This is a genomic window from Salinibius halmophilus (assembly GCF_003577475.1).
In the GTDB taxonomy this organism is placed as follows: domain Bacteria; phylum Pseudomonadota; class Gammaproteobacteria; order Pseudomonadales; family Natronospirillaceae; genus Salinibius; species Salinibius halmophilus.
The window spans coordinates 1-57,671 of sequence record NZ_QPEP01000010.1; the positions used below are offsets into that span (position 1 = coordinate 1).

A 57,671-nucleotide genomic window follows, 5' to 3' on the forward strand; every position below is an offset into this window, starting at 1 on the left:
CAGGCAACCTTGATCATGAACTTGAACATCTCCTCAATGAATTAAAAACCAAGCAGTATCGTGCTCAACCAGTCCGTCGGGTCAGAATACCCAAGGAAGATGGCACAGAGCGATTACTGGGCATTCCAACCGTTAGAGACCGAGTAGTACAGCAAGCTCTAACCAGCCTGCTGATGCCAATCTTTGACCCAAGCTTTCACCCGTCTAGCTACGGGTACAGGCCGAACCGAAGTGCACAAGACGCTATCACCAAAGCCACGCTTTTTATTCGCCGCTATCAACGACAACATGTTGTCGATATGGATCTATCCAAATGCTTTGATCGGCTCGATCACGAGCTGATCCTAAGCAGTTTGAAAAAGCGGATTAGGGATAGAAGTGTGCTTGCACTAGTCAAACAATTTCTGACGAGTGGTGTGATGGATAATGGTCAGTGGCATGCCAATACCCAAGGCAGCCCACAAGGCGGAGTAATAAGTCCATTACTAGCGAACATTTACTTGGATGCGTTTGATCAAGAAATGAAAAAACGCAACCATCGTATTGTTCGCTACGCCGATGACATATTGATCTTGTGTAAAAGCAAAGCAGGGGCAAAGAATGCCAAAGCTCAAGCGACCAAAATACTCACAGAACAGCTGAAGCTCAACGTCAACGACCGCAAAACCCACATTGCCCACAGCGATGAAGGGATAAAGTTCTTGGGTGTTGAAATACACAGCAAGTACACGCGAATCCAAGACAAAAAGCTCAAGCGGTTCAAATCCGAAGTTAAGAGGCTTACCAAAAGAAATAGCGGTAAGCCTTTAGTGGAAATCCTTAAACGATTAAATCCGCTATTACGAGGATTCAGTCAGTATTTTCGAATTGCGAATGCGAGCCGTGCATTCAAACAACTAGCAAGTTGGATACGAAGGCGATTGCGCAGCATACAGCTAAGGCTCTGGAAAAAGCCAAGCCGCCTGCACAGACGCCTGAGGCAGTTAGGGTACAAACCACCATTTAAGCAAATAAGCCTGACAAGGTGGTGCAATGCCCGAAGTCCACTAGCAAGTTATGCGATGCCTAATAAGTGGTTTGCGGAGCTAGGTTTATATAATCTTGAGGAAGTTAAAACGGGAATTCTGTCTGGACGAGAACAGATAAGAAGTATGCAGGAGCCGTATACGAGGTCCGTACGTGCGGTTCTGTGAGAGGGNTTATCTTCTTTAATTATTGTTCAACGGCGACTTCAATTGGCTGGGCGCGAAGCAATACCCCAAACTCAGGGTGATCTAGATAGTGCAGCTCGTTTGAACGCATTCTCGCCGCTTGCTCAATCACTAAAGTTTCTATCCCTTGTTCGACGGTTGGTGCATCTTGAAGGGCCTGCATGCGCGCTTCTGGTGTGTCTTCAATCGTGACGGTTTGGCTAATGATTTCAACGTCACGCTGCCACTCAACTTTGCTATCTATGTGAATAAACCGGCTCAAGCGCAGCGACAGTTCGCCATTAAGCTCCCACGTGCCGTTGCTATCAACAGCTTTAATCGCTACCGGAAACTCGTTTGCTTGGCCTTCAATCATCGGCTCGTACCAGCTCCAATAGCCAAGCGTGGTATAGCGGCTTTGGCGGGCAAACTGATCGATGGCAAACTGCAACTGGCGATCTGCTTCGGGTACTAATGTACGTGCTTTAGGCTGGTAACTATTGCCGACTCGCTCAATGAGCGCTTCCCCTTGAAATGGAACGCGCAATGGCTGTGCATTAGAGGTTGGCGCAGGCATGGGTAGGGTCGGTTGTATCGGCTGTAGGCTAAACTCACGACGGTTAAGCTTGTAGGGCCATTGCTCAGGAAACTTTCCAGCCTCTGATGTTTGGCTAAATACCAATACGTCAATTTGGTACCAGCGCTCGGTGGCACTTACGGTGGCACTGAGTGCTACCAACAGCAAAATGGCTAATCTCACGCTACATCCTCTCGAGTTTTAAATTGTGCCATCAGTCCTTCTACCAGCTCAAAGCGTTTTACCGCATTGTCGGTACTGCGGTGAACAATTAAGCGTTCACCACGCAGCTGATAGTTGCTCGGTTTCGACTGTACCAGCATAACAAGATGGTAGGGGTCGACCAAGGTTTTACTATCGAAGTCAAACGTACCACCATCTGGACCAAAGTCGATACGGTTGATTTTTAATGCTTCACATTGCATGCGCAAGCGAGTTTGGCGGAACAAGTTCTTTAGTGGCTCAGGCAATAAACCAAATCGGTCGATCAACTCAACCTGCAGTGATTTGATATCGTCATCATCCGCCGCACTAGCAATACGTTTATAAAAGTTTAGTCGGGTGGCGACGTCTGGCATGTAATCATCAGGTATTAGCGCTGGCAGGCGTAAGTTTACTTCGGTATGGCTGCTTTGCTCGTCGAAATCAGGGGTGATGCCAGCACGCATGGCGGCAACCGCTTTTTCAAGCATTTCCATATAGAGTGTGAAGCCGATGGCTTCCATTTGCCCAGATTGCTCTTCACCTAACAACTCACCTGCACCACGAATTTCAAGGTCGTGGGACGCAAGGTTAAAGCCAGCGCCCAAGTCTTGGGTGGCGGCAATCGCGTCTAGGCGTTTTTCGGCGTCTTTGGTTAACGTGGTTTTTTCTTCTGGGGTCAGCAGCCAAGCATAAGCTTGGTGGTGCGAGCGACCAACACGGCCACGAAGCTGGTGTAGTTGCGCTAGGCCAAACTTGTCGGCACGGTTGATGACTATAGTATTGGCCGAAGGGATATCAATACCGGTTTCGATAATGGTGGTACACACCAATACATTAAAACGCTTGTGGTGGAAGTCACTCATCACTCGCTCAAGTTCGCGCTCACTCATTTGGCCATGGCCGATACCAATACGTGCTTCTGGGACCAGCTTTTGAATGGTCTCGGCCATTCGGTTGATGGTTTTGACTTCATTGTGTAAGAAATATACCTGACCGCCGCGCAGCAACTCGCGCAATAGTGCCTCTTTGATGAGCGATTCATCAAATCGGCGGACGAAAGTTTTTACCGATAAGCGTCGAGCTGGTGGCGTGGCGATGATCGATAAGTCACGAATGCTGTGCATGGCCATATTTAATGTGCGCGGAATCGGCGTGGCCGTCATGGTTAGGATGTCAACCTGGGTGCGAAGCGCTTTGATTTTTTCTTTCTGTGCAACACCAAACCGGTGCTCTTCATCAATAATCAATAAGCCTAAGTCTTTGAAGCGAATGTCTTTTGATAGCAGCTTGTGGGTTGCAACAATAATGTCGGTTTTACCAGCCGCTAGGCTTTCAATCACAGCGTCGGTTTGTTTGCCGGTGCGAAAACGGGATAGCACCTCAATGTTGATTGGCCAGTCAGCAAATCGGTCGCGGAAGTTTTCATAGTGTTGTTGTGCTAACAGCGTGGTGGGTACCAATACGGCCACCTGTTTGCCACCATGCGCTGCCATAAACGCCGCACGCATGGCCACTTCGGTTTTACCGAAGCCCACATCACCACATACCAAGCGGTCCATCGGCTGTGCTTTCATCATATCTTGCAGCACAGCATTGATGGCTTGTGCTTGGTCTTCTGTTTCTTCAAAGGGAAAACCCGCAGCAAAACGTCGGTAGTCTTCACCAGGATACGGGTATTGATGGCCTTCGCGCGCTTCCCGTAGGGCGTAAACGCCTAATAATTCGGCGGCGGTATCTCGAATTTTCTCCGCCGCTTTGCGCTTAGCTGTCGTCCACTTATCGCTGCCTAGGCGCGATAGGGGTAGATGCTCAGTATCGCCCCCAGCGTAGCGCGAGATAAGCTGCAGCGACGAGACCGGTACATAGAGCTTGTCGTCGTTGTTGTAGGTTAATAGCAAAAACTCATTCTGTTCGCCGCCCACATCTAATGTTACAAGCCCTTGATATTGACCAATACCATGGTCTGAGTGCACGACCAAGTCGCCTTCTTTTAGTTCACCAAGGTTTTTGATGAACATATCGGTGGCATCTTGCCCACGCTTGCGGCGCTTGCGCTGAGCAACCTGGTTGCCGCCAAATAATTGCCCTTCGCCAATCAGTTCAATGTCTAACTCGGGTATGCTGAAGCCAAATTCAATCGGCGCCACCATGATGGCGGTTGCTGTTGTCGCTGTAGCGAACTCATCAAAATGCTCGATGGTTTTTGGTGTGATGCGAATTTTTTGCAGCCAATCAATTAGGGCTTCGCGCCGACCAGGTGACTCAGCAATAAACAGTGTGCGCTGCTCACTCTGCAGTAAATGGGCTTCTAATGCCCGCAGTGGCTGCTCGTCGGTATGATCAATCGGGTATTCGCCGCCTTTTAATAACCCTAAGTTGTGGTGGCCTTTGTTATTTGGGTGCTCTGCACTGCTTAGGTGGATGCGCGGTAGGCCCTTCAATGCTGAAAAGAATAGTTCCTTGCGCTGATACAAGTCTTGCGGTGCTAATAATGGCCGGGTTATGTCGTGCCGCAACGACTCGTAGCGTTGATTCACTTCTTGCCATTGTTGGTCAACCTGAGCTTCAAGCCCTGCAAAGCTGGTGATAACCGTGTTTTCAGGCAAGTAGTCAAAAATTGTCTCTAGACTGTTAGGCTCAAAAAACAAGGGTAACCAAGCTTCAATGCCGGGCGTCATTATGCCTTCGGAAATGTCTTGGTAAATAGGACAGTGGTTTACATTGACATCAAACGCTAAGCGGAATTGCTGGCGAAAGCGACTAATGGCTTGCTCATCAGTTGGAAACTCATGACCGGGTAACAAAGAAATGCTGTCTGCTGGTTTGATGGTTCGCTGATTTTCAGGGTCGAACCAGCGTAGGGTTTCTACTTCATCATCAAAAAACTCAATCCGCACTGGCTTGGCCGCACCCATTGGATATAAGTCAACGATGCTTCCGCGCACAGCAAACTCGCCGTGTTCCCACACGGTGTCGACACGTCTATAACCACTAGCGGCAAGCCGTTGCTCCAGACCAGCCATTGAGAGTTGCTGGCCGGTCTCAATTTTTAGGACTTCAGCGCCAATATAGCTGCGAGGGGCCAAGTACTGCATTGCCGCCGTTACTGTTAAGAGAATGACGCCGTGCTTAACTAATGGTAACGACGACAGCGTTAGCAGTCGATCTGAGACGATATCTTGGTTTGGTGAGAACTGATCGTAGGGTAGGGTTTCCCAATCCGGTAGGCGATAAATTTCAACATTTTGCAAAAAAACTGAGAGTTCTTCACTGAGTTGCTCTAGCTCGTCGGAACGCTGGCAGATGCAGACAACAGGCCCCTGGGCATCTTTGGCAATTTGCGCAATCTGGTAACCGCGGGCGGGTAGGTCTACGCCGCCTAACCATAGCTGGTCACCAGCATGCTGAGGGATTTCTAAAACCGACATCTAATGAACTCCGTTGCTGGGTTTTTGACATATTTTTACCGATCGTAAGCAGATATACCACTTTGTTGGCAACAAAGACCTAGATTGACTAGGGTTACAAACGGTATACTCACCCGCAGTTCAGGGTGGTGCCCACGAATTATAGGGTGCCGAACATTGACGTTTGAAGTGGCTAACTGGTTTAACTACCAGCTTTTGCCGTTCATCAACACTTGGGCAAGGTGCATGATTAAAATCAAAAAAGGCCTTGACCTGCCTATTACAGGCCAGCCGGAACAGCGTATTGACGCTGGTGCCGCTGTGTCGACGGTAGCGCTTGTTGGCTATGACTATGTTGGTATGAAGCCAACCATGGCAGTGCGTGAAGGCGACAAGGTGAAAAAGGGCCAAGTGCTTTTTACCGATAAAAAAACAGCGGGTGTGCAATACACGTCGCCGGTGGCAGGCGAGGTGATCGCTGTTAACCGTGGCGCGCGACGAGTATTCGAGTCGTTGGTTATAAAAAAAGAAGGTGACGAAGAAGTTACATTCAAGCAATACAGCAGCGATCAATTGGCGGGCCTCGAGCGTCAGGCGATTGTGGATCAGTTGGTTGAATCGGGTCAGTGGACAGCGCTGCGTACCCGCCCTTTCAGCAAGGTGCCTGCGATAGATAGCACACCGGCTGATATCTTTGTCAACGCAATGGATACCAACCCATTGGCGGCAGACCCTGCCGTAATCATTGCTGAAAAAACTGAAAGCTTTAAAGCGGGCTTACAGATTCTGCGCAAGCTAACAGAGGGCAAGCTGTTTGTGGTTAGCGCACCGAATAGCAATGTTCCTAGCATTGACGGCGCAACGACCGAGCAATTTGATGGCCCTCACCCGGCTGGTTTGGTTGGCACCCATATTCATTTCTTATCGCCTGTACATGCTGAGCGTTCGGTTTGGCATATTGGTTATCAGGACGTCATCGCCTTTGGTGAACTGTTCTTGACTGGTCGCATCTACACGCAGCGAGTCGTTGCGGTGGCTGGGCCAAAAGCAAAACAACCACGTCTTGTGCGAACAGAAGTGGGCGCTAGCCTAAATGAGCTGGTCGCGAACGAAGCCAAAGAAGGTGATAACCGCATTATCTCTGGTTCGGTGTTTGGTGGTCGTTTGGCGAAAAACGCAACCGCCTACCTTGGTCGTTTCCATTCTCAGGTATCGATTCTGGAAGAAGGTCACGAACGCATTCTATTCCGCTATCTGAGAGCTGGTTTTAACATGCACTCGGTGACGCCAATTTTTGCTTCGGTGTTTGGTAAGAAAAAACTCGACTTCACCACTACTACTAACGGCTCTGAGCGTGCGATGGTGCCGATTGGTCAGTATGAGCGTGTGATGCCGCTTGATATTCTGCCAACTCAGCTGCTTCGTGCACTGGCCGTTGGTGATATTGAAACGGCAGAGCGTTTAGGTTGTTTAGAGTTAGATGAAGAAGATTTGGCACTTTGTACGTATGCCTGTGTGGGCAAGTACGAATACGGTCCGATTCTGCGTGAAAACCTGACTCGAATCGAATTAGAGGGCTAAACCATGCTGAAATCTACACTACATAAGCTAGAGCCACATTTTCAACCTGGTGGCAAACATGAAAAATGGTATGCGCTGTTTGAAGCGGTAGATACCATTTTTTACAGCCCAAACAGCGTGACCAAGTCGACTGCGCACGTACGCGACGGCATTGACTTAAAACGCGTGATGATCACGGTATGGTTGATGACCTTCCCGGCGATGATCTTTGGTATGTACAACATCGGTTTACAGGCTAACCTGGCGATTGAAGGTGGCTTGTCGATGGGTGAAGGTTGGCGTCAAGCGCTGATCGGCCTATTTGCCGGTAACGATCCAACGAGCATTTGGGACAACTTCTGGTACGGCTTCTGGTACTTCATGCCGGTCTATCTGACGGTCTTCGCCGTTGGTGCATTCTGGGAAGTACTGTTTGCGATTGTTCGCAAGCATGAGATCAACGAAGGCTTCTTCGTAACCTCTGTGCTGCTTGCGCTAACACTACCTCCTACTACCCCACTTTGGGCGGCTGCACTGGGTATCACCTTCGGCGTGGTATTTGGTAAAGAAGTCTTCGGTGGTACCGGTAAAAACTTCTTGAACCCAGCACTGACTGGTCGCGCGTTCTTGTTCTTTGCATACCCTGCTTATATGTCGGGTGATGCGGTATGGACAGCCGTCGACGGTTTTGCTGGCGCAACGGCACTAAGCCTAGCGGCAGACCCATTAATCGGCTTCTCAGGCATGGTTATTGATGCTGGTGGTCAGGCGATTACTTGGATGGATGCCTTCATCGGCACAATTCAAGGCTCGATGGGTGAAGTATCAACGCTGATGATTTTCATTGGTGGTGCAGTGTTGCTGTCAATGCGAATTGCAGCATGGCGCATTGTATTGGGCGTGTTCCTTGGCATGGTGGTGACCTCGACGCTGTTCAACCTAATTGGTTCAGACACCAACCCAATGATGAACCTGCCATGGTACTGGCACCTAGTACTAGGTGGTTTTGCCTTTGGTATGATCTTTATGGCAACCGATCCTGTGTCGGCGTCGATGACAAATACCGGTAAGTATTGGTTTGGTGCCTTGATTGGCGTGATGGTGGTCTTGATTCGCGTAGTGAACCCAGCCTACCCAGAGGGCATGATGCTGGCGATTCTATTCGCCAACTTGTTCTCGCCATTAATCGACCACTTTGTTGTCCAGCGCAATGTTAAGCGGAGGGTTGCTCGTGTCAGCTAAGAAGGAAACCGTTGGATACACAGTCACGGTAGCGTTCCTTGTGTGTCTAGTCTGCGCGATCGTTGTATCGGTAGCCGCAGTATCACTTCGTTCAACTCAAAAGCTAAATGCTGAGTTGGACATGAAAACCAATATCTTGGCATCTGCAGACTTGCTTGAGCCAGGTAAAACGGTTGAAGAGTCGTTTGAGCAGATTGAAACGCGCGTGATTGACTTGGAAACTGGTAAATTTGCAGATGATATCGACGCTGCAACGTTTGATCAGCGCAAAGCAGCGTCTGATCCTGCTCGTTCTGAAAAGCTATCAGATGACCCAGCCGGTATCATTCGTCAAGAAAACCATTCGTTGGTTTATATTGTGCGTGATACAGCAGGAGAAGTAGATAAAGTTATTCTACCTATCCGTGGATACGGCCTCTGGTCGACGCTCTATGGCTTTGTTGCACTTGAGTCAGACTTAAACACCATTGCTGGCTTAGGCTTCTATGAGCATGGGGAAACACCAGGCCTGGGTGGTGAAGTGGACAACGAACGTTGGAAGGCGCAGTGGCCAGGTAAGCAGGTTTACTTGGACGGTGACGTTGAAATTACTATCACCAAAGGGGGCGCTGCAGATGCTTCAAGCCCTTATGAAGTAGATGGCTTGAGCGGTGCAACACTAACCACTCGTGGTGTGGATAATTTTGTTAAGTTCTGGTTGGGTGAGCGTGGTTTTCAGCCATTCTTACAAAACTTAGCAGCAGGTGAGGCGTAATCATGGCTAAAACTAAAGAGATTATGGTAAATCCGCTGTTCAACAATAACCCGATTGGTCTTCAGATCTTGGGTATTTGTTCGGCATTGGCGGTAACGACAAGTTTGCAAGTTTCGTTAGTTATGACTGCTGCGGTAGTGTTCGTAACGGCATTCTCGAACTTGTTTGTTTCGATGATTCGAAACTACATCCCTTCAAGCATTCGCATTATTGTGCAAATGACCATTATTGCGTCATTGGTAATCTTGGTAGACCAAATGCTGAAAGCCTTCGCATACGAAATGTCGAAGCAGCTTTCGGTATTCGTTGGGCTAATCATTACCAACTGTATCGTGATGGGTCGTGCCGAAGCCTTTGCGATGCAAAACCCGCCTGGCATGTCGTTCCTAGATGGTGTGGGTAACGGCCTAGGCTACGGTGTGGTATTGGTATTTGTTGGTGCATTCCGTGAGCTATTTGGCACGGGCAAATTGTTAGGCCTCGAAATTCTACCATTGACTACTGAAGGTGGTTGGTATGAAGCCAATGGTTTGATGCTGCTTGCCCCAGCCGCATTCTTCTTGATTGGTGGTTTCATCTGGATTATCCGAACATGGAAACCAGAGCAAGTCGAAGCACCTGAGTTCAAGATTAAGCCAAACGTGGCGAAGGAGGCGCAATAATGGAAGCCTTAATTAGCTTGTTCGTTAAAGCCATTTTTGTTGAAAACATGGCACTGGCGTTCTTCTTAGGGATGTGTACTTTTATTGCGATCTCTAAAAAAGTAGATGCAGCCATTGGTTTAGGTATTGCTGTAATTGTGGTACTCACCATCACTGTGCCAGTGAATAACTTGCTTTATAACTACCTGCTACGTGAAGGTGCGCTGGCTTGGGCTGGTTTACCGGATGTTGACTTAAGCTTCTTGGGCTATCTGTCATACATTGGCGTCATCGCTGCAATGGTACAGATTCTTGAGATGGTGCTAGATAAGTACATGCCAGCGCTTTATAACGCTTTAGGTGTGTTCTTACCGCTGATTACAGTGAACTGTGCCATTCTTGGTGCGTCACTGTTTATGGTAAACCGCGACTATGGTTTTGGCGAGTCAGTGGTATATGGCCTTGGTGCTGGGGTTGGCTGGGCGTTAGCAATTGCTGCGCTGGCTGGTATCCGTGAGAAGATGAAGTACAGCGATGTGCCAGAGGGTCTGCGTGGTTTGGGTATTACCTTTATCACTGTTGGTCTGATGTCACTTGGCTTCCTTTCATTCTCTGGCGTGCAGTTGTAAGCAGGAGGAAGCATGGCAATAGAAATTATTAGTGGCGTTGTGCTGTTTATCGTTATTGTGCTTGCACTGGTAGCGATCATTCTGAGCGCGCGCTCGAAGCTAGTGAACACTGGCGATGTAGCAATCGAGATCAATGAAGACCCAGAGCATACTTTGACCACCGAAGCGGGTGGCAAACTGCTGCAAACCCTAGCTGCGAACAAGATTTTCTTGAGCTCAGCTTGTGGTGGTGGTGGTTCTTGTGCTCAGTGTAAGTGTAAAGTTTTGGATGGTGGTGGCGAAGCCCTACCAACCGAAGCATCTGCGTTTACCAAGGGCGAGTTAAAAGAAGGTTGGCGCTTGGCTTGTCAGGTTCCGGTTAAACAAAACATGAAGATTGAGGTGGAACCTGAATTCTTCGGTGTTAAAAAGTGGACCTGTACTGTTGAAGCAAACCCGAACGTAGCAACCTTTATTAAAGAGCTAACGCTGAAGCTACCGGAAGGCGAAAACGTTGATTTCCGCGCTGGGGGTTATGTTCAGTTGGAAGCGCCACCTCATCATATCAAGTTTAAAGACTTTGATATCGAAGAAGAGTACCGCGGCGACTGGGAAAAATTCGGCCTATTCGATCTAGAATCGAAAGTAGACGAAGAAGTGATTCGTGCTTACTCAATGGCGAACTACCCAGAAGAGAAAGGTGTGGTTAAGTTCAATATTCGTATTGCAACGCCACCGCCGGGTACCGATCATCCACCGGGTCAAATGTCATCGTACGTCTTTAACCTCAAGCCAGGTGATAAGATGGACGTGTATGGTCCATTCGGTGAGTTCTTCGCCAAAGATACCGACGCAGAAATGGTATTTATTGGTGGTGGTGCAGGTATGGCGCCAATGCGCTCGCATATCTTTGACCAGCTCAAGCGTTTGAACTCTAAGCGCAAGATCAGCTTCTGGTATGGTGCCCGCTCTATGCGCGAGACCTTCTACAACGAAGAGTATGATCTACTTGCCGAAGAGAATGAAAACTTCGATTGGCATTTGGCGCTGTCTGACCCGTTACCAGAAGATAACTGGGATGGCCTGACTGGCTTTATCCATAACGTGTTGTACGAAAACTATCTGAAGGACCACGAAGCGCCAGAAGACTGTGAATACTACATGTGTGGGCCGCCGATGATGAACGCTGCGGTAATCAAGATGTTGAAAGACCTAGGTGTTGAGGATGAAAACATCATGCTCGACGACTTTGGTGGATAATGCTTGATGACTAAGCGAATCTTAATGATGGGAAGCCTTTTGGCTTCCCTTTTACTTTTGGTAGGTTGTCAGAAAGAGCAGTTGCAAAGCTTTTCTGGTCGTACAATGGGTACGCAGTACAACATCACCCTAGTGGGTAATGAAGTACAAGCGGGTTTGGTCGCGCGCCAAATCAGTGCCGAGCTCTCTGATTTTAGCGATATTTTTTCCACCTATGTACGGGACTCAGAAATTAACCAAATCTCGCAAGCACCCGTTGGCGAATGGATTGCTGTTTCTGAGCATATGTATCAGCTGTTGTCTCTGGCACTAGATGTTTCCCGCCAGTCTGGTGGTGCCTTTGATCCAACCATTAGACCGCTGGTTGATATCTGGGGATTTGGGCCACTACAACGCCCAGATGCTGTGCCCGCAGAGCAGGAGATTGCCGATGCCTTGGCAGCTGTTAACTGGCAGATGCTAGAGTTAAATGAAGGCCAGGTTCGAAAGCTTGCGCCGCTAAGTTTGGATTTGTCTGCTATTGCTAAGGGCTATGGTGTAGATGTTATCGCAGACATGCTAGAGGAAGCAGGGTTTCAGCGTTATCTGGTTGAAGTTGGCGGTGAGATGCGTCTTAAAGGCTTAAAGCCCAATGATGAGATTTGGCGTGTTGCGGTAGAAACACCAGATTCAGTGGTTCGCCAAGCTTATAAAGTGCTAGAAATAACGGATATTGCCTTGGCGACTTCAGGTGACTATCGCAATTATTTCGAAGAGAATGGTAAAAGGTACTCTCACACGATTGATCCACGCAGTGGTTGGCCAATTGAGCATGATATGGCATCGGTGTCGGTACTAGCGAGCTCAAGTGCTTTGGCGGATGCTTGGGCGACCGCTATCTACGTTGTAGGGCCTGAGCAGGGGCAACAGTTGGCTTCGGCTAACAATTTAGCAATGTTCATGATAGTTCGCCAAAATGGTGAGTTTGTTGATACAATGACCCCAAAATTCACTGAGCTAGTGAACGAGGAGTAGATGATGTTGCCAACTATGCTTGCCGTATTTGTATTGATGTTAGTGATTGTTGCCGGTATGGCGATCGGTGTTATCATGGGGCGCAAGCCGATCGCAGGCAGCTGTGGTGGTGTAGGGGCTGCACTGCAAGATCCAGACTATGAGTGTCCGGTATGTGGTGACGATCCGAATAAATGTGAGAATAAAAATGAGGATGCGCAGCTTGCACCTGCTAAGGTTCAAGTATACGACGCAACCAAAAAATAATGAGCGCTTCCCGCGCTCATTAACTTGGGCGAGGGGATATGGCAGAATTTAGCTACGACTTAGTAATCATCGGCACTGGACCAGCAGGAGAAAGTGCCGCAATGCAAGCGGCCAAATCAGGGTTGTCGGTTGCAGCAATAGACAGTCGCGCCATTGTTGGCGGTAACTGTACACACAAGGGTACCATTCCTTCCAAAGCACTACGCCATGCTGTCAATCAGCTAATGCAGGTGCGCAAAAACCCAATGTTCACCGATTTGCAGTCAACCATTGACCGGTTTTCTTTCGCCAAAGTTCGCGAAATGGCGATGCGTGTTGTCGACGAGCAAGTGCGCATGCGCACTCGTTTCTACGCCAAAAACGGTGTTGATCTGTTTAATGGCGAGGCCAGATTCGTTGGTAGCCATCAAATTGTATTGAGTGGCGGTGAAAACCACCATGATCAAATTAATGGCAAAAAGTTTCTAATTGCGACGGGTTCTCGTCCATGGCAGCCGCCAGGCGTAGATTTTAGCCATGCCAATATTTTTGATTCCGATAAAATTTTAACGCTGGATCGAAATATTCGCCGCATTTGTATTTATGGTGCTGGGGTAATTGGGAGCGAGTACGCATCTATTTTCTCTGGGCTAGGCATTAAGGTTGACTTAGTTAACCCAGGAGCGAAGCTGCTTAGCTTCTTGGATGATGAAATCTCGGACGCGCTTAGCTATCACTTGCGCAACCAAAGTGTGTTAATTCGCCATAACGAAGCGTTTAAATCTGTTGTTGGCCATGATGACCATGTGGTGGTGGAGCTTGAGTCGGGCAAAAAGATCAAAGCGGATGTGTTTTTATGGGCTAATGGTCGCACGGGTAATACCGACACCCTAGGCCTTGAAACGCTCGGATTAGAAGCCAATCGGCGCGGCCAACTAGAAGTGAACGAATACTTCCAGACAGCTTGTGAGCACGTATATGCCGTTGGTGATGTGATTGGTTGGCCATCGCTGGCTAGTGCAGCCTATGACCAAGGCCGCATTGTTGCTGGCCATCTAGCAGAGGTACCTGGCGCTGATCATAGTGCAGAGATTCCAACTGGTATTTACACCATTCCAGAGATTAGCTCGGTTGGCATGACTGAGCGCGAACTCACCGAAGCTAAGGTGCCTTATGAAGTGGGCAAGTGCTACTTTAAAGAAACGGCACGCGCGCAAATTACTGGTGAGCAGGTTGGGGTACTGAAGCTTTTATTCCATACCGAAACCAAAGAGCTGCTAGGCATTCATTGTTTTGGGGATCAGGCGGCCGAAATTCTTCATATTGGTCAGGCCATTATGGAGCAGAAGCATGGTGGTAACACCATTGAATACTTCATCTCCCATACCTTCAACTATCCGACGATGGCAGAGGCGTATCGGGTTGCAGCCTTTAATGGCTTAAACCGCTTGGGCTAGTGATCAGCCAGGTTAAAAAAAGCGCCAACTGGCGCTTTTTTTATAGATAGCGATGAATTCTCAGTGCCGGTAAATATGGGTTGGGGTCGATGCTGACATCACTGCGCTGCGCCCGTTTGCGTTGGCCTGGTGTATAAGGTTCTGGGAAAGATATTTTCTCTGGCGGGTGCATCGCAAATACTGGCATTGGCGCATTGAACGCTTTGCGTTCGCCATCGGCAAACCAAAGGTTAGCCCGCAATACCGGTGCTTGGGCTTGTACTTGTGCGAGCGGTTCGTCTTCAGGTAGCCGGTTTAGTTTGTCCCAATACACCTGAATGTGGTCCAAGGCTTGATTATGCTTCTCAAGAATCTTTGCCACATCAACAACACTTAGGCGTTTAATGCTGCGACCCGACTGATACCAGCTGTATCTAAGGGTGTTGATTGGCTTTTCAAACACAGGCAGTTGCCGCCATAGCTGTTTTAGATGCAAGCGACCTAGCTGATGGGCGGCGAGGCTTATGTTGAGCTCAGGCAGGCGTTGCATAAAATCAGCTTGCCAATCATTGTTTTTAAATGTGGCCAGTTGCGTTTTGATTGACAACTTAAGCTCATTAATTCGATTAACCTGTATGGCTAGTTCATCTGTGGTCGGCACAACACCATAATAACAACGCGTTTCACGCCCATCTTGGCCGTCTAGATACCAAACATCACGCAGGGCTTTGGCAACTGTGGCATCTTGCCAGTTTGGTTGCTGCCATGGCTGCTCCGCAAAGCCATCAAGTTCGCCAAGCAGGGTTGCGAGTGTTTCGAAGAACTCAATGTTTTGCATTATACCGTTACCTTTGAAGTGATTATAAAAGCACGCCGGTGCGTGCTTTTATAGTATACTAGCGGCTTGCGACCATATTTTCTAGTGTCTCGATATCACGGCTAAATAAACGAATGCCTTCGGCGAGTTTTTCAGTCGCCATCGCATCTTCATTTAGTTGCCAGCGAAACGCTGCTTCTGTCACCACTTCTGCGTGGCTGCCATCGGCGCTACCACTTAGCTGTTGGATGACTTCCTGTTGGCTGTTTTGCAGTTCACTCAAAAGCGCAGGGCTGATGGTGAGTTTGTCACAACCAGCCAAGGCAATGATTTGCTCAGACGAGCGAAAACTCGCACCCATAACAATGGTGTTGTAGCCATACTTTTTGAACGCTTGGAAAATGGTGCGCACAGAAGCCACACCAGGATCGCCTTGTTCTAGTGCTTCTGGCTGGTTGGCTTTGTACCAGTCCAATATGCGCCCAACAAATGGCGAAATCAGCGTTGCACCTGCTTGTGCCGCCGCCATCGCTTGCACCGGCGCGAATAGCAGGGTGATATTGGTTTTTATGTTATCCGCTTCTAACTGACGTGCAGCTTGAATGCCTTCCCAGGTGGCGGCGATTTTAATCAGTATGCGCTGTGTATCAACGCCGAGTTGCTGATACAGTTGGATAAATGCTTTCGCTTGCTCGACGGTTGCAGCTTGATCAAACGACAGTCTTGGATCAACTTCAGTTGATACATAGCCAGGCACTAGGCGACTGATTTCGCGGCCATACAAGGCGGTTAAGCACATTGCTGTTGGAAGTTGCAACTGCTTGGCAAGGGCTTCGGCCTCGCCAAGCAGTTCTGAATCAGGGTTTTGCTTCAGCGCTTTTAAAATAAGTGACGGGTTGGTTGTTGCGTCGTCAGGTTGATATTGAGCGATGCTATCGACGTCGCCGGTATCTGCAACAACAGAAGTAAACTGTTTCAGTTGTTCTAATGCATTCATTGTGTGTGGTCCTTGGTTACTGCGTGATGAGTAGACTCAATAGCCTTTCCTTTTCACTCATCGAAAATTTATGCTTGGCAAGCTATGCGAAGCAAAACTATCCCTTTTTTCTGTTAACCAAAAGTTACACGTTTTTGTGTTGGTTGCAATGCTTATCTTGCGACTTACTTTGCTACCAATGCAAGGGCATCGAGAATGACCTGAATATCGGCGTCGTCCTTATGGATGTTTTCGCTCAGGTAGCGGCGGAATTTGCGCCCGCCCGGTACGCCGTGAAATAGCCCCATTAGGTGTTTGGCGCTATGACGCAATGGACCAGGCTGCTTGGCAATGTAGTCATGGCAGTAGCGCTCGACGAGTTCATGGCCGCTAATCGTTGGGCGGCTATCACCGAATATCCGTTGATCTACCTCGCTTAGTACCATGATGTCTTGATAGGCGGCTCTGCCTAGCATAACGCCATCTAGGCCCTGATCTAGCAGGTGCTGGCTTTCATCCAGTGTTTTGATACCACCATTAATAACGATGGTTAAGTCGGGAAAGTCTTGTTTTAGCTGAATGACTTTGTCGTACTGTAACGGTGGGATCTCACGGTTTTCCTTCGGGCTTAGGCCTTTGAGAATGGCTTTTCGGGCGTGCACAATAAACACCTTACAACCACTTTCGGCAACGGTGCCAACAAAGTCACGCATAAACTCGTAGCTGTCATGATCGTCGATGCCGATGCGGTGTTTAATCGTTACCGGAATGTCCACTGCGTCTAGCATGGCTTTCATGCCATCTTTAACGAGCTCGCTATGGGCCATTAACGCTGCGCCGATCATGCCTTTTTGAACTCGGTCAGAGGGGCAACCAACATTTAGGTTAATTTCGTCGTAGCCCCAATTTTGGCCAATTTTGGCACACTGGGCTAATTCTGCTGGATTCGAGCCGCCTAGCTGCAGGGCAACAGGGTGCTCGGCGGCATCAAAATCAAGGAATCTATTCTGATCACCGTTTAGCAGCGCGCCAGTTGTGACCATTTCGGTGTAAAGCAGGGTGTGTTGCGTTAGCTGGCGCCATAACCAGCGAGTTGCTGGGGTAGACCACTCCATCATAGGAGCTGTAGAAAATCGCCAAGGAGAGAATTCAGACATAACGCGCGCCCGGAGTTAGTTACGTTGGGCGCGCGATTTTACCAGTAGTGTAGGATGATTACAGCATCATTACGCCAACTAGGCCAACAATTGTTAGGACAATGGTGTAAGGCAGTGCCATGATAACCATACGACCGTATGACAAGCGAACCAGTGGCGCAATTGCCGAGGTTAGTAGGAATAAAAACGCTGCTTGGCCATTTGGTGTAGCGACCGATGGTAGGTTTGTACCTGTGTTAATAGAGACCGCTAGTAAGTCGTACTGTTCTTGTGTGATCACGCCATTGCTCAGCGCTGCAACCACCTCGTTGATATAGACCGTCGCCACGAATACGTTATCAGAAATGGCCGACAGTATGCCGTTTGCCATGTAGAACATTGCCGGTTGAATCGATTCGTCTAACGCTAGTACCCACTCAATAACAGGCGAGAACAAGTGTTGGTCATGGATGACGGCAACAATGGTGAAGAACACAACAAGTAGGGCGGTAAACGGTAATGCTTCTTCAAACGCCTTGCCTAGTTGATGCTCTTCTGTCACGCCGTTGAAGGCAGTTTGAATAACAATGATCGCCAAGCCAATGAGGCCTACTTCTGCTACGTGAGTCGCCAAGGCAATAATAAGGAAAACTGCCGCGAAGCCCTGTACCACCAGTTTGGCGATGTCGCGCTTAGTGCGTTTTTTGTCTTCTTTTTCTTGGAAGTCACAAAGGATGTTGTACACCGACTGGGGAATTTTCGCGCCATAGCCAAACCAGCCAGTGAGTTCCAAAACAATTACCGTCAGCAAACCAGCAAAGAAGACTGGAATCGTAACCGGCGCCATACGCAAGAAGAATTCTAAAAAGTCCCAGCCTGATTTAGAGGCGATTAACAGGTTCTGAGGTTCGCCCACTTGCGTCATTACGCCACCTAATGCGGTGCCAACAGCGCCGTGCATTAATAGTGAGCGCATAAAGGCGCGGAATTGTTCTAAATCAGCACGTTGGTCACCTTGTAACTTATCATCTTTGGAGTGATCGTGACGTCCTGATTCAGCTCCCGATGCGACCCGGTGGTAGACTGAATAAAAGCCAACTGTCACGGCGATTAGTACCGCAGTTACCGTCAACGCATCCAAGAAGGCTGATAAAAATGCAGCCATGAATGAAAAAATGAGTGACAGAACAAGTTTAGAACGGACACCAAGTAGAATTCGGGTAAAAATGAACAGCAGTAGGTCTTTCATGAAGTAAATGCCTGCTACCATGAACATCAGTAGTAGGATTACTTGGATATTGCCTTGTACTTCGTGGTACACGGTGTAGGGGTCGGTTAAGCCAATAAAAACGGCTTGAATCGCAAGCAAACCGCCCGGTTGAAGTGGGTAACACTTAAGTGCCATCGCCAATGTGAAAATGAACTGGGCGATTAACATCCAGCCAACCACGGTGCCGCCCGCGTCGCCCAGCGCAAAGTAAGCGATTGGGTTGATGATTAAGAAAGCGATGATGGCTTGCTTATACCAGGTTGGCGAGTTACCCAAAAAGTTCTGAGTAAATGCCCGTTGATACGTGGTTGGCATTGAAGGTCCTACTTAGTTTTGGTTGTTAGACTGGGTCGTTCGCGCGGCGCGCGAGGCAAAGGTAACCAAATATTGAAATATTGCAAGAAACATCCATGTAATATGTGGTACAAAGTTCAAAATTTTTTGGCATGTAAGCTTGCTGTGCAGAACAGGTGTAGTAAAGGATGAATAACGGAGCTTTTAAGCTAGTCAAATCTGAGTTAATACAATCGCTTCAGTCGGCTGAGTCGTCTTTTGATGCTTTTGTATCTGACCATACTGATTTGGAGAGCCTTAGTGATTGTAGTGCGACGATGAATCGCCTGCGCGGCACCTTTGCCCTCATGGAAGATATTGGTGTCTCCAAACTCTGTGCTGCGATCAGTCAATCCGTCGAAGCTTTATCAACACAATCCGATAATAGCCGGCTTATTCAAGCTTGTTCGCATGCCATTTTGGTGGTTGGGCGCTATGTCGAGTACCGAGAATTCGGGGATCCAATCCACCCAGACTTGATGCTCGAAGAGATCAACCGCTTAAGGCTGGCTTCCGGCGAGCGTGTGCATCCCTTAGACTGGTTTAATCCGGTTGCAATTCGCCAAGAATGGTTCAGCCAGATAACAGTCAGCATTTCCGATCAGGATAATTTGGCTCGTCTCAAGCGCGTTCACTTGTTAACGCAAGCTGGATTAGTGCAGGTGACCAAAAAAGAACGTTTGACGGCGGTATTTAAAGCAATGGCTGAGCTGTTTGAACGTGCCGGTCGGGCGCAAAAAGATAGCTCGTTATCGTCAATGTTCACAGTGATGGCGCAACTTTGTGAGTCGCTCAGTCTCACTCAGCCGTTTATCAACAACGACCGCTTGCGATTGTTTGCTCAGTTTGAGCGCACGCTTTCCAATCTACTGCAAACAGGTACGTTAGGTAGTGGTCAGGTAAATGACCTTAAGCGCCAAATTGTCTATTTGCTGTCATTGCAACCGGTTCGCAGCGAGGCATGCAATAAGCTACTCACGGCACTGGGTGTTCAGCGGGCAACAACAGACGACGCAAAGCTAGCCGAAGAGTATCGTTTGCTGCACGGCCCTGGTGCGAGCGTTTTAACGTCAGTGTCGGATGCATTGCTTGAAGAGCTATCCGATATTCGTGAACATATTGAACAAGCTGAGCGCAGTAAAACGGCTATTAACTTGGATATTCAGGCGCCAAGAATGGCTGGTGTCGCTGAAGCGCTGGCGATGGTTGGGCTGAGCAGTGCGGCGAATGTGGTTAAGCAGGTGTTGCATAAGCTAAAGAATGCGGCAGATATCCAGGATCCGGCTTTGTTGGCGAATGTTGCAGACGGCTTTATTTATGCTGAAACTGCGGCAGCAAGATTAAAATCTGGCACGCGCGATTCAGGCGCTGAGTCGCCAAACCAAGCCTCGGCACAAGCTGTGCATGACCATGCACGTATTGCTTTGATTGACGAAGCTGAACAAGGGCTAGCGGTCATTAAGCGTGCCATATCGGCCTATATGGATCATGACGGCGATAAGCTACACCTCACTAATATCGATGTGTCACTTCGTGGCGTTCGAGGTGCATGCGTGTTCCTAGGTGCTGAGCGAGCCGTGAAGGTCGTTGACATGATTAGCCGTTTCGTCAATGAGCGCCTGTTAGCTCAAGGTGAGGAAATCTCTCAGGCGCAGTTTGATCAAATGGCAGAATCCCTAAGTGGGTTAGAGTTTTACCTTGAGGCCTTATTGACTCGTTCTGCTAGAGCGGATGAGGTGTTGAATATGGCTGAAAAGAATATCAGCCGCTTATTCTAGCTCGTTCAAGGTAAATAATTCAGGTAGCCGTGAGGCCAGTGGCAGGCTACCTTTTACCTTTAGCTTCCCTTGCATAACAGCAGTCATGCCGCTTAGCCTTCCTTTCCCCAATGCTTTAAACGTTTCAAGTGAGGCCGTTAAGGTCACATCGGGCGACTCATGGTAGCCTGTTTCACCACTCGCGTGCGTATTATTAATGGCCACCCAAGCCGCCCAATCGTCTACTTGAAACTGGAAAACAGCGGTTAGGTCTTTGCTTGCTTCCGTACGTAAGCGTTGGGGAAGGGTGGCGAGCCAGTGTTGAATATCCATAGTGATCCATTGACAATCTTTAGCAAGGGCGCAATCTTATCACGTTTGTAGCGATGAACTAAGCAAGCTCCCGGCTTGTACATAGGAGAAAAGTAAATGTGGGCTGAGTACGGCATTTTTGTATTAAAGCTAGTAACTGTAGTGCTAATAATTGGGCTTGCCTTGTTAATGATTGCTGGCGCTAGGCAGGGTGCAAAACAAGATAAAGGCGGCAAGCTGGTGGTGAAGAAGCTAAATGAGAAGTATGAAGCCTACGCCGATGCCTTAGATCATATGCGGTTGGATAAAAAAGCCTATAAGGCTCGTGTGAAGCAACAAAAAAAGGATGCAAAGCAGCAAGATAACAAAGACGTTGTGTACGTGCTGTCCTTTGAGGGCGATATGGAAGCCTCGCAAGTTGATGCTTTGCGTGAGGAGGTAACAGCCTTGCTAACAACGGTGCAAGCCGGTGATGAGGTTGTTATTAAACTGAACAGCCCAGGTGGCGTGGTGAATGGCTATGGCTTGGCGGCTAGTCAGATACAGCGCCTACGCGACGCCGGTGTGAAAGTAACCGTAGCGATCGACCAGGTTGCTGCCAGCGGTGGTTATATGATGGCGGCAGCTGCCTCGCACATTTGCGCAGCACCCTTTGCATTTGTTGGGTCTATCGGTGTCGTGGCGCAAATGCCGAACTTTCATCGTTTCTTGCAAGAACGCAAAATTGATGTGGAGTTAATTACGGCAGGAAAAAATAAGCGCACGCTAACCATGTTTGGTGAGAATACTGATGAAGCGCGCGATAAGTTTAAGCAGGACATTACGTCGATTCATGACCAGTTTAAAGCGCATGTCGCGAAAGGGCGCAGAAGTGTAGAAATTGATACGGTGGCGGATGGTGACTATTGGACAGCGCAAGAGGCGTTCGACAAAAAGCTAGTAGATCGTTTAATTACTAGTGATCAACTGTTGCAAGAGTTGTCGGCGAGTAAGTCGCTGATCTCGCTGTCCTACAAGCGCCGGGTGCCATTGGCGCAGCAGGTCAGCAAGTTTGCTGATACGCTACTGCGCTCATTTGCCATCCGTGCTAGGCACTACTGAGTAACATTAACATGGATTGTTAGGCGATCTCCGGGCTGCAAATAGCGGCCCAAATCATCATTCCACTCGCGCAATTGGTTGACGCTCACGCGAAAACGCTGACCAATAGACGACAGCGAATCACCGTTGCGCACCGTATAACTAACTCGACGCGTAACGGTTCGATCACTGGTGGTAGCGGCCACTTGTTGAGTGGTCCAAATTACGAGTTTTTGACCAATTCTAAGGGTGTCGCCTGGCGCCATGTTGTTCCAAGCTGCCAATGAGCGACTGGATACCCCATATTTTTGCGAGATAAGCCAGAATGAATCGCCAGCTTGCACTTCGTATTCAACTCTGTTGCCTTCGCGCTCACGTTCCTGGTTGGCACTTAACCGGCTTTCTGATGATAAGCGGTATTCGCTCGCACTTGCCGTTGGAATCATCAGGGCTTCGCCCACACGAATGAGATTGCCAGTGATACCATTGACATCACGGATAACATCAACCGTCGTATTATATTTTTTCGCCAATACAATTAGGCTCTCGCCGCTTTTTACTACATGGCGATTCCAGTTAAGGCGCTCGTTATCTGGCAGTTGGGCCAACCCTTCACGCAACTGATTAGCATGATTGATAGGTACCAAAATTCGATGCGGCCCTTCTGGACGGGTAGCCCAGCGGTTAAATGCAGGGTTGAGCATATAAATCTCATCGGTGCTCACACCAGACAGTTGCGCGACCTGAGCAAGATCAATTTGTCCAGCAATATCAACCACTTCAAAGTAGGGCTCGTCTGTGATGCTAGGCAGCTCAATGCCATACGATTCAGGATCTTCGATGATGGCAGATAATGCCAATAGTTTAGGCACATATTGACGTGTTTCGCGTGGCAAGCTTAGCGACCAGTAGTCGGTGGATTTACCAGCTGAGCGGGCGGCTTCTTGGGCTCGGCGAACCGTGCCTGCGCCGCTGTTATAGGCAGCCAGCGCTAGCATCCAGTCGCCATCAAATTGATCGTTCAGCTTAGCTAAGTAAGTTAGCGCAGCATCTGTCGCTGCAATCACGTCGCGGCGGCCATCATACCACCAGTCTTGTTCAAGGCCGTATGCTCGCCCAGTAGAAGGAATAAACTGCCAAAGTCCAGACGCGCGCCCATGCGAGTAGGCAAAGGCATCGTAGGCGCTTTCAACAATGGGTAATAGTGCTAATTCGGCAGGCAAACCACGCGCTTCAATTTCATTCATAATGTGATAAATGTAGCGGCTTGAGCGCTCAGAGACGCGATCTATATAGCCTTGATGGCGAGCATAGTAAGCGATGTGTGGTTCCATTCTGCTATGCACATCGTGATCTAGCTGCATCTGGCTGCGCAGTCTCGCCCACAAATCGTCTGGATACTTAAGGCGGATGATTTCTTGTTCTAGCGCTTGCGCACCAAGGGTGTTGGGTGCTTGGTAGTCGGCGAGTGGTTGTTGATTCTCAACGATGGCCTCAGCTTCTACCGGTTCTGGCGAGGCGGCTATGGTGGGCTCGCGAGTAGGGATATTGTTGGAGGACGTTTCGCTCGTTGCTGTCGGTAAAGTTTGACAGGCGGCCAGAAAAATCCCTGACAATACAATGGTTGCCTTAATAATTCGCATGATAAAATTAGATTAAGCTTTGCTGAAGAACCGCGTATTCTATTGAATTGTGTAAAACTTGGTCAAGTGTAACATCTAAATGGTATGAGATTTGGTGTTATATGAACCCTAACTGAGGTCGTTTATGCGTGTGCAAGAGGCACAGGTCGCAAATTGGTTTTCATCACCGCTAGGCCAGGCGCTAAGTCAGGCACAAGCAGATGCGGTTAAGTCTTTGCTGCATGCGCGGCTCTATTTTCATTCGGCACAAATTGATGCAGGTGCGTATCAGCCCCTTTGGCGTTCAGAGCGCACTGGTTGTGGCTGTATGGTAACCGAGCAGCCTCATCAAGCGCTTTGTGCATCAGTGTTGGCACAAAGTCACGAGTTACCGTTTGCTAATGAAAGCCTAGATTTAGTGATTTTGGCGCATACACTAGATTTCGCTAGTGACCCATATGCTTCTCTGCGAGAGGTTAATCGTTGTTTGACTGCCTCGGGCACGGTTGTGGTGGTTGGGTTTAATCCGGGTATTTGGCAACTGGCTAGATGGTATACACCTACCAGAACCTTGTTTTCTGGGGCTAGGTTTTTGCCGCGACGGCGAGTTTGTGACTGGTTGAATGTTTTGGATTTTGAAGTAGAGAGCTCTGAGGTGTTATTTCCCTCTTGGCCGGGTAATCACTTTGGCGGTGCGAGCGATCGCATAGCCGCTTGGCTTGGAAAAGTGGTACCCTTTACCCATGCAGCGTATGTGTTGGTGGCTCGTAAGCAATCGCCTGCTGCCATCGGACAGATGGGCTTGCGCAAAGCCCCCATTCGCACCGGCATGGTAACGCCAAGTCTGACTAGAACGATAGGTAATACATGAAGCAAATTGTACTAGATACCGAAACAACAGGTTTAGATCCTGCTGGTGGTGATCGCATTATTGAAATTGGTTGTGTGGCGATGGAGGGCCGTAAAGTAACTGGCGAGCACTATCATGTTTATCTGCAACCCGATCGTGAAGTGCCAGAAGAAGCGATCGCAGTACACGGTATCACCAATGGGTTTCTAACCGATAAGCCACGATTTGCCGACGAGGCAGCAAGGTTCGTTGAGTTTGTTCAGGGCACGGAGCTGGTCATTCATAATGCGGCCTTCGACGTCGGTTTTATCAACCATGAGTTTAAGCTACTGGCCCAGGCTGGTGGGCCAGACTTTGGGCGCTTAGAAGATCACTGCCAAATCGTCGACAGTCTCGCCATTGCTCGCAAGCGCTTCCCAGGGGCGCGCGTGTCACTTGATGCCCTGTGTAAAAAGTTTGATATCGATAATAGCCGCCGCACACTGCATGGTGCGTTGTTAGACTCAGAAATTTTGGCTGACGTTTACTTGATGCTAACAGGTGGGCAAACAGCGCTAACTTTGGAAATGCAGCAAGGCAATCAGCAATCTGGTGGTCTCGATATCGGTCAGGTAGATTTATCAAAGCTGAGAGTGCATCAAGCATCGCAAGCAGAGCAAGCCTTGCATGAAGCATACCTTGACCAACTGCAAGAGAAAGCGGGTGTGGTAGTATGGCGCCAATAAGGCGCCCTCTAGCTAATTGGCTGCTATTTTTCTGTCAGTGCTGATACGACGCCTTGAAGCAATGACAGTTCGCGGCGGGTAGGGCGGCTGCGACGGAAGTACTGACGTAGTCGCTGCTTTAAAATTTCATCTCGCTCATGGCCTTTCATATAGTCTGTTTCAGCCAATGCTCCCTCTAAGCGCTGATAAAACACCTCAAGTTCTTTCACCAGTGGGTAGGGGTCTTCTTGCCGGTCGAAATCTGGACTAGTTTGCTGAGCGTTGAATAGCTCATAGCATAAAATCTGCACCGCTTGAGCAAGGTTAAGAACTGGATAATCTGGGTTGCCATCAATGGCGACTTGAAAGTGGCAAAGTGCCAGATCTTCATTGGTTAATCCTGAACGCTCGCCACCAAAAACAATCGCTGCAGGCGCTTGTTCTAAGGCCGTGTTAGCAGCCTGTTTCGGGTTAAGCTGTGGCACGCGCTGGCCACGAATGCGAGCACTGGTGCCAATCACGGTTTGCCGGTCGGCAATGGCTTCTTGTAGGGTGTCAAAGACCTCTACTTGCTCTAGGATATCGATCGCCCCGGCGGCCATCGATTGCGCCTGATCATCGATGCCAAAGTGAGGGGCTACCAAGCGCAGTTTTGTTAACCCCATGTTTTTCATCGCCCTAGCAGCCGAGCCGATGTTGCCTGGATGCCAAGTTCTAACCAAAATAATTGCGATATCTTGCATAACTAGTCTTCAATCAGCGAAATTCGAGCTGCGGTAATGGTGTTGTCTTTTACCTGCAGAATTTCAATTGCGTAATGGGCGATTTTTAGGCTCATGTTGGCATCAGGAATATCTTCAAGGTGCTCAATGATTAAGCCGCTTAAGGTTCTTGCTTCTTCTGTTGGCAACTCCCACTTTAGTGAGCGGTTGACTTCGCGCACGCTAGCACTGCCGTCTATCACATAAGAACCATCGCGCTGCGGGTGTATGACCTTTGAATCGCCTAGTTGGTCGGTTGTGAACTCACCAACAATTTCTTCTAGGATATCTTCCAGAGTCACTAGGCCTTGGATATCGCCATATTCATCAACAACCAAGCCAATACGCTTTTTGTCACGCTGGAAATTTAGTAGTTGCGTTTGTAGTGGCATGCTTTCTGGCACAAACAGTGGATCACTGGCCTTGCGCGTCAGCATTACTTTCTCTGGCTCGTCGGCCAGCATAAATTCAGCGGTGTCGCGCACGTGTAACATGCCAACGACCTTATCAAGATCACCCTTAAAAACTGGCATGCGGGTGTGATCGGTTGTCGCGATGGCCAGGCGAATTTTTTCAATGTCCCAATCTAGGTCGATACCACGGACTTCGTGTTTCGGGACCATAATGTCTTCAACGGTGACGTCATCGAGTTCCAGTACGCCAAGTAGCATGTTTTGGCGCTTAGCTTGTAGATGCTCGCCTGACTCGCTAACGATGCTGCGCAGCTCTTCTTTGGACAGCGCATCACTGGCCTCAACACTGTGACGAATACCCAATAACCACATTAAGCCAGCAGCAATTTTTGTAATAGCCCAAACCGCTGGCGCAAGCAACGACTTGAGTGGCTTTAGAATATGAGAGGCCGGATAGGCAATGCGCTCAGGGTTTTGCTGGGCATAGGTTTTTGGTGTGACCTCAGCAAATACCAATACAACAATTGTAAGCAGCAGTGTGGCAACTGAAATCGCTAAATCGGTATTGTCTGGGAACATTCGCATGGCAATAACAGTTGCCAAAGATGCAGCGGCAATGTTGACAAGGTTGTTACCGATTAGAATTACGCCAATCAGTTGATCTGGGCGTTTCAAAAGTTGCTCAGTTCGATTCGCCGATTTATCTCCATCGCGGGCTTTGTGGCGTAAACGATAGCGATTTAGCGACATCATGCCAGTTTCTGAGCTGGAGAAAAAAGCGGACATTAAAATCAGTGTGGCAAGCGAAAAAAACAGCAAGCCTATGGGCACGTCGTTCAAGAAGGGACAACCTGTGTGATTAATGAAGCCCTATTTCACTGATAGGGGTGGCCGATGTCAAGAGCCGATGACCATTGATGTGACCACGAAGCGAGAGGCAAAGTAACCAATTCCTAACACTAGACTGCCGATAATCGTTAAACGAGCAGCCATTTCGCCTCGCCAGCCCGCAATCAAATGACCGAACAGTAAGACAGCAAGGACTAACCAGCCTAGCAAGGTTGCAATGCTTTTGCTAAGGCTGCCAGAGGCCGAATCAGGCGACACGCTTAAGCCTATCGCCATCGCCACGGTTAAAATGCCAAAGCCAATCATCAAAAGTTCAACGTGTAGACGCTCAGTGGCTTGCAGTGGCGGCAATAGCCAAATTGTGCGGCTAAGCTTGTGGCGCCGTAGTTGGCGGATTTGAATGATCACAATGGCGGCCATCAGTGCGGCGATGGAAATAAATGCGTAGCTAGTGATGGCCAGCAACACATGTAGAAGTAACATAGGGTTGCTGGGTAGCTGATTGGCAACAGGCGTAGGAATGAGTACACCAGTCACTAACGCAAGCGCAGCCACGGGTGCTGCGAGTACATATAAAGCTCTTAAGTTGCGAAAAAAAGCCGACAAAACTAGTAGCAACGCCATTAAGCCTGTAATAGATGCAGCAACAAGGCCCAGAGAAAGTGGTTGCCCGGGTGTGAAAATCACTAAGCCACTGGCGATAGCTAGGTGTAGCCAGACTGCTGAAGTCATAACAAACTGCGGCATCACCCCAACCGTTTGGTTATGCTGAATACGTCGGCTTACCTGCATGGTTGCTAAGGCATATAGTGCGACACAAAAGAGGGTGAGAAGGACAATCATTATATTCATAGGCATAGTTTGCCACATGCATGTTTTGCAGCAAAGCATTATGCCTCTATAATGGCTGCAAATTTTACCCAATTGTTGTGGATCCATATGTTTAAGAATTTATCCGAGCGCTTGACTCATTCCTTGAAGTCAGTCACTGGTCAAGCAACGCTGACCGAGTCGAATATTAAAGATACGCTGCGTGAAGTTCGTATGGCGTTGCTTGAAGCCGACGTTGCCTTGCCGGTAGTGAAAGACTTTGTCGAAGCGGTGAAAGCTCGTGCGGTGGGTAGCGAAGTCGCCAAAGCACTTAACCCAGGTCAGCAGTTCTTAAAAATTGTGCAAGAAGAACTGATCCACGTAATGGGCGACGCCAACGAGTCCCTAGATCTTCGTCAACAGCCGCCAGCCGTGGTCATGATGGCCGGTCTGCAAGGTGCTGGTAAAACGACTTCCGCCGCCAAACTCGCGAAGTACTTGATTGAGCGCGAAAAGAAAAAGGTAATGGTGGTATCCGCTGACGTTTACCGCCCAGCTGCAATTAAGCAGTTAGAAACGCTAGCGGAACAAGTTGGTGCAGAGTTTTTCCCAAGCTCGATTGAGCAAAAGCCTATCGATATTGTTAACGCGGCCAAGGCACAGGCCAAAACGGCTTATGTTGATGTATTAATCGTCGATACAGCAGGCCGGCTCGCCATTGATCAAGATATGATGGATGAGATTGCTGCATTGAATGCGGCAGTAACACCGGTAGAAACCCTGTTTGTGGTAGATGCCATGACAGGTCAGGATGCTGCCAATACTGCGAAAGCATTTTCTGATGCGCTGCCATTAACTGGTGTGATCCTAACGAAAGCGGACGGTGATGCACGAGGTGGTGCCGCACTGTCGGTGCGTCATATCACTGGCAAGCCGATTAAGTTTATTGGTATGGGTGAGAAGGTGGACGCCCTTGAGCCGTTCCACCCAGACCGAATCGCTAGCCGTATTTTGGACATGGGCGATATTTTATCGCTTATTGAAGAAGTTGAGCGCAAGGTAGATAAAGAAAAAGCCGAGAAAATTGCCAAAAAGCTTAAAAAAGGCGGCAAGGGCTTCGACCTCGAAGATTTTCGTGATCAGCTGCAACAAATGAAAAATATGGGCGGTGTTGGCGGCTTACTCGAAAAATTGCCGGGCGCTGGCAATATGGCCCAGCTGCAACAAGCTGGCTTTAACGATAAAATGTTTGTACGCATGGAAGCCATTATTAACTCCATGACTCCGATGGAGCGCCGATTTCCGGACAAAATTACTGGTTCACGTAAACGCCGTATCGCTGCCGGCTCGGGCACTGATATTCCAGAGGTGAACCGATTGCTGAAGCAGTTTAAGCAGATGCAAAAGATGATGAAGAAGATGAAGGGCAAGGGCGGTATGGCGAAAATGATGCGCGGCATGCCAGGTGGTTTTCCGCCAGGCGGGTTTGGCGGTGGCGGCATGCCGTTTTAATTTCTTAGGCCGCATTAAAAGCCCTGCAGCGAACCTGCGGGGCTTTTTTATACGGTCGGATTACTCTTTTGTGCTCGAATCGCTGCAATCGTAAAGGCGTATTGCAGCAAACATACAACACTTAAAGCAATGCCAGCTAGCATCACTGGACCAGCGGCGGTCACTACTAATACATAAAAAACAAAATAGATGGGTGCGACGAACAAAAACCACTGCATGGCTTTAACGTTCGCTTGCCAGAAAGCCGGCAAGAATCCGAGCAGTGCGGCACTGAAAATTGTTGCCCAAAACAACCCTGCAAGTATCCATTCGATCACTCGTCCTTCTTGGACTGGCGGAGAAAAAATAAAAACTGCAGCCAATATAATCAACACCTGCAGTAAGATAAATTGGGCAGCTAAACGATGGTAAATACCTTGCTTCATGGCAGAATGTCCAAAACATTTTCAGGTGGGCGGCCAATGCGAGCCTGGGTGCTGGTTTCAACGATCGGACGCTCCATGGCCTTGGGGTGCTCGGCGAGGAATGCCAATAAATCGTCTGGCTCGCTTGCAAGGGTTAAACCCGAGGCGACAAACTCAGCTTCTTTTGGGCGAATCATCGCACTAACGCCTAGATCTAATTTTTCTGCAACGCGCTTTAGTTCTTCCAGTGTCAGAGGTGTGTCGAGATACTTAATCACCTTTGGTTGGTGATGTTCGATCAACGCCAGCGTTTGGCGCGACTTGCTGCACCTAGGGTTGTGATAAATATTAATGCTCATAGGTCTGCCAGTATTGTTGCAATTTTTCTCGTTGTGATAGGTGCCAAAGTTCGGCATGCGGCCCATCGTCGGGTCCTTCATATAACCCTAAAGTACGGGCTTTTTGAAAGAACCCTGCTCGTGGTATATTGCCGGCGCGCTGAACCACTACCGCAGAAAGTAGTGGTTCATTGGCGACCGCATCTTGCTCCATAATGGCTTCGAGCGCCTGCGCGACTTGTCCAATCGTGCGAGGCGGCGATAGCTGTAGGCGCTGTGCGAGTTCGGCATATGTTGTGGTTTCGCTGCGCTGGGCATGTGCCACAAGCATGCGACGTAAACGGCTAATTTCTATCATGCGGCAAATAATGAACCCTTTATTTGAGGTGTCAACAGTCAGTGCAAGATGATGTTTTCTTCGATCAGTTAGCTGATCGGTTTTCAGACAAAATATATGGCAGCACCAAGGGGCGTTTGCGCTTGGCAGTTCAGCAAGATGCAATCTCTCAGCTACCAAGCTTTTCTAGCCAGGCTTGGCGTGTGCTAGAAATTGGTGGCGGGCTTGGGCATTTGTCGGAGTGGTTAGCACAGAATGGTCATCAAGTTCTTATGACCGAACCCTCCGAGAAAATGGTTGCGGCTGCTAAGCAACGTTTGCAATTAACCAGTGTTGATGTTCAGCAGGCAAGTTATCAATCGCTGTCTGTCGAACAGCATGGCCAATTTGAAATGGTAACGGTTTGCGCTGTGCTTGAGTGGCTAGCCGACCCGCAGGCTGCCTTAAAACGAGCTTATGAGCTCACTGCGCCAGGTGGTTACCTGGTGGTGATGGCATATAATCGCGATGCGCAGCGCATGACACGGTTTCTGAATGGCACCGGGGTGCAATCCTTATTGGATCGCCCAGGCAATGGCCGCTGCATGATGCCGACTACATTATTTAGCGCAAGTGACTTGCGTGGGTGGCTCGAGGCGCTTGGTGGTAATGTGATTGATTGGCGCGGTATTCGTTGTATCAATGACTGGATTCCAGATTTGCCATTTGAAGAGATACTGCAAATCGAAACGGCCATCAATCAAGAAGAACCTTGGCGCTCATTAGCAAGATATCAGCACATTATCGTGCGTAAGTAGAGATCACTACCTTATCGCCACTGCTCGTGCAGGGTAGGCCACCACTCGTAAGCGCTCTGGTCTGTTGGCACGCTATGCAGCTTGGCTTTCAGCTGAACACCAAAGGAGGTGGTAGGGTAGTTTTTAATTGTGCCTGCAACGCGCTGAGCAAATACCTTGCTTTTTTCCTTGTCGGTGGAAACTAATATCGCGGCCAACTCATCTACATCAGGTCTGGCCATGATATCTGTTGTGCGCAGGCCCTGCTTTAGCGCGGTGGCAATGTCTTGCATATAAGCGGCCCAGGCATCTGTACCATGTTCTTCGATGATTTCTTGCGCATTGGTAAATTTGAAGTGAGCAACAGTGAGCGGCAAATCACTGCGTTGGGCGCGCTGGCGCTCCACTTCAAGAATGTCTTGAAAACTTGCTGGGTCGTGAAAGAGTGTGTCGTTATCCAGGGTGCCCATTAATTCAAGTTGAGATTTGGCATCTTCTAGTTCATGGCGCGCTGCAGCCGCCTGGGTTGCATCATAAATAACCAGTGCTACTTGCGTGATATCGCCACGGATGTCACTAAGTGGTATGAACGTAGCGTTCTGATACATAAATTCGGTTTGGCCAGTAATGGGGCGCTTATTGCGGAAAAACAACACGTAAGGGCGTTGCTCCCAGGTAACAAAGGCCTGAATTTTAAGCACACAGGTTTGTTTGATTTTTCTCTCAAACCACGGCTTGTCTATTTTGGGGAATAAGTCGTAAATCGACTTGCCGATCGCATCCTCGGCTGGAAAGCCACTGTTGTGAGACATAAACCCGTTCCACAACTTTACTGTGCCATCCAGTTCGAGAATCGTAATGCCCACATCGATGGCGTGCAGCACGTCTAGCAATGGATGAAAATCTGCAAGGGCTGATTCGCTCATCTTAATTCCTACTCTTCTAACAAAAAGTTGATTTTGTTGTTCAAAATCTCGATAGACTCTGAGGTAAACAACAATAGCAGCTCAAACGTTGACTCTTTATTCTCTAAACGATAGGTCACCTCGATGGCCAGTGCTTGCTCCCAAGGAATAGCAGGCTGATCAAATAGACCATCTACTTTGCGATGCTGACCCAGCACCTCCGGCAGAGACTGAGCGAACTCTACATCTATTTGCTCAGCAAAGCCTTTAAGGCAAGCACCAATTAGAACGTTCGCGGTATCCATCAGTAGCTCAAGCTCATTACCACGACTGCCCGTTGACTCGCTGCCGAGTAGATGGGCTAAATCTGGGAAGGTTGCATCGGTTAACAACAGCAGGGCTTCGCCGGATATACGGTCACCTGAAAAACCTTGGCAGACAGCAGACACACGGTCGTTTTTGTCGAGTGCTGCCAGTGTCATGGCAAGTTCGGTGCGCGCCAATAGATTAACTTTCGGCACGGGTAGGATAATGTAGGTATCAAGCAGACGAGCAAGCAGGTCGGCGGCTCGTCCCATGGCGACGTTTACCAACTCTTGGTATATATCTCGGTACTCTTCGTTCAGATCAAGTGCCTGTGATGTCATATCTCACCTTCTTGCACTATGCCGTAAGTCACTAGTGTTTCCTTGGCTTTTTCTGAAGTGATTGGCTTGCGAATAAACTCCATAGCCCCCAGCTTTTTTACCCGCTGCATGGCTTCCGGCTGAATATCACCGGAAACAACGATTACCATGGTTGGTAAGTCTTCGCTGTGAATGATGCTCAATGTTTCATAACCATCCATGACTGGCATGGTTAGATCCAAGAATGTGACTTCGGCCTTGCCAGCACGAATGATTTCTAGCGCTTCTTCACCATTGCTAGCTTGGCTGACTTCTACGTCCCATGATTTAGGTAGGGCTCGTATCATTTGTTTGCGGGCGAAGGCTGAGTCGTCGCAAATTAAAATCGGGGTTGGCATGCTGAACTTATCCTCAACTCGATGCTACTAAGTCAAGACAATAGCAGGCATTTTGGCAAGTTTTTAGTGATGTGTGTCAGCGCGCTTTTAGGCGAAATATGCAACTTGAGCAGGGCAGGTGAAACCCATACAATTAGTGCTAAATAACAAAGGGTGAATCCTCGAGATGACAACCGAAAAAGTAGATGTATTGCTGGTTGGCGCTGGCGTAATGAGCACAACGTTAGCGATGTTGCTGAAATCGCTAGACCAATCCTTATCTATTGCGATCGTAGAAGCATTAGATGCTGAGGCTAAAGAGAGTACAGATGGCCTCAATAACGCTGGTACAGGCCATGCTGCCTATTGCGAATTGAACTATACCCCTAAGCAAGCAGACGGTTCGATCAATACCAGTAAAGCGTTTACCATCAACGAGCAGTTTGAAGTATCACTGCAGTTCTGGTCATACTTAGTCAAGGCTGGGGTAATTTCGAACCCAGACGACTTTATTCGAGCAACGCCACATATGAGTTTCGTATGGGGGGAAGACAATGTGGCGTTTTTGAAAAAACGTCACGAGTTGCTCAGTGCACATCATTTCTTCTCGGATATGCAATACAGTGAAGATCGTGCAACCTTAAATGAATGGATGCCCTTGGTGATGTCTGGGCGTGATGCCAACACACCTGTAGCGGCAACTCGAGTGCCATACGGTTCGGATGTTGATTTTGGTGCTTTGACCCGCTTAATGATGGCACATTTAAAAGAAAATGGTTTGTCTCTGCACACGCGCCATAAGGTGGCGAATCTTCGCCAGGCGAATGATGGGCGCTGGCAGGTGAGCTGTAAAAGCGAAGAGACTGGCGCCATTAAACAGTTCGATGCCGGTTTCGTGTTTTTGGGTGCCGGTGGTGCCTCGTTGCAGCTATTACAAAAATCAGGCATCAAAGAAAGCGTTGGTTACGGTGGCTTCCCAGTGAGTGGTCAGTGGTTAATCTGTCGCAAGCCTGAGATTGTTGAGCAACACCACGCCAAAGTATACGGTAAAGCCCCGATCGGTGCGCCACCTATGTCAGTGCCACACCTAGATACCCGCGTAATCGAAGGCAAAAAGGCGCTGCTATTCGGCCCTTATGCTGGTTTCACAACTAAGTTCTTAAAGCAGGGGTCTCTGCTTGATTTGCCATTTTCGGTCAAGCCGAACAACCTCACCTCTATGCTTACGGCGGGGTTGTCCAATGTGCCACTTACTAAGTATTTAATCAGCGAAGTCATGCAGTCGCATGAGTCGCGTGTTGAGGCATTGCGCAACTTCTATCCAGATGTAAAAGCTGAAGACTGGGAGCTTGGTGTCGCTGGTCAGCGCGTGCAAATCATCAAACGCGACCCATCCACCGGCAAAGGTAAGCTAGAGTTTGGTACCGAAGTCATCACTAGCAGTGACGGCTCGCTGGCCTGTTTGTTAGGGGCGAGTCCAGGGGCGTCAACGTCGGTCAATACCATGGTAGGAATCGTGGAAACCTGCTTCCCAGAGCGCGTGGCAAGCGAGTGGCAGGCGAAGTTGAAAGAAATGTTCCCAAGTTATGGTGAGAAGCTAGTCGACAATGCTGAGTTAGCCAAGACCGTTCGTGATCAAGTTCTGCAAGTATTAAAGCTTGTTTAACGATAAACGGGCACCTTACGGTGCCCATTTTCTATTCTGCTAGTCAATGCCTACCACTTTGTGTGTTTGTAACGTCAAGCGCCACTCTGAGTGTTGCAAACAATAATTAATCGCCTGTTGCGTGTGCTCATTTCGTGCCGGATAAATACTGTCGGCGTCGTAAGGGTTCAACGGCGATAGGTAGCGAACCTTGGCTGATATGTGCGCAAAGCGCTCTGGTGGGGCGCTGGGTTGCGGAAATACCAGCTTCAGTTCATCACAAGCTTTTAACACCACGTCTGAGGCACCTTTCGGACTCAAGCAAACCCAATCGATACCCTTTGGAAGTGCTTTCGTACCATTGGTTTCAATCGCAATGAAATAGCCATGTGCATGTAGCGTTTCGATTAATGGTGAATCAACCTGCAAAGCTGGCTCGCCGCCGGTTAATACGACAAATCTGTCCTGAGTCTGGCCTTGCCAGAGCTGATTTAGGTGAGACACTAGGGCATGTGCATCAGCAAACTTGCCACCATTTTGGCCATCGGTGCCAATAAAGTCTGTATCACAAAATGTGCAGATGGCATCGGTTCGGCTAGCCGCTTTGCCGTTCCATAAGTTACAGCCGGTAAAACGACAAAATACGGCTGGGCGCCCTGCTTGAGCGCCTTCGCCCTGCAGGGTATAGAATGCTTCTTTTACTGAGTACATATTATTGGTGTTCTATTAGTAGTGCTTTAAAGTCATGCGCGGGAATAGGGCGGCTAAATAGGTAGCCCTGATAACGGCTACACCCTTGCTGGCGTAAAAATTCAAGTTGTGGTGTTGCCTCAACCCCTTCGGCAGTGGTTGCTAAGCCAAGGTGACTGGCCATCGCCAATATAGAAGAAACAATGGCTTCATCGTTAGGGTCATCGAGCACGTCACGGACAAACGACTGATCAATTTTAAGAATATCCACTGGCAAACGCTTCAAGTATGACAGCGATGAATAGCCAGTACCAAAGTCGTCAATCGAAAAGGTGATACCCAAGGCTTTGAGTTGGCGCATGCGGGCAATCACGTCTTCAACATTGTCGATCACCATGCTCTCGGTAATTTCAATATCCAGACATTGCGCCGGGATACCGGTTTCGTCTAGTGCGGATTCAACGCTTTGGATAAAGCTTGAGTGCGAAAACTGGAATGCACTAACGTTCACGCCCATCGCCATATCGGTTGTCCAAATGCCTTCATCCAGCCATTGTTTAACCTGCCAGGCAGCTTGTTTAAGTACCCATTCGCCGGCCCGAAGTACCAGACCGGTTTGTTCTAGTACGGGTATGAACTCACCTGGTGACACGATACCACGCTCAGGATGCATCCAGCGCAGCAAGGCTTCTGCACCCGTTATTTGATTGGTTTGACAGTCCATTTGAGGTTGGTAAACCAAGAAGAACTCATTTTGCTCAATCGCCTCACGCAAATCGTGCTCAAGGCGCAAGCGGTTCGATGCTGCATCGGCCATCGCCCGTTCAAAAAATACCTGAGTGTCTTTGCCACGGTTCTTGGCTTGGTACATGGCGGTGTCAGCACTTTTAAGCAACTCATAAGCTGTCGCGCCCTCATCCGGGAACAGCATGATGCCAATCGAAGCTGAAATGACCACTTTGCGATGGTAAATCTCATAGGGTTGACTAATAAGGTCGCGCAGCCGGTCAGCCCGTTCATTGGCGAGTGCCTCGGCCTCTTCTGCCGTATCAGCAAGGTCACCCAGGCAGATAACAAACTCATCGCCACCTTGGCGAGCGACGGTGTCGATTTCTCGCACCACGCTGCGCAAAATGCGCGCTACGTGTTTAAGGAACTCATCCCCCGCCGCATGACCAAGGCTATCGTTGATCGATTTAAATCCATCGAGATCAACAAATAGTAAGGCTGAAAACATTTTATTGCGCCGTGAACGCAAAATAGCTTGGTTCAGGCGGTCAATCAGTAAGTTGCGGTTAGGCAGGTCGGTTAGCGCATCATGATAAGCAAGGTGCTGGATCTTGTCGGCACTGCGTTTTAACTCGGTGGTGTCGATGGCCACTGTTAAGCAACAGCGGCGATTTTGAAACTCAATGGCAAATTTGCGAACTTCAAATGAGCGAGTTTCTGATAGCGCATCATGTATTTGAACCTCTGGATACATGACCGGGTTGCCAGTTTGTATCACCGAAACATCGGAGGCGAATAAATAATCTCGCTCTCTGGCATCAAAATAGCTAGCGAGCTCTTCCCGGTGAATGCCCTGAATTCGGTCTTCTTGAGTACCAATTAATGAGCGAAAGCTCTTATTGCTTAGTTGAATGGTGCCCGGCTCATCAACAATTAGGATCGCTTGCGGTAAAAAGTCTACGAGTGAGCGAATTTCTTCGTAAGTTTGGCGCAGAGTGGTATTCGCTTTATCGCGTTCCGTAAGTAGCGTGTCTGCCGTGTCGATAAAGCCGTTGAGTTTATCGACTAAGTGGCCGATTTCATCTGACTCATTGCGCTTATTGCCGGTAATTTTTTTAACTTTTTTGCCACCAAGACGAATTTGATCAAGTTGGCGGATCACATCGGTAATAGGCTTGGTTGAAAGTATATAAAAGATTGAAAAAATAACGAGTGCTGTCAGTACAACCCAGCCAATACTTATGATGATCATTTGCGCAGCACGCTGGTAAAACTGAGCGTAGGCGGCGTCGAGGTGTACACCAATCTCTAGGCGTCCCACTGGCTCTGCTGCACTATCTGTTGTATTGGAAAACAGCTGTTGACTGTAATGTAGCGGCACATACTTAACTTCGGTGTGATCGAATATGCGAAAAGGTAAAAGCTCTGAATTAATCGTTTGCTCGAAGCGTTCTAGCTCATTGCCTCGCTCGTCGTAAATGACCCCATATTCAACATAGGGGTAAGAGACGATGCCCATCAGAATATCTTTTGCCAGCTGGTCGTTGAGTTCAAACACGGCTCGGTTGGCGGAATGTTCCGAAGCTTGCAGCAAACGTTGAATGTTGTTATCGAGCTCGCGTGATTGCACGCGAAAGTCTAACCAAATTGATAATGCACTCGCTAATAACGCCATAACAAACGCGATTGCGACACCATAGCCAGCTAGGCGAAACGCAAGGATGTTATAGTTGGGTTGCTTGAGCATTAATTGATGATCACTTTTGTGAAACGAGTCGCACTAAGTCTAGGCTGAGCAGACCACTGCTGACAAGGGGTATAGTGGTCTTTTTTCTACGGGCTGATTAACCTTTGATCAAATCAAGTAGTTTTTTCCGGTTAAGCAGTAGGTAAAGCACTGCAATTGGGTTGCCCAAAGCGAGTGTTGCGATGGCCCATAACCAACCTTGCCACTTACCGTGCTCAAGTGTAACGATCAGGATGCTGATTAAAACCAGGCCAAGATAGAGGTCCACCATGGCCACCTTGCCCCAAGATGCTTGCCAAATTGGGCCGAAGGCTTCAAACATTGAAATATCTGCAATAGCCTGAATAATGAGGTATACAAGCCAAACGCTTAAGGCCGTTAACGCTACTAAACTAATATTGATAAATAATCTGTGCATTCCAGTTTCCTTTGCCCTCAGAACGGCGGATATTGGTGAGCCCGTTAAAACTTAGTAGTGCTTTGTCAGCCAGCCGGTAAGTTAAGCGGATGTCATCAACGAACAAGGCAATTAATGGATTGTTGATTCGAACTTGAATGTCCATCTGCTCAGTTGTCATGGCGACCGCTTTTGCTTGAAAACGAATTGGGCTTTCTCTAGTCGTTGCCAAAAACAAAAACTCGAGTGTTTCGCCAGCCTGTAGTTGCTCAAAATTGTGCTGAATGTAAGGGTGGAATCCAGCATCAAAAACAATGTTGTCTTGCTGTTCTACAACGAACTCAAGCGTTTCATCCGGCGTGACGCGGCTGACATATATTTTGTCGCCACGAACCTCAACTTGCTCGGAAAGCTGAAACCTTGAATCGGTGAAGGTAAAATCTGGCTGCCAGCTAGGAGCGTTGTAAGCCACTTGTTTATTGGCAAAACGCTCGCCGTTTTCATCTAAGTAGGTCACGGTTTCGCACAACTGCGCCGAATCACAATTGTTGTACTGATGCACTTCTTGGTAGCGAGTACCGTCTTCTGTAATGGCTTGACCAGTGAACATCATTGAGGGCGCTAGTACTAGCGCCGCCAGGGTGTTGCTCATGATAATTTACCAATGATAGCTGGTTGCTGGTCTTTGTTGCGCGACATGACAAACTGCATCACCGAAATCGCGCGCTCTGTAAAGCCACCTTCGCAATAGCACAAGTAATAACGCCATAAGCGGCGGAAGCGCTCATCATAACCGTGCGGTTTAATGCTGTCCCAGTTGTTTTCAAAGTTTTCATGCCAAGCGCGCAGTGTTTTGGCGTAATCTTGACCGAATTCTTCCATGTGGCGCACAACTAGATCGGTACCCTTGCCAATCGAGTTCATCATGCGGCTGACTGAAGGTAGGTGGCCACCTGGGAACACATGTTTTTGAATGAAATCCATGTTGCGCTTGTAGCTGTCATACCGGTGGTCTTCAATCGTGATGGCCTGAATGAGCGCCCGGCCAGTTGGTTTTAACAACTTTGCACATTGCTTGAAATAACCATCAAGATACTGCTCGCCGACGGCTTCAATCATTTCGATGGATACTAGGTGATCATACTCACCGCTTAGGTCACGGTAGTCTTGCATGACCACAGTTACTTGATCTGCTAACCCTTCTTTTTCAATCTTTTCTACCGCATAGTCGCGCTGCTGTTGCGAAAGCGTTGTGGTGGTGACCTTGGCGCCATAATATTTGGCAGCATGAATCGCTAATCCACCCCAGCCGGTACCAATTTCAATGAGACTATCGCCAGGTTGAATATTGAGCTTCTGACAGATTCGATCTAGCCGGTAAACTTGCGCGTCGTGCAACGACATTTGCTCGTTTTGATAAATTGCCGATGAGTACATCATGGTGGCATCTAAAAACTGTTCGTACAGCTCATTGCCCAGGTCATAGTGGGCTGAAATGTTTTTGCGCGAGCCGGCTTTGGTATTACGATTGCGCCAGTGGCCCAGTGCGCGCAAAGGGGCGAGTAGCCAACCTAATTTGCCAGCTTTGTTTTCTAGCCAAGCAAGGTTGCGAGCAAATATCCGGATCACGGCAGTAAGATCTGGTGAGTCCCACTCGCCTTCGATGTAGGCGTCTGATGCTGCAACGGCGCCGCCTAGTGCAAAGGCTTTCGCCGCTTTGATGTCATTGATCACGATCGAGCCGTGAAGGTCACTGTGTTTGTTGCCGCACTGCAACTGTACACCCTGGTAATAAAGGGTCAAGAAACCTTCGGGTAAGTCAGAAAGGCCTTTGAACAATTGCTGAAGCCAAAAAGGTAATTGTGACAGTTCTGCTGATTTACTTGTCGTTATAGATTTCACGATCTGCTCCATCACCCGGGTGGCGATAAAATGGTACTCGTTTTAACCAAAGCTTTAATGCATTCCAATATATGCCCCAGATAACCTTGAACGTCATCGGCGGGTACAACTTTAATACGCCAAGTAATGTCTTGCGGTTTAATGCTTTGCGCTTAAGTGTTAGCGTAGCATCGAAGATTTTGCTTTCTTCATGGTTTTCTAAGTGCGCAACGAGTTGCTGATTTGGGTCCGAAAACGACCACTCGTATTGCTGGTTCATTGGCATGAACGGCGAAATATGAAATTGCTTTTGGCGGTTGAACTGAAATAATTTGCCTTTATCTTGCGCCTCGGAAATAGGTAGCACATATTGAAAGCGTTGACGCCAAGGCGTGTTGGTAATCTCTGGCACGATAAATCGCAGGGTTTCGTTGGCGTCGTAAACATAATAAAAGGTGACGGGATTAAAGCAGACGCCAAGGAACCTTGGATGCGTGAGCATGCAAACCGTTGCGCCGTCTAGTTGTTCGCCGGTGCGCTCGGTTACCAGATCAAGAATAGCTTGTTTTAAATCTGGTGTTTCTGGTTTGAAGTAGTCGCTGCGGTGCCATGCCACCAGTGCACGCCGATTGGTGGCCCAGAAGGGCACACCGTCAAAAACATGATCGATTTGGTCTAAGTTCAAAAACAGCATGTAGAGCTTGTAATCCAGCTTGTGCTGGCGCGGTGAAAACCGACGATGCCGAACCCCGCCCTCATAAATAGCACTTTCGATCACGCCTTTACTCCAAATTGTTGGCACACATTTAAGGCTGATACCACGCCGTCTTCATGGAAGCCATTGCGCCAGTAGGCACCGCAGAAGTAGCTGTTATTGTGACCACTGATATCTGCGAAACGCCTTTTTGCCGCTTCGCCTTTCACCGTGAACAATGGGTGTGCATATTGATAAACACCGAGTATTTTATCCGGGTCAATATCAGCTTTGTTGTTGAGCGATACGCAGAACGTCACTGGGGCGTTTTGCAGCCGCTGCAGAATATTCATGTTATAAGTTAAGGTAACTGGCTGCTCTGAACCTGTTTCGTTAACGAGGTAATTCCATGCTGCCCATGCATTTTCACGTTTAGGCAATGCACTGGCGTCGGTGTGCAAGATCACTTCGTTGTCAGCGTAAGGGATAGCAGTTAAGATCTGCTTTTCATCAGCGCTTGGTTGCGCTAATAGCGCCAATGCTTGGTCGGAATGACATGCAAATATGACTTTATCAAAGCGCTGTTTTTCTCCATTAATAACAATATCAACACCATCGGCATCACGCTCCACTCGTTCGATATCAGTGTTGAGCTGGATACGATCCTTAAACGGCTTAATTAATGGTTCGATATAACTGAAAGAGCCACCCTCGAGTACATACCACTGCGGTCGATCTTTTAAGTCTAGTAGGCCGTGGTTCTTGAAAAATTTAACAAAAAACTGGGCTGGGAACTTCATCATGTCGTGCTCGCTGGCACTCCAAATGGCAGAGCCCATAGGGATAAGGTACTTATCGCGGAACCAGTCGCCCAAGTTATGACGTGTTAAATAGTCGGCGAGTGTTTCAGAGTCGCCTATATCATTGTCTGCCTTGGCTAGTTTGTTGAAGGTCACAATGTCTTTCAACAACTTGAGGTACTTTGGACGTACAATATTACGACGCTGGGCGAATAAGCCGTTGGCATTGCTGCCGCAGTACTCTAAATCGGCGTGATCATCACGCACAGAGAAGCTCATACTGGTGGCCAGTGGCTTAACATTAATTTCCGCTAGTAACTTTTCAAAATTAGGGTAGGTGCGATCATTAAAAACAATAAACCCAGTGTCGATGTGCCAAGTTTTGCCGTCCACTTCGACGGGTTTGGTCGCAGTATGGCCACCAATATAGTCGTTCTTTTCGAACAAAGTAATTTCATGGTGTGGGTGTAAATAATGGGCGCAAGTTAAGCCTGAAATACCTGTGCCAATGATCGCGATTTTGCTCACTAAAAGTCTCCTTGGAAGCGTGAAATTTTACCGATTATTTTTCTTCGTATTCGAATAGGTAGCGCATTGATTAGCTTTAATATGCCAATAAATAACCGTGGGAAGTTGATGACTGGTCGCCCCTTTGTAATGCCTTTTGCCATAATATCGGCAGCTTTTTCTGCCGTGATACGCATGGGCATTTGAAAGTCATTCTTGTCTGTAAGTGGTGTTTCGACGAAACCTGGATGCACCGTGCAAACCTTAATTGGCGTATTGGCTAGGTCAGCTGCCATAACTTCGCCAAAATGAGACAACGCGGCTTTCGAGCTAGAGTAAGCTTGTGCTCTTGGCAGTGGCAAAAACTGGGCACTTGACGATACATACACTAAGCGTGGCGCATTGCTTTTATTCAGTAACGGCAATGCGCGCTCAGTAAGGTCAACGATTGAGAAAAAGTTCACCTCAAATGTACGGCGAAAGACATCTACTGGCATGCTGGGTAAATCGATATATTCACAGATGCCAGCATTGGCGACTAACCAGTCAATTAGGCCGTAGTCTTGTTCTATTTTGTCAATCGTAGCAGCAACCGCCGCTTCGTCGGTTACGTCAAGTGGCAAAGCGATGCAGTGTTCATACTCATTCGTTAGCGCCTGCAATTTTTCTTGCGTGCGCGCACTAACAAGCACTCGATGGCCTTGCTTGAGTAAGTTTCGAGCGAGTGCTTCGCCAATGCCAGTGGAAGCGCCCGTGATCCAAATCGTCTTCATGCCAACCTTCCTTTCAACCAGCGCACGCCAGCGCCGATGACTGGTACATTTTCATAGAGCATTTGGCCACCATCAAAGTAGTCCCGGTGTTCAATAATGAGCCCGTTGGCTATTTTTACTTTCGTTATGCCATTAACGATCACTGCTTGCCCACCTTTGATGCGTGGGTGAACAAAGGTCATATCCCATTCAATGTAGCCGTGCTCATCGAACTCAACCGATGAGCGATAGTCGAAGTCAATGCTCGTCACGTTTTTATACAAGCCGCGAAAATCTTCGGTCAGCGCCTCGATGCCATGCACCCGGTGGAAGGGGTCTTCGAATACTACATTTGCATCGTAAGCTTGCGCTAATAGCGCTGTGTTAATCGTATCGCGGTTGAGTTGTTTGTATACCGCTTGTAGTTTGTCAACTGCTCGCATGCAGGTTACTCCGGTATGCGGTGTGTTTGCGTAAAGTCTAATCTTGGCCACTCGTAATAGGCATGCAAATACCACTGCTGTGCGACATACTCTGGTGATCCCTGGCGCTTCAGTTCATGCCAAAGTAGCGCTAATGGCACCACAAGCGACACTTCCTCTGCTTGGTAACCTAGAATGGTGTCATGCAGATTGCGCTTACCTGCTTCATCTAGGTGACTTGAGAGGTAACCAAAAATATGTTGCAAGGCGTTGGTATGGCAGCCTTTTTTGGGAGGCTTGCGCAGTGCAGGTAGCACCAGTTCGATATACTGCTGAGCAACCTGTTTTAGATCACCAGACAGATCAGAAAGTTGACGGCCTGCCAGGCGGTAGGCTTCTTGGCTGCACGCCAGTAACAGATATTTGATTTTGCTATGAAAGGCCAATAACGCCTTTTTCGTCAGGTTGTTCTCTAACTGACGCCACTCTCGGTATACCATTAAGCGAATAATAAACTGCGTGTAGAGGCCTTGATCCTGTAGTCGCCCAGATTCTTCCATTGGCATTAGTGGGTAGCGTGCTTGCAACTGTTGGGCGTAGATACCCTGTGCTGATTCATCAGCAGGATATCCATTTGGTAGGTATTGTTTTACCCGAAATAAACCGCAGCTTGGCGACTTTTGCATAAAGATATAGCCGTCAAGTTCGGGAAGTTCGTCCTCAGCTACTTGCTTGCCATAATCTGCTAGCTGCTCAGTGACATTGATTGACGCATCAACGGTGCCGACAGCTTGCGTGCCAGAATCTGTCGCGATAAGGCGGATAGGAGGTCTAGGTGTGCCAAGTCCAATGGCGACCTCGGGACAAAAGCCCACGAGGTCTGCCACCTTGCTAAATTGATCGGTGACCAAGCGACTGCGCTTGTGGCCACCGTTATAGCGTACCGGCTCACCAAGTAGGCAGGTCGATACGCCAATCCGTAAAAGTTTATCTGTCATAACTGCCTTGTGTGCTAATTTTTATTCTTATACGCAGTGTGGCACAGCTTGGCGCAGTCTTCCTTTAAAACCTTTTAATTTGTATGGCTATTGTCAAAGGCTACACCCGATAAGCCGACACTTGTTGATTTAGCTTCACTGCTAGTTCAGCTAGTGTTTTACCAGACATGGCGCTTTCCGAGGCTTGTGTTTGCAGCGTTTGCGACGCATTGTGCAGGGCGTTGACCAAAGCTGCTATTTCTTCGGTCACGGTTGTCTGCTCATTAGAGGCTGCTGCCACGGTTGTATTCAGTGCGGCAATGTCATTAATCGCGTTCGCGAGCTCCTGCCAGCGCTGTGAAACATTGGCAATTTGATTAACGACTTCATCGGTTTTTGTTTCGCCACTGCGCATCCTTGATACTGTGCTTTCGGATTCCTGCCTTAGGCCTGCTAGTACATCGGCAATTTCTGTTGTCGATTCCTGCGTTTTTTGTGCAAGGGCTCTTACTTCATCCGCTACGACTGCAAATCCTCGCCCTTGTTCCCCTGCACGAGCAGCTTCAATCGCCGCATTCAGTGCTAGTAGGTTGGTTTGTTCAGCAATGCCGTTGATGACGTTCATCACTTCGTCGACGCGGTTAACACGCACGGATAGCTCACCTACCGCCGAGCTTGCGTCAACAATTTCTTGTCTTAGGTTGGCCATCATGTTCGACACGGCTTGCATTTGTTTGTCGCCGGTGATGGCCGTTTGATTGGTTTGTTCGGTGCGCTCGGAAGTTTCGTTAGCACTGCTAGCAATCGCTGCTGCCGAGCTTGATAGCTCTTCAACTGCAGTGGATGCTTGTTCCGTTTGTTGTCGCTGATCGTTCGCTGAGTTAGCTTGAATTGATGCGTTTTGAGATAGCGCCGATGAGGCTTTGCTAAGCTCATCGGCAGATGTCTGTAGGTCAGCAATCAATTTGCATAGGCGCTGATGCATCAGCATGGTTGAGGCATTCAGCTGACCAATTTCTCCAAAACCTTTACCGTTAGGTGTATCGGTTAGGTCGCCGTCGGCAATTTTGCGTAACGCAGAAGACGTTGCTACTAGTGGGCGAGTGATAAACTTGCTGATTAACCATAATGCTAACAAGACTACGACAATGCTGATCACAACAACCGAGGCGATGGCTGTGCGCACCAGCTGGGCTGAAGTTTGCTGTAATTCTTGACCGTGCTCTGCAGCTGACGTGGTTAATGCATTGGCCAGCTCATCTAGCCTGGCTGAGGGTTCGCGATCGATGCCAGACACTGCTTTATCACCAGCTGTGTGATTGTAGTTGGCGGCAGTAAAATCATTAAAACCGCGGCGATAGGCCACCCCCATACTGTCGTGGGAATCTAAAAATGCTTGTGCATCGCGGCGAAACTCAGGTTTGCTTGCCAAGAGGGGCAGTAGTTGCTGGCCTAGCGATTGAATAATCTGCTCCTGCTCTTGGAACTGGCGCCAGTACTTTTCACGTTGGTCGGTGTTGGCGCCTCGAATCAACACATTTTTCCACTCTTGCACTTGGCGTTTGAACTCAATATTCATTTGGTCGGCGAGTTGGGCTGCTTTGATTTCAATATTCACAACCTCGTCATACTCGTTTAAGTCATTACTAAGACTGTTAATGGCAATGATTGCGGTGATGGCGAGAATTGCGACGGCGCTGGCCATGATGCCAACGACTGCCTGTTTAATGCTTGTGAGTTTCATGCTAGCTACCTGTTGTTCTTAAGTGCCGCTCGCTCGATCCTGAGTTGGCAGTTATTTGAACATTTCGAGTTTATAAAAATATATTCACCACATCGGCAATGCCCTGCCTTTCTTTACTGTAGCAGAACAATTTTTAGAGGATGCTAGAAATGGGCTTGCAATCGTTTTTATGACTCGGTAGTATTCGCGGCCGTTGTGGTAGCCCACTGGTTCCTCGCAAGAGTGATCCGTAAACCCCGCCAGGCCCGGAAGGGAGCAACGGTAGCGGTGAGTCTCTGTGCCGAGATCAGCTGGTGGGCTGCCTCCATTATTTTATCCCCTCGCAACAAATTCTAGCCAGTGACGCGTCTACCCGTTAGCATTGAGACCCAATATCTAAACATGCAATGGATGGAGCAATAATAGCCAATGTCATATCAGGTGTTAGCCCGCAAATGGCGCCCACAAACCTTCGCTGAGTTGGTCGGCCAACAACACGTATTGCAAGCGCTCGTCCATGCCTTGGAAAACAACCGACTACATCACGCCTATTTATTCACCGGCACTCGCGGGGTTGGCAAAACAACCATTGCCCGTATTTTGGCGCGTGCTTTAAACTGTGAACAAGGCATATCGCCAACACCGTGCGGTCAATGCGGTGCTTGTAAAGAAATTAGCGAAGGGCGATTTGTTGACTTGATCGAAGTCGATGCTGCGAGTCGCACGAAAGTAGAAGACACACGCGAGCTACTGGAGAATGTTCAGTATGCGCCAAGTAAAGGGCGCTTTAAGGTCTATCTAATCGACGAAGTGCATATGCTTTCAACGCATAGTTTTAATGCGCTACTAAAAACACTGGAAGAACCGCCTGAGCACGTAAAATTCCTTTTTGCCACGACCGACCCGCAAAAGCTACCAGTCACTGTGTTATCACGTTGTTTGCAGTTTAACCTGCGCAATATGACCCCAGCGCAGGTATCGGGCTACCTGGCCAATATTTTGGCCAAAGAGTCTATTGGTCATGATGGCGACGCCTTGGACTTATTAGCCAATGCCGCACAAGGTTCGATGCGTGATGCATTAAGCTTAACCGACCAAGCGATTGCCTATGGCCGTGGTGAGGTGCGCACCGAACGTGTTGTTGAAATGCTTGGCACCATTGATCGTGGCCGAGTCGTGAGTCTGGTTGAACGCCTGCTACAGCAAGATGCTGGCCAGTTGTTCCAGCAAATTGAACAAATCGCTTCGATGAACCCGGATTACGAACAGGTACTAGATGAAACACTTCGGCTGCTGCACCAGCTCGCGTTAGCACAGGCCGTCCCAAGTATTCTGCGCCATGATGACAAACAAGCTCAGTTGCAATCATTGCTGGCGAAAACGTCAGCCGAAGACATCCAGCTATTCTATCAATGTGGCTTGGTTGCGCGACGAGACTTAGCCTTAGCGCCAGACCCACGCATTGGTTTTGAAATGGCGTTCTTGCGCATGTTGGCCTTTGTTCCCAAGCTGCAGTCACCAGAGCGTTTGCAACAGATTAATCGTGAACAAAATAGCGAGCCTGAAATCGACCCCGAGCCTGCTGCGACGCAAACTGCCACTGAGCAGGCACCTGAGCCCGTCGTTGAGCTAAAAGCGCAACCAGAAGCGGCTGAGACGACAGCGGTTGAGCCTGATCTAAGCGATGATGCGCCGCTTGAGGCCGAAGAAGCGCCGCAAGACATTGATTCGGTTGTGGCGCCAGAGGCGTTGCAGCCTGATTCCCTAGTACCAGAGGTGCCACAGGCTGAGACCGTACTAACAGAACAGTCACCAGAACAGTCACCCGAGCTCGCTCAATCCTCCACGACTGAAACGCCAGTTGTTACCGAGATTGCTGAGGGGGAGGATAGCAGTGAACGCGATGCTGGGTTTGCCGCCATTTGGCAAACCAAGTTCAACCGCCTTGGTCTTCAAGGTATGTTAGAATCCATGGTGTTTGACGGTGAAATGCGCCTGGCAGGTAATGGTTGGCAATTAGTGCTCGCACCCGAGCAGCAAGAAATTTGGTCGGGTGAGCGCACGCAAGCACTGCAAGAGAAATTATCGCAATTTTTAGGGCAGGCGCCATTAACCGTTGCGTTTGATGCCAATCGCCCCAATACCCCTAAGAAGTGGCAAGCCGAGCAGGCAGCTATCAAAAAGGCGCAGGCGATTGAAGTGTTGCAGCAAACGCAGTTTGTACAGCAACTTGGCACTCAGTTCGCTGGCCAGTTAGACACCAATACAGTACAACCATCGGAGAGTGAGTATGTTTAAGGGTGGTATGAATCAGCTGATGCAACAGGCTCAGCAAATGCAAGAAAAAATGCAAAAAGCGCAAGAAGAGGTCGCCAAGGCAGAAGTGCAGGGCGAGGCCGGCGCTGGCATGGTGAAAGTGATCATGAATGGTCGTCACGATGTTAAAAAAGTAGAGATTGACCCTAGTGTGCTGACAGAAGACAAAGAGTTTTTAGAAGATTTATTGGCTGCCGCGGTCAACGACGCAGTTCGTAAAGTCGAGTCAAATACCAAAAAGATGATGGATGAGGTGACCGGTGGTATGCAGATGCCGCCAGGTTTTAAAATGCCTTTCTAATTAAGAAGGAAGCCCTATTTTGTCTCCGATCTTGGATGATCTTGCCAGAGCGCTGCGCGCCATGCCAGGCATTGGCCAAAAGCTTGCTGATAAACTAGCACTTTCCATGGTGCAGGAGCATCGTGAGCAGGCAAACCTACTACACCATACATTAGGTGAGGCACTAGCGCGCATACAGCCGTGCCAGCGTTGCCGCATGGTAAGCGATGCTGAGCTGTGCCACATATGTAGTGACCCCCAGCGCGAAGCGACCACCTTATTAGTGGTGGAAACGCCACAGGATGTGCAGGCCTTTGAAAGCGCCGGTGTGCTGTACTGCCGCTATTTCGTGATGGGTGGTCACCTGTCTATGGTTGATGGTATCGGCCCAGATGAGCTTGGTATTGATCAACTGCTGGCGCTTATTAGCAACGAAGCAACCAGAGAGGTAATTGTTGCCACGAGTCCAAGCGCGGAAGGCGAGGCGACGGCTGCCTATATTGCCAAACGATTGCAGGACATGCCGGTGAATGTTAGCAAGCTTGCCCGTGGTATCCCCAATGGTAGTGACCTTGCGGGCATCGACTCAGCAACCTTAGCCAGTGCACTGAAAGCCCGTCAGAATTGGAGAGACCATGACTGATTATGTCGTGTTAGAGAGCTTCGAGGCGTTGCAAAGTGCGGTGAAAAGCTGGCGCACCAAACCGGTCGTAGCCCTAGATACTGAATTTGTTCGCACCAGAACTTTTTATCCCAACCTAGGGCTGCTTCAGGTGTTTGATGGTGAGATGACCTTCATTGTTGATCCATTTATCATCGATGACCTAGCACCGTTGGCAGACTTGATGCTTGATGAGTCTGTACTCAAGGTGCTGCATGCCTGCTCTGAAGACATTGAGCTAATTGACCGTGTACTTGGCGTACTGCCTAGTCATGTTTGGGATACTCAGATTGCCGCGCAGTTCGCTGGTGAAAGCAACGCCATTGGTTTAGCCAAGCTAGTTGAGCAATCGCTTGGCGTAACGCTACCAAAAGACCAAACACAATCCGACTGGCTGGCTAGGCCGTTAACACCGCAGCAACTTTTGTACGCCGCTGAAGATGTGCATTATCTTTATGATGTTTATTTAGGCCAGCGCAAGCTGTTAGACGAGAAAAACTTGTCTGACTGGGTTCTGGAAGATACCGCTCTGCAGGTAGCCAGTAGTTTGCCGCCAGCGCCAGATGACTATTACCAGCGCCTACGCGGTGGTTGGCCACTTAAAGGCGAGCGCCTGTGGTTGTTAGCGCAACTAGCAAGTTGGCGCGAGCAAACCGCTCGCCAGTTAAATTTGCCGCGCGGGTTTGTGATTAAAGATCCGCTGCTGATTGCCATTGCCGAACGACCGCCATCTTCACCCCGCCAGTTGTCAGCAATAAAAGGCATGCCTCAGGCATTTGTACGTAAATATGCCAGTGCTGTGATGGGCATGGTGCGAGCATCGCAAACGGTCGAGCGTGATCACCTACCCGAGCGCATAGCAGGGCCACTGCCAAGTGCTGGCATTGAACAAATGAAGGCGGCAAAAAAATTGGTCGCTCAAATTGCTGAACAACTGGGTTTGCCAAGTGAGGTGGTGGCCAAACGCAAACCAATGGAGCAAATGCTGCGCAGTGGTTTGTTTAGTGGCCAGTACGACATTCCAAAATTTTTCAGTGGTTGGCGCAAAGAGCGTGTTGCGCTGCCATTAATCGATTGCTTTGAGCAAGTTCGCCTAGGACATTTAGATGAATCGTAAATTTGTACGAGTGTATAAAACGGCCAAGCGAGAGCAGTTATACCTCTATGTTGACCGTCAAGAAGACCTTAAGCGTGTACCCGAGGCATTGTTAGAGCAATTTGGCAAGCCAGTTGTGGCAATGGAAATATTGGTAGATGACTCCAAAGAACTCGCCAAGCTATCTGGCAAGCAGCTGTTAGAGCACATTGAGCAACAAGGTTTTTATTTGCAGATGCCACCGCAAAAAGAAGATTACATGTTAGACCTATACAAAGCTGAGCGGCGCGATGCGTTCTGAGTTTTGGACACTGCCACTTAGCGAGCTTGACCAGCAAGAATGGGAAGCGCTCTGTGATGGCTGTGCACTCTGTTGTTTGCAAAAGCTTGAAGACGACGAAACCAATGAGGTTTGGTACACAGGTGTGGTTTGCCGCTATTTAGACAGCAAATGCCACTGTAAAGTGTATGATCAGCGCCATGAGAAAGTACCGAACTGCGTGCAACTGACTCAGGCTAGAATTGACGAGTTTCATTGGTTACCGCAAACCTGTGCTTATCGGCTGCGGGCGGAAGATAAGCCTTTGCCCTCATGGCATCCATTGTTGGCGGGTTCGCGCAAGAAAATGGTGCGCAAAGGCCAAGATGTTTGGGCGGTTGCAGAAGTAACCGACGATATGGTGCCAGAAGAAGACTGGCAAGATTGGTTAATATTTAAGGCTTAATATGATTTATGAAGCATGGTACCAAGGCTCATGGTGGTTGTTTGCGTTGTTCGCTGTGCTGTGTGCCGCTATTTTATGGCGTTGGGCGAGTACGTTGCGCTGGCCTTGGCAACTACTAATTGTTGGCACACCCCTGATCGCTTTTGCCTTTCCGCTAACCGTTGAAGCCGAAGTGGACTATTTAGCGCCTGCCTTTATCCAATTTGGTTTTGAGCTGGTCGACTCCGGGTTCGATATCGCCAGCGCTTGGCCGCTTTATCAGCTGCCGGCCTTAGTACTCCTACTATGGGTGCTGTTATGCATCGGCTTAGCCTTTTTTACCCGTAATCAAGCGACGAGTGAGCAGGACGACCCTCGTTAAAAACCTGTGCTAGGCTTCAGTCATACGTTTACCTGCCGATACATTGGCTTACGAAAGGTTTATGAAAGGGTGACTGATGCGCCGCTGTCTGCTTGCAATCGTTCTATTTGCCACTACTGCGGTGGCACAAGATATTCGCATACTGATTGATATCTCAGGGTCGATGGCGGAAAACGATCCACAAAATCTGCGCCGCCCAGCACTTGAGCTGTTGATTGAATCCATCCCGACTGGTGCCAAAGCTGGCGTGTGGACATTTGGTCAATACGTTAATATGTTAGTCAAACATGAAACGGTTGATCGAGCGTGGCGCCGCCAAGCGCGTGCAGAGCTTGATGAGATCGTCTCGATTGCCCAACGGACAAACATCGGCGGCGCACTAGAAACCTCAGCTTACGATCTAAATCCGGTGGCGCCGAGCGAGCCGGTCACCTACTTGCTCTTAACCGATGGCTTTGTTGATGTAAGCCCAGCACAAGCGCGCAATTTTGCTGAGCGAAATCGCATACTACAAAACCTGCTACCCAATTTTCGCGACGCCAATGCCACCATACACACGATCGCACTAAGCGAAAGTGCCGACACTCAGCTATTGGATTTTCTTGCCTACCGAACCGATGGCGTGTCAACCATAGTGACCTCGGCGGATGATTTGCCGCGTATCTTTGCCGACCTATTGGGTGTGGCGGTCGCCAGTGAGCAAATTCCGCTAACCGACGAGCAAGGCTTTGTTGTCGACGACTCTGTTAGTGAAGTAACGGCGCTTATGTTCGTTGAACCAGGCGGCGACCTAATGCTGCAGTCGCCAGCCGGAGAGATTATTGATCAGGCAACCAATCGCACGGATGTTCGTTGGTATCGTGATCAGCGCTATGCCTTGGTGACTATCGTTGAGCCAGTTGCTGGCGAGTGGTCGGTGGTGGGCGCATTAGCGCCAGGCAGTCGCGTCAACGTAGTGGCCAACTTATCACTCGATGTTGAACAGCCAATTACAAACCTAGTGATAGGCGAGTCAATAGACCTTGCAGCCAGCATGGTGGCGCAAGATGTCATACCTGAGCAGATATTGGCACAAACATCGGTTGTAGCACAGCTGTCTGAGCCCGGTCAAATGCCGGTAAAAACGCAAACACTTAGCCGCAGTGGTAACCAGTTTACTGGGGTGCTGGATAACTTACCGGGTGGTAGCTGGCGACTGGATATCACTGCAGAAAGTGGCACGTTTAGCCGTCGACGCAGTTTTTTGGTGACGGTGCGACAGCCGTTTTCTGCCGAAGTCACCAATGCGACGGGTAACTATCAGGCCGTTTTACGCAGTCATAGTGAGCGCAACCAAGTGACCCAAGTTCTGGCTGAATTTGATGATGGCAGTGTGGTGGCCCTTAGACCTATAGACGACTATTGGCAGGCAGATCTGCCTGCAGCTAACTCTGTTCAGATGGTGGTAACATACGAAAGTGAGGCAGGGCTTAAACAGTGGCGCTCTGGCGTGTTTCCGATGACCAGTGCCGATGCCTTTGTGCAACCGATTATGGCGACTGCCACGCCAATGCCTGCGACACCAACACCACAAGCTACCCCTATGGCAACACCAGAGCCGACGCCAGAGCCAACAGTTGAGCCAACTCCGGAACCAACTCGAGAGATGACGCCGCCCGTATCGCCAACGCTTGAAGTGGATATGTGGGCGCAAGCTGAAGAACAGCAGGGGATCAATTGGATTGCGTTTGCTATTGCTGGTGGCATCGGGGTGGCAGTACTGGGTGCAGCTTTTTATCTATTTAAACGCTATGAAAGCAGAATGCGTGAGGAAGAAAGTATTGAGCTTGCTGATGAGGATGCTGAAGCACCAAGTACTAGCGCGTCCATTGACGTGACACTCGATGACATAGATTTAGACGAATCTATGATAGACGATAGCTCTGAATCGTCTGTGCCGACGCCTGAGCCGGACCAAGCACCCGCACCAGAAAGTGAACCTGATGACGATGATTTTTCTGACCTCGGACAGCCGGAAGAAGATTTACCAGACGACCTAGATAGCTTGCAAAGTGAGCTAGATAAGTTATCGGGCGAAATAGGCGACCCAAATATGGATATCGACGACACCAACTTTGACTTGGATGATGAAGACCTTGATGTAGGCGAGGACGCTGCCCCAGGCGATGACTTAGATTCTGGTCTTGATGATGACGACCTCTACAAGCCAGATGACGAAGACAAGTAAGCCGCAGTGATTAGCGTTATAATGTTGGCGAATAAACACGAGACGATAGGTTATGTGTGAATTATTGGCCATGAGTGCCAACACGCCAACAGATATCCGGTTTTCTTTTGCTGGCTTGCGCCAACGAGGAGGGAGAACTGGGCCGCATCGTGATGGCTGGGGGCTTGGATTTTTCGAAGCAGGTGGGTTGCGTTGTTTTCATGATCCACTACCTGCCAGCGAATCTAAAATAGCAGAGCTGCTTTCACAGTTACCTATTAAAGTGAAGGTTGCCATTGCTCATATTCGCCAAGCAAACGTTGGTGCCATTGAGCTAAAAAACACCCACCCATTTCAGCGCGAAGTAAACGGCAAGTATTGGTGTTATGCGCATAATGGGCAACTAGCCGATAGTGAATCTCTGGTTAGCTCGCACGGGTTTCAGGCCGTTGGTACAACCGATAGCGAGCGCGCCTTTTGTTGGTTGCTCAACCAAGCGAAGGTGGCCAAGATTGACCTTACAAACCCCCAGTCTGGCTACACCTTTTTAAAGCATCGCTGCGACCAGCTTCGTCGGATGGGCGTGTTTAACATGCTGTTAAGCGATGGCGATACGCTTTATTGTTATTGCACAACTAAGCTGCATTGGATTACCCGGCGGGCTCCGTTTGGCCAAACACACCTGAGCGATGTAGATTGGCAGGTGAACTTTGCCGAAGAAACTAGCCCTAAAGATGTCGTAACCATTATTGCTACCCAGCCGCTAACGCTCGATGAACAATGGCATGCCATGCAAGCCGGAGAGTTAACGGTTTGGCAACAGGGCGAAATGCTTAAACTAGGCTAGGCTAAAAAGTAACGACGGAGCGCGGAGGTTGCATGTCGTTACTGATGAACTACCTATTATCTTTGCCGCATTTACACAGCAAAGCGAATGCTTTGTGTGATGAGCACGAGAAAATTAGTTTTCGCACACTGTTTCAGCAGACGCAACGCTTGGTTAATGGCCTTGCCAAGTTGCCCTTGCAACCAGGCGACCGCGTGCTTGTGGCGCCATTGCCCATGCGCTGGGCGTTGGTGGTTACTTATGCCTGTTGGTGGTTGGGTTTGGTGGTTGTGCCGGTGACTCCACGCTATTTAAGAGAGGAAAACCTAGCGCTGCTCAACGAGCTGGAAGCCAGCGCTGTGGTTGCTGACACCAACACGCTTTTGCGCCTATTAGGTAATGAAAGCTTTGAGTGCCCAGATATTCTTTTGCGCCCGCCTAAGAATAAGTTGACGGGTTGGTGGAATGGCCATGATCAAGTGCGAAGCTTGGCGCGCTTGTCATGTAAAGGGGAAACGCCATTACGTGATAGTGACGATGCTTTGGTTTATATGCCAATGAATGTTGGTAAACCCTTTGTACTGTACAGCCAATCGGCATTACTTCAGCAAATCAAGCAGCTTCAGCAAGCCTTGCACCCAGTGCTGCAAGCACTTGACACCCCAGTGCTTGCTGGCGTGCCTTTGTGGCACAGCTTTGGCTTTGCTGCGCACGTGCTATTGCTGCCAAGCGCAGGCATTGCATCGTTTTTACCTCAGAAATTTAACCGCCAAACCCTGCAAACAACGTGTTTAAAACACAAGCTCAGTGCTGCAACCGGCGTGGTGGAGCAGCATACCTTGCCAATCAAACATTTGTTTTTATCCGGCAGTTACCTAAGCAAAGATGAGCGCCAACAGCTGCCAGAGAGCAGTCAGGTTCATCTAGCCTATGGTTGTCGTGAAAGTGGGCCGGCATTTGCTACAGGGCTAAATAATCAGCATCACTTACAGGCATTGTCAGGCAGTGAGTTCAGCATTCGCAATAACGCCGGCGACAAGGTCGACATTGGTGAAGTAGGGGATCTGTATATTCGTGGCCCGCAATTGTTCTCTGGGTATTGGCGGCGCCCGAATGCGACAAGAAAAGTGATGCAAGATGGTTGGTTGGCAACGGGTGATCTTGCTAGACGTAGTGAAGGTAACACTTTTTCCGTGCTTGGCCGGCGCAGTCAATGCTTTCAAGTAGCCGGTGACTGGGTGATTGCGCCGGTTATGGAGCGTCAACTTAAACAAGCACTGGCAATTGAACAAGCCAGGGTAGAGCCGATAAAAATCAACGAAATAACAGTGGTCAAACTGACCGTGTCGGGTGAAGCTGTTAACATTACGGAAATAGAAACTTACTGCCGGTTACATTTTGCTGGACACCTCGTTCCGAAAGTCATTGACGTGGTAACAAGCATAGAGGCTGACCCTTTAGGCAATGTGATTCGACAGGATAATCAAATAATAAATAAAGAGGTGGTCTAATGAGTTCTGTACAAGGGTTTGTGCCAACCTATCCCGCACCAATGAGTAGCACTGTTGATCCTGATACGTATCAGTCAGTCGTCGACGTGTTTAACCAAGCGGTTACCAAATATGCCCATTTACCAGCGTTTAACTGTATGGGCCACAAAATCACTTTTAAAGAAGTTGATGACGCGGCGGCGAAGTTTGCCAATTGGCTACAGAATGAAAGTGGGCTGCAGCCCGGTGACCGAGTGGCCGTGCAGCTACCCAACATACTGCAGTACCCTGCGGTGGTGTTTGGTGCCATGCGTGCTGGCATGGTGGTTGTTAATACTAACCCGTTGTACACCGAACGTGAGATGGAGCACCAGTTTAATGACAGTGGTGCTAAGTTACTGGTGGTTTATGCCGGCATGGCTGACAAAGCAATCAATGTGCAGCCGAAGACAGATATCAAAAAAATTATCGTCACGGAGTTGGCAGATTTTATGCCACAGCCGAAGCGCTTTATTCTCAACGCTGCGGTAAAGCACGTTAAGAAGATGGTGCCAGCCTACGATAAGTCTAAAACCTTGGCACTACTAGATGTTCTAAACTGTCGAGCCAAGTATTTGCCTGTTAATGTAGGGCGCGATGATATTGCTGTGCTGCAATACACGGGCGGCACCACTGGCGTGGCGAAGGGTGCCATGCTGACGCACCGCAACTTGATTGCCAATATGATGCAAGGCACCGAATACTTCAAACTAGCCTTGGACTACGAAAAAGAAGCCATTGTTGCACCTTTGCCGCTTTATCATATTTACGCGTTTACCGTGCACTGTTTAGTCATTATGAACACGGGTAATGAGAACGTACTGATACCGAATCCGCGAGATATTCCTGGCTTTATAAAAACGCTGAAGAAGCTGGATAATTTTACTGCCATGGTTGGCCTGAACACCCTGTTTAATGCCTTGATGAATCATCCAGACTTTGATCAGATTGACTTTAGCAAGGTAAAACTCACGCTTTCTGGTGGCATGGCGCTCACCCATCATACCGCTGAGCTTTGGCATCAACGTACTGGGTGTGAAATTTGTGAAGGGTATGGGCTGACTGAAACGGCGCCGGTTGTTGCGTTTAACCCGCCGGGTCACAACAAGGTGGGTACCATCGGCTTGGTCACACCTGGTGCAGAGGTATACATTGATGATGGCCAGGGCAATGCGCTAGGCATCAATGAGCCAGGTGAGTTATGTGTACGTGGGCCGCAAGTTATGAAAGGCTATTGGCAACGACCGCAGGATACAGCCCATGTGCTAAGCGATGATGGGTGGTTTAAAACAGGCGACATTGCGCAGCTTGATGAAGATGGATATTTAAAAATTGTTGATCGCAAAAAAGACATGATTATCGTCTCTGGCTTTAATGTTTATCCAAATGAAGTAGAAGACGCACTAGCGGAGCATGACGCCGTGCTTGAATGTGCTGCGATTGGTGTGCCAGATGATCAAAGTGGTGAGGCGGTAAAAGCCTTTGTGGTAGTCAAACACCCGGTAACAACAGACGAATTAATTGCCCATTGTCGACAACACCTGACTGCCTACAAGGTACCGCGCCAGTATGAGTTTGTTGATGAGCTACCAAAAACCGCTGTAGGTAAAATTTTACGCCGCGC

The 57,671-nt window shown here is 48.9% G+C and carries 56 protein-coding genes and 1 other RNA gene (1 of these 57 running past the window's edge); 29 read left to right on the forward strand and 28 right to left on the reverse strand.

Annotated elements, in window-relative coordinates; genetic code table 11:
* Positions 1-1,193, forward strand: a 1,193-nt coding sequence (ltrA, locus tag DUW71_RS12005) for a group II intron reverse transcriptase/maturase (RefSeq protein WP_119395501.1), incomplete at its 5' end; no start/stop codon positions are given.
* A 19-nt stretch (positions 1,194-1,212) separates the two neighbouring features.
* On the opposite strand, the gene DUW71_RS12010 is transcribed toward ltrA, so the two are convergent.
* Both DUW71_RS12010 and mfd read right to left on the reverse strand, forming a co-directional pair.
* Entirely contained in the window at positions 1,213-1,950 is a 738-nt protein-coding gene (locus DUW71_RS12010) for a CsiV family protein (protein WP_119395502.1), read from the reverse strand.
* Entirely contained in the window at positions 1,947-5,399 is a 3,453-nt protein-coding gene (gene mfd / locus DUW71_RS12015) for a transcription-repair coupling factor (protein WP_119395503.1), read from the reverse strand. Before mfd ends, DUW71_RS12010 begins: the two co-directional genes overlap by 4 nt.
* Positions 5,400-5,624: 225 nt before the next feature.
* Between mfd and DUW71_RS12020 the strand changes: the two genes are divergently transcribed.
* The 9 genes from DUW71_RS12020 to sthA are packed head-to-tail and all read left to right on the forward strand — an operon-like array spanning position 5,625 to position 14,139.
* Positions 5,625-6,959 carry a Na(+)-translocating NADH-quinone reductase subunit A gene (locus DUW71_RS12020; protein WP_119395669.1) on the forward strand — a complete coding sequence of 445 codons (1,335 nt, stop codon included), beginning with the start codon at positions 5,625-5,627 and terminating at the stop codon, positions 6,957-6,959.
* Between the two features lie 3 nt (positions 6,960-6,962).
* Entirely contained in the window at positions 6,963-8,180 is a 1,218-nt protein-coding gene (locus DUW71_RS12025; protein WP_119395504.1) for an NADH:ubiquinone reductase (Na(+)-transporting) subunit B, read from the forward strand.
* Entirely contained in the window at positions 8,149-8,934 is a 786-nt protein-coding gene (locus DUW71_RS12030) for a Na(+)-translocating NADH-quinone reductase subunit C (RefSeq protein WP_119395670.1), read from the forward strand. Before DUW71_RS12025 ends, DUW71_RS12030 begins: the two co-directional genes overlap by 32 nt.
* A 2-nt stretch (positions 8,935-8,936) precedes the next feature.
* Positions 8,937-9,596, forward strand: a complete 660-nt coding sequence (locus DUW71_RS12035) for an NADH:ubiquinone reductase (Na(+)-transporting) subunit D (RefSeq protein ID WP_119395505.1) — start codon at positions 8,937-8,939, stop codon at positions 9,594-9,596.
* On the forward strand, positions 9,596-10,204 hold the full coding sequence (gene nqrE, locus DUW71_RS12040) for an NADH:ubiquinone reductase (Na(+)-transporting) subunit E (RefSeq protein ID WP_119395506.1): 609 nt from the start codon (positions 9,596-9,598) through the stop codon (positions 10,202-10,204). Before DUW71_RS12035 ends, nqrE begins: the two co-directional genes overlap by 1 nt.
* 12 nt (positions 10,205-10,216) lie before the next feature.
* Positions 10,217-11,443 (forward strand): NADH:ubiquinone reductase (Na(+)-transporting) subunit F, encoded by a 1,227-nt coding sequence (nqrF, locus tag DUW71_RS12045; protein WP_119395507.1) that lies wholly within the window; start codon positions 10,217-10,219, stop codon positions 11,441-11,443.
* Between the two features lie 6 nt (positions 11,444-11,449).
* Complete coding sequence (locus tag DUW71_RS12050) at positions 11,450-12,457, forward strand: FAD:protein FMN transferase (RefSeq protein WP_119395508.1); 1,008 nt, start codon at positions 11,450-11,452, stop codon at positions 12,455-12,457.
* Positions 12,458-12,703: a (Na+)-NQR maturation NqrM gene (nqrM, locus tag DUW71_RS12055; RefSeq protein ID WP_325048585.1), complete on the forward strand. Its 246-nt coding sequence runs from the start codon at positions 12,458-12,460 to the stop codon at positions 12,701-12,703.
* A gap of 38 nt (positions 12,704-12,741) precedes the next feature.
* On the forward strand, positions 12,742-14,139 hold the full coding sequence (sthA, locus tag DUW71_RS12060; protein ID WP_119395509.1) for a Si-specific NAD(P)(+) transhydrogenase: 1,398 nt from the start codon (positions 12,742-12,744) through the stop codon (positions 14,137-14,139).
* Positions 14,140-14,179: 40 nt separating this feature from the next.
* On the opposite strand, the gene DUW71_RS12065 is transcribed toward sthA, so the two are convergent.
* The 4 genes from DUW71_RS12065 to nhaB form a co-directional block, all read right to left on the reverse strand.
* The gene (locus DUW71_RS12065; RefSeq protein WP_119395510.1) at positions 14,180-14,956 is read right to left on the reverse strand and encodes a DNA replication terminus site-binding protein; all 777 of its coding nucleotides are present in this window, start codon (positions 14,954-14,956) and stop codon (positions 14,180-14,182) included.
* Between the two features lie 58 nt (positions 14,957-15,014).
* Entirely contained in the window at positions 15,015-15,932 is a 918-nt protein-coding gene (locus DUW71_RS12070) for a transaldolase family protein (RefSeq protein ID WP_119395511.1), read from the reverse strand.
* 164 nt (positions 15,933-16,096) lie between these two features.
* Entirely contained in the window at positions 16,097-17,068 is a 972-nt protein-coding gene (gene dusA, locus DUW71_RS12075; RefSeq protein WP_119395512.1) for a tRNA dihydrouridine(20/20a) synthase DusA, read from the reverse strand.
* A 58-nt stretch (positions 17,069-17,126) separates the two neighbouring features.
* Entirely contained in the window at positions 17,127-18,632 is a 1,506-nt protein-coding gene (gene nhaB / locus DUW71_RS12080) for a sodium/proton antiporter NhaB (protein WP_119395513.1), read from the reverse strand.
* 167 nt (positions 18,633-18,799) lie between these two features.
* Here nhaB and DUW71_RS12085 point away from each other — a divergent pair, with 167 nt between their 5' ends.
* Positions 18,800-20,428: a hypothetical protein gene (locus DUW71_RS12085; protein WP_119395514.1), complete on the forward strand. Its 1,629-nt coding sequence runs from the start codon at positions 18,800-18,802 to the stop codon at positions 20,426-20,428.
* Here the strand turns inward: DUW71_RS12085 and DUW71_RS12090 are convergent.
* Positions 20,420-20,740 (reverse strand): SCP2 sterol-binding domain-containing protein, encoded by a 321-nt coding sequence (locus DUW71_RS12090; RefSeq protein ID WP_119395515.1) that lies wholly within the window; start codon positions 20,738-20,740, stop codon positions 20,420-20,422. The two genes, DUW71_RS12085 and DUW71_RS12090, sit on opposite strands and share 9 nt — an antisense overlap.
* A gap of 96 nt (positions 20,741-20,836) precedes the next feature.
* On the opposite strand from DUW71_RS12090, the gene sohB reads away from it, so the two are divergent.
* Positions 20,837-21,820, forward strand: coding sequence for a protease SohB (gene sohB, locus DUW71_RS12095; protein WP_119395516.1), 984 nt, complete (start codon positions 20,837-20,839; stop codon positions 21,818-21,820).
* Here sohB and DUW71_RS12100 read toward each other — a convergent pair.
* Entirely contained in the window at positions 21,814-23,442 is a 1,629-nt protein-coding gene (locus DUW71_RS12100; RefSeq protein ID WP_119395517.1) for a LysM peptidoglycan-binding domain-containing protein, read from the reverse strand. The two genes, sohB and DUW71_RS12100, sit on opposite strands and share 7 nt — an antisense overlap.
* A 124-nt stretch (positions 23,443-23,566) precedes the next feature.
* Between DUW71_RS12100 and DUW71_RS12105 the strand changes: the two genes are divergently transcribed.
* Entirely contained in the window at positions 23,567-24,292 is a 726-nt protein-coding gene (locus tag DUW71_RS12105) for a class I SAM-dependent methyltransferase (RefSeq protein WP_119395518.1), read from the forward strand.
* Positions 24,289-24,996 carry a DNA polymerase III subunit epsilon gene (gene dnaQ / locus DUW71_RS12110; protein WP_119395519.1) on the forward strand — a complete coding sequence of 236 codons (708 nt, stop codon included), beginning with the start codon at positions 24,289-24,291 and terminating at the stop codon, positions 24,994-24,996. The genes DUW71_RS12105 and dnaQ overlap by 4 nt, the downstream gene beginning before the upstream one ends.
* Before the next feature lie 23 nt (positions 24,997-25,019).
* Here the strand turns inward: dnaQ and DUW71_RS12115 are convergent, their stop codons facing one another.
* Genes DUW71_RS12115 through DUW71_RS12125 form a run of 3 tightly spaced genes read right to left on the reverse strand, consistent with a single transcriptional unit; the run spans position 25,020 to position 27,841 of the window.
* Positions 25,020-25,718: an RNA methyltransferase gene (locus tag DUW71_RS12115; RefSeq protein ID WP_119395520.1), complete on the reverse strand. Its 699-nt coding sequence runs from the start codon at positions 25,716-25,718 to the stop codon at positions 25,020-25,022.
* Between the two features lie 2 nt (positions 25,719-25,720).
* A complete protein-coding gene (locus DUW71_RS12120; protein WP_158584041.1) occupies positions 25,721-26,989 on the reverse strand; it encodes an HlyC/CorC family transporter in 1,269 nt (422 codons plus the stop codon).
* 57 nt (positions 26,990-27,046) lie between these two features.
* Positions 27,047-27,841, reverse strand: a complete 795-nt coding sequence (locus DUW71_RS12125; RefSeq protein WP_158584043.1) for a cytochrome C assembly family protein — start codon at positions 27,839-27,841, stop codon at positions 27,047-27,049.
* A 96-nt stretch (positions 27,842-27,937) separates the two neighbouring features.
* On the opposite strand from DUW71_RS12125, the gene ffh reads away from it, so the two are divergent.
* A complete protein-coding gene (gene ffh, locus DUW71_RS12130) occupies positions 27,938-29,320 on the forward strand; it encodes a signal recognition particle protein (protein ID WP_119395522.1) in 1,383 nt (460 codons plus the stop codon).
* Between the two features lie 47 nt (positions 29,321-29,367).
* Here the strand turns inward: ffh and DUW71_RS12135 are convergent, their stop codons facing one another.
* From DUW71_RS12135 to DUW71_RS12145, 3 genes are read right to left on the reverse strand one after another with little or no spacing between them, the layout of a single operon-like run.
* Positions 29,368-29,745, reverse strand: a complete 378-nt coding sequence (locus tag DUW71_RS12135; protein ID WP_119395523.1) for a DUF2069 domain-containing protein — start codon at positions 29,743-29,745, stop codon at positions 29,368-29,370.
* Positions 29,742-30,083 (reverse strand): arsenate reductase (glutaredoxin), encoded by a 342-nt coding sequence (gene arsC, locus DUW71_RS12140; protein WP_119395524.1) that lies wholly within the window; start codon positions 30,081-30,083, stop codon positions 29,742-29,744. The genes DUW71_RS12135 and arsC overlap by 4 nt, the downstream gene beginning before the upstream one ends.
* Positions 30,073-30,420: a hypothetical protein gene (locus DUW71_RS12145; RefSeq protein ID WP_119395525.1), complete on the reverse strand. Its 348-nt coding sequence runs from the start codon at positions 30,418-30,420 to the stop codon at positions 30,073-30,075. The genes arsC and DUW71_RS12145 overlap by 11 nt, the downstream gene beginning before the upstream one ends.
* A 41-nt stretch (positions 30,421-30,461) precedes the next feature.
* Between DUW71_RS12145 and DUW71_RS12150 the strand changes: the two genes are divergently transcribed.
* A complete protein-coding gene (locus DUW71_RS12150; RefSeq protein ID WP_158584045.1) occupies positions 30,462-31,196 on the forward strand; it encodes a methyltransferase domain-containing protein in 735 nt (244 codons plus the stop codon).
* Positions 31,197-31,207: 11 nt separating this feature from the next.
* Here the strand turns inward: DUW71_RS12150 and DUW71_RS12155 are convergent, their stop codons facing one another.
* Genes DUW71_RS12155 through DUW71_RS12165 form a run of 3 tightly spaced genes read right to left on the reverse strand, consistent with a single transcriptional unit; the run spans position 31,208 to position 33,104 of the window.
* Complete coding sequence (locus tag DUW71_RS12155; protein WP_119395527.1) at positions 31,208-32,101, reverse strand: sensor domain-containing diguanylate cyclase; 894 nt, start codon at positions 32,099-32,101, stop codon at positions 31,208-31,210.
* 8 nt (positions 32,102-32,109) lie between these two features.
* Positions 32,110-32,727, reverse strand: coding sequence for a histidine kinase (locus DUW71_RS12160; protein ID WP_119395528.1), 618 nt, complete (start codon positions 32,725-32,727; stop codon positions 32,110-32,112).
* Positions 32,724-33,104: a response regulator gene (locus DUW71_RS12165; RefSeq protein ID WP_119395529.1), complete on the reverse strand. Its 381-nt coding sequence runs from the start codon at positions 33,102-33,104 to the stop codon at positions 32,724-32,726. Before DUW71_RS12165 ends, DUW71_RS12160 begins: the two co-directional genes overlap by 4 nt.
* Before the next feature lie 166 nt (positions 33,105-33,270).
* Between DUW71_RS12165 and mqo the strand changes: the two genes are divergently transcribed.
* Positions 33,271-34,749 (forward strand): malate dehydrogenase (quinone), encoded by a 1,479-nt coding sequence (gene mqo / locus DUW71_RS12170; protein WP_119395530.1) that lies wholly within the window; start codon positions 33,271-33,273, stop codon positions 34,747-34,749.
* Positions 34,750-34,788: 39 nt separating this feature from the next.
* Here the strand turns inward: mqo and queE are convergent, their stop codons facing one another.
* The 11 genes from queE to DUW71_RS12225 all read right to left on the reverse strand — a co-directional run bounded on the left by queE (position 34,789) and on the right by DUW71_RS12225 (position 46,068).
* On the reverse strand, positions 34,789-35,439 hold the full coding sequence (gene queE / locus DUW71_RS12175; RefSeq protein ID WP_119395531.1) for a 7-carboxy-7-deazaguanine synthase: 651 nt from the start codon (positions 35,437-35,439) through the stop codon (positions 34,789-34,791).
* Position 35,440: 1 nt separating this feature from the next.
* Positions 35,441-37,894, reverse strand: a complete 2,454-nt coding sequence (locus DUW71_RS12180; RefSeq protein WP_119395532.1) for a putative bifunctional diguanylate cyclase/phosphodiesterase — start codon at positions 37,892-37,894, stop codon at positions 35,441-35,443.
* Positions 37,895-37,991: 97 nt separating this feature from the next.
* Positions 37,992-38,312, reverse strand: a complete 321-nt coding sequence (locus DUW71_RS12185; RefSeq protein WP_119395533.1) for a hypothetical protein — start codon at positions 38,310-38,312, stop codon at positions 37,992-37,994.
* Entirely contained in the window at positions 38,287-38,943 is a 657-nt protein-coding gene (locus DUW71_RS12190) for a hypothetical protein (RefSeq protein WP_119395534.1), read from the reverse strand. Before DUW71_RS12190 ends, DUW71_RS12185 begins: the two co-directional genes overlap by 26 nt.
* Complete coding sequence (locus DUW71_RS12195; protein WP_199671221.1) at positions 38,940-40,193, reverse strand: SAM-dependent methyltransferase; 1,254 nt, start codon at positions 40,191-40,193, stop codon at positions 38,940-38,942. Before DUW71_RS12195 ends, DUW71_RS12190 begins: the two co-directional genes overlap by 4 nt.
* Positions 40,171-40,950, reverse strand: coding sequence for a DUF1365 domain-containing protein (locus DUW71_RS12200; protein ID WP_199671222.1), 780 nt, complete (start codon positions 40,948-40,950; stop codon positions 40,171-40,173). Before DUW71_RS12200 ends, DUW71_RS12195 begins: the two co-directional genes overlap by 23 nt.
* Positions 40,947-42,194 (reverse strand): NAD(P)/FAD-dependent oxidoreductase, encoded by a 1,248-nt coding sequence (locus DUW71_RS12205; RefSeq protein WP_119395537.1) that lies wholly within the window; start codon positions 42,192-42,194, stop codon positions 40,947-40,949. Before DUW71_RS12205 ends, DUW71_RS12200 begins: the two co-directional genes overlap by 4 nt.
* On the reverse strand, positions 42,194-42,946 hold the full coding sequence (locus tag DUW71_RS12210; protein ID WP_119395538.1) for an SDR family NAD(P)-dependent oxidoreductase: 753 nt from the start codon (positions 42,944-42,946) through the stop codon (positions 42,194-42,196). Before DUW71_RS12210 ends, DUW71_RS12205 begins: the two co-directional genes overlap by 1 nt.
* Entirely contained in the window at positions 42,943-43,368 is a 426-nt protein-coding gene (locus DUW71_RS12215; protein ID WP_119395539.1) for a nuclear transport factor 2 family protein, read from the reverse strand. The genes DUW71_RS12210 and DUW71_RS12215 overlap by 4 nt, the downstream gene beginning before the upstream one ends.
* 5 nt (positions 43,369-43,373) lie before the next feature.
* Complete coding sequence (locus DUW71_RS12220) at positions 43,374-44,345, reverse strand: YbgA family protein (RefSeq protein ID WP_119395540.1); 972 nt, start codon at positions 44,343-44,345, stop codon at positions 43,374-43,376.
* 100 nt (positions 44,346-44,445) lie between these two features.
* A complete protein-coding gene (locus DUW71_RS12225; protein ID WP_119395541.1) occupies positions 44,446-46,068 on the reverse strand; it encodes a methyl-accepting chemotaxis protein in 1,623 nt (540 codons plus the stop codon).
* 203 nt (positions 46,069-46,271) lie between these two features.
* Here DUW71_RS12225 and ffs point away from each other — a divergent pair.
* From ffs to DUW71_RS12285, 12 genes are all read left to right on the forward strand, one after another.
* An RNA gene (gene ffs / locus DUW71_RS12230) (signal recognition particle sRNA small type) lies at positions 46,272-46,368 on the forward strand.
* A 108-nt stretch (positions 46,369-46,476) separates the two neighbouring features.
* Complete coding sequence (gene dnaX, locus DUW71_RS12235; RefSeq protein ID WP_119395542.1) at positions 46,477-48,345, forward strand: DNA polymerase III subunit gamma/tau; 1,869 nt, start codon at positions 46,477-46,479, stop codon at positions 48,343-48,345.
* Complete coding sequence (locus DUW71_RS12240) at positions 48,338-48,664, forward strand: YbaB/EbfC family nucleoid-associated protein (protein WP_119395543.1); 327 nt, start codon at positions 48,338-48,340, stop codon at positions 48,662-48,664. Before dnaX ends, DUW71_RS12240 begins: the two co-directional genes overlap by 8 nt.
* Before the next feature lie 19 nt (positions 48,665-48,683).
* Positions 48,684-49,286: a recombination mediator RecR gene (gene recR / locus DUW71_RS12245; RefSeq protein WP_158584047.1), complete on the forward strand. Its 603-nt coding sequence runs from the start codon at positions 48,684-48,686 to the stop codon at positions 49,284-49,286.
* On the forward strand, positions 49,279-50,421 hold the full coding sequence (gene rnd, locus DUW71_RS12250; protein WP_119395545.1) for a ribonuclease D: 1,143 nt from the start codon (positions 49,279-49,281) through the stop codon (positions 50,419-50,421). The genes recR and rnd overlap by 8 nt, the downstream gene beginning before the upstream one ends.
* The gene (locus tag DUW71_RS12255) at positions 50,411-50,701 is read left to right on the forward strand and encodes a YcgL domain-containing protein (RefSeq protein WP_119395546.1); all 291 of its coding nucleotides are present in this window, start codon (positions 50,411-50,413) and stop codon (positions 50,699-50,701) included. The genes rnd and DUW71_RS12255 overlap by 11 nt, the downstream gene beginning before the upstream one ends.
* The gene (locus DUW71_RS12260) at positions 50,691-51,125 is read left to right on the forward strand and encodes a YcgN family cysteine cluster protein (RefSeq protein ID WP_119395547.1); all 435 of its coding nucleotides are present in this window, start codon (positions 50,691-50,693) and stop codon (positions 51,123-51,125) included. Before DUW71_RS12255 ends, DUW71_RS12260 begins: the two co-directional genes overlap by 11 nt.
* 1 nt (position 51,126) lies before the next feature.
* Positions 51,127-51,486, forward strand: a complete 360-nt coding sequence (locus tag DUW71_RS12265; RefSeq protein ID WP_119395548.1) for a hypothetical protein — start codon at positions 51,127-51,129, stop codon at positions 51,484-51,486.
* Between the two features lie 76 nt (positions 51,487-51,562).
* Entirely contained in the window at positions 51,563-53,713 is a 2,151-nt protein-coding gene (locus DUW71_RS17960; protein WP_119395549.1) for a VWA domain-containing protein, read from the forward strand.
* 52 nt (positions 53,714-53,765) lie between these two features.
* Positions 53,766-54,539 (forward strand): class II glutamine amidotransferase, encoded by a 774-nt coding sequence (locus tag DUW71_RS12275; protein WP_119395550.1) that lies wholly within the window; start codon positions 53,766-53,768, stop codon positions 54,537-54,539.
* A 32-nt stretch (positions 54,540-54,571) separates the two neighbouring features.
* Positions 54,572-56,029 carry an AMP-binding protein gene (locus DUW71_RS12280; RefSeq protein WP_119395551.1) on the forward strand — a complete coding sequence of 486 codons (1,458 nt, stop codon included), beginning with the start codon at positions 54,572-54,574 and terminating at the stop codon, positions 56,027-56,029.
* Positions 56,029-57,671, forward strand: the 5' portion of a protein-coding gene (locus DUW71_RS12285; RefSeq protein WP_119395552.1) for an AMP-binding protein. The gene runs 16 nt beyond the window's last position; 1,643 of the gene's 1,659 nt are visible here — the first part of the coding sequence; its start codon is at positions 56,029-56,031; its stop codon lies off the right edge, out of view. Before DUW71_RS12280 ends, DUW71_RS12285 begins: the two co-directional genes overlap by 1 nt.

Excerpts from the sequence above, each read along its gene's own strand:
- sthA (WP_119395509.1), top strand. The coding sequence starts at position 12,742 with ATGGCAGAATTTAGCTACGACTTAGTAATCATCGGCACTGGACCAGCA.
- DUW71_RS12165 (WP_119395529.1), bottom strand. The coding sequence starts at position 33,104 with ATGCCAACCCCGATTTTAATTTGCGACGACTCAGCCTTCGCCCGCAAA.
- DUW71_RS12090 (WP_119395515.1), bottom strand. The coding sequence starts at position 20,740 with ATGGATATTCAACACTGGCTCGCCACCCTTCCCCAACGCTTACGTACG.
- DUW71_RS17960 (WP_119395549.1), top strand. The coding sequence starts at position 51,563 with ATGCGCCGCTGTCTGCTTGCAATCGTTCTATTTGCCACTACTGCGGTG.
- nqrM (WP_325048585.1), top strand. The coding sequence starts at position 12,458 with ATGATGTTGCCAACTATGCTTGCCGTATTTGTATTGATGTTAGTGATT.
- DUW71_RS12240 (WP_119395543.1), top strand. The coding sequence starts at position 48,338 with ATGTTTAAGGGTGGTATGAATCAGCTGATGCAACAGGCTCAGCAAATG.
- mqo (WP_119395530.1), top strand. The coding sequence starts at position 33,271 with ATGACAACCGAAAAAGTAGATGTATTGCTGGTTGGCGCTGGCGTAATG.
- DUW71_RS12085 (WP_119395514.1), top strand. The coding sequence starts at position 18,800 with ATGAATAACGGAGCTTTTAAGCTAGTCAAATCTGAGTTAATACAATCG.
- DUW71_RS12020 (WP_119395669.1), top strand. The coding sequence starts at position 5,625 with ATGATTAAAATCAAAAAAGGCCTTGACCTGCCTATTACAGGCCAGCCG.
- DUW71_RS12280 (WP_119395551.1), top strand. The coding sequence starts at position 54,572 with ATGTCGTTACTGATGAACTACCTATTATCTTTGCCGCATTTACACAGC.
- DUW71_RS12125 (WP_158584043.1), bottom strand. The coding sequence starts at position 27,841 with ATGATTGTCCTTCTCACCCTCTTTTGTGTCGCACTATATGCCTTAGCA.
- DUW71_RS12215 (WP_119395539.1), bottom strand. The coding sequence starts at position 43,368 with ATGCGAGCAGTTGACAAACTACAAGCGGTATACAAACAACTCAACCGC.
- dnaQ (WP_119395519.1), top strand. The coding sequence starts at position 24,289 with ATGAAGCAAATTGTACTAGATACCGAAACAACAGGTTTAGATCCTGCT.
- DUW71_RS12145 (WP_119395525.1), bottom strand. The coding sequence starts at position 30,420 with ATGATAGAAATTAGCCGTTTACGTCGCATGCTTGTGGCACATGCCCAG.
- DUW71_RS12030 (WP_119395670.1), top strand. The coding sequence starts at position 8,149 with ATGTTAAGCGGAGGGTTGCTCGTGTCAGCTAAGAAGGAAACCGTTGGA.
- arsC (WP_119395524.1), bottom strand. The coding sequence starts at position 30,083 with ATGAGCATTAATATTTATCACAACCCTAGGTGCAGCAAGTCGCGCCAA.
- DUW71_RS12190 (WP_119395534.1), bottom strand. The coding sequence starts at position 38,943 with ATGAGCAACACCCTGGCGGCGCTAGTACTAGCGCCCTCAATGATGTTC.
- DUW71_RS12265 (WP_119395548.1), top strand. The coding sequence starts at position 51,127 with ATGATTTATGAAGCATGGTACCAAGGCTCATGGTGGTTGTTTGCGTTG.
- nhaB (WP_119395513.1), bottom strand. The coding sequence starts at position 18,632 with ATGCCAACCACGTATCAACGGGCATTTACTCAGAACTTTTTGGGTAAC.
- queE (WP_119395531.1), bottom strand. The coding sequence starts at position 35,439 with ATGTACTCAGTAAAAGAAGCATTCTATACCCTGCAGGGCGAAGGCGCT.
- nqrE (WP_119395506.1), top strand. The coding sequence starts at position 9,596 with ATGGAAGCCTTAATTAGCTTGTTCGTTAAAGCCATTTTTGTTGAAAAC.
- ffh (WP_119395522.1), top strand. The coding sequence starts at position 27,938 with ATGTTTAAGAATTTATCCGAGCGCTTGACTCATTCCTTGAAGTCAGTC.
- rnd (WP_119395545.1), top strand. The coding sequence starts at position 49,279 with ATGACTGATTATGTCGTGTTAGAGAGCTTCGAGGCGTTGCAAAGTGCG.
- DUW71_RS12260 (WP_119395547.1), top strand. The coding sequence starts at position 50,691 with ATGCGTTCTGAGTTTTGGACACTGCCACTTAGCGAGCTTGACCAGCAA.
- dusA (WP_119395512.1), bottom strand. The coding sequence starts at position 17,068 with ATGTCTGAATTCTCTCCTTGGCGATTTTCTACAGCTCCTATGATGGAG.
- DUW71_RS12275 (WP_119395550.1), top strand. The coding sequence starts at position 53,766 with ATGTGTGAATTATTGGCCATGAGTGCCAACACGCCAACAGATATCCGG.
- DUW71_RS12185 (WP_119395533.1), bottom strand. The coding sequence starts at position 38,312 with ATGCACAGATTATTTATCAATATTAGTTTAGTAGCGTTAACGGCCTTA.
- DUW71_RS12255 (WP_119395546.1), top strand. The coding sequence starts at position 50,411 with ATGAATCGTAAATTTGTACGAGTGTATAAAACGGCCAAGCGAGAGCAG.
- DUW71_RS12225 (WP_119395541.1), bottom strand. The coding sequence starts at position 46,068 with ATGAAACTCACAAGCATTAAACAGGCAGTCGTTGGCATCATGGCCAGC.
- sohB (WP_119395516.1), top strand. The coding sequence starts at position 20,837 with ATGTGGGCTGAGTACGGCATTTTTGTATTAAAGCTAGTAACTGTAGTG.
- DUW71_RS12035 (WP_119395505.1), top strand. The coding sequence starts at position 8,937 with ATGGCTAAAACTAAAGAGATTATGGTAAATCCGCTGTTCAACAATAAC.
- mfd (WP_119395503.1), bottom strand. The coding sequence starts at position 5,399 with ATGTCGGTTTTAGAAATCCCTCAGCATGCTGGTGACCAGCTATGGTTA.
- DUW71_RS12180 (WP_119395532.1), bottom strand. The coding sequence starts at position 37,894 with ATGCTCAAGCAACCCAACTATAACATCCTTGCGTTTCGCCTAGCTGGC.
- DUW71_RS12210 (WP_119395538.1), bottom strand. The coding sequence starts at position 42,946 with ATGAAGACGATTTGGATCACGGGCGCTTCCACTGGCATTGGCGAAGCA.
- DUW71_RS12220 (WP_119395540.1), bottom strand. The coding sequence starts at position 44,345 with ATGACAGATAAACTTTTACGGATTGGCGTATCGACCTGCCTACTTGGT.
- DUW71_RS12155 (WP_119395527.1), bottom strand. The coding sequence starts at position 32,101 with ATGAGCGAATCAGCCCTTGCAGATTTTCATCCATTGCTAGACGTGCTG.
- DUW71_RS12105 (WP_119395518.1), top strand. The coding sequence starts at position 23,567 with ATGCGTGTGCAAGAGGCACAGGTCGCAAATTGGTTTTCATCACCGCTA.
- DUW71_RS12135 (WP_119395523.1), bottom strand. The coding sequence starts at position 29,745 with ATGAAGCAAGGTATTTACCATCGTTTAGCTGCCCAATTTATCTTACTG.
- DUW71_RS12070 (WP_119395511.1), bottom strand. The coding sequence starts at position 15,932 with ATGAATGCATTAGAACAACTGAAACAGTTTACTTCTGTTGTTGCAGAT.
- dnaX (WP_119395542.1), top strand. The coding sequence starts at position 46,477 with ATGTCATATCAGGTGTTAGCCCGCAAATGGCGCCCACAAACCTTCGCT.
- DUW71_RS12050 (WP_119395508.1), top strand. The coding sequence starts at position 11,450 with ATGACTAAGCGAATCTTAATGATGGGAAGCCTTTTGGCTTCCCTTTTA.
- DUW71_RS12160 (WP_119395528.1), bottom strand. The coding sequence starts at position 32,727 with ATGACATCACAGGCACTTGATCTGAACGAAGAGTACCGAGATATATAC.
- DUW71_RS12025 (WP_119395504.1), top strand. The coding sequence starts at position 6,963 with ATGCTGAAATCTACACTACATAAGCTAGAGCCACATTTTCAACCTGGT.
- nqrF (WP_119395507.1), top strand. The coding sequence starts at position 10,217 with ATGGCAATAGAAATTATTAGTGGCGTTGTGCTGTTTATCGTTATTGTG.
- DUW71_RS12115 (WP_119395520.1), bottom strand. The coding sequence starts at position 25,718 with ATGCAAGATATCGCAATTATTTTGGTTAGAACTTGGCATCCAGGCAAC.
- DUW71_RS12065 (WP_119395510.1), bottom strand. The coding sequence starts at position 14,956 with ATGCAAAACATTGAGTTCTTCGAAACACTCGCAACCCTGCTTGGCGAA.
- DUW71_RS12100 (WP_119395517.1), bottom strand. The coding sequence starts at position 23,442 with ATGCGAATTATTAAGGCAACCATTGTATTGTCAGGGATTTTTCTGGCC.